Here is a 56747-nt window from a genome sequence, read left to right on the forward strand (position 1 = left end):
CGCTCGCGGTAGAAATCGATGTTCTCCTTGAACGTCTCGTTGGCCTGCGGGCTCAGTGCGAAGCCGGTGCACGAGGCATAGCTCAGCACGCCGTCTCGCAGCAGGTCGAGCATGCCGTCTTGGATCACTTCGGTGAACGCGGCCAGATCGCGGAAACCACTCTTGGCCAGGCCGGCCAGCACGGCGTTGGGGATGTTGCCCACGCCCGACTGCAGCGGCAGCAGGTTGGCCGGCAGTCGGCCGCGCTTCACTTCGTGCTGCAGGAACTCGATCAGGTGCGCGGCGATCTGCTCGCTGGTCGCATCGATCGGGCTGAACGGGCTGTTGCGGTCCGGGCCATTGGTGCGCACCACGGCCACGATCTTGTCCGGGTCGCAGCGCAGCGCGGTCTCGCCGATGCGGTCGTTGGCATTGACCAGCGGAATCGGCTTGCGGTGCGGCGGCAGGGCGGTGCCGTAGTAGATGTCATGCATGCCGTCCACGCCGGCCGGCTGCCACTCGTTGACCTCGACGATCACCTTCTTGGCCAGGTCCAGCCAGGTCTTGTTGTTGCCCACCGAGGTGGACGGCACCAGCGAGCCATCCTCGCGGATCGCCGAGACCTCGACCACGGCGGTATCGATCTCACCGTAGAAGCCGAACCAGACGTGCTGGGCGACGTGGCTGAGGTGGATGTCGATGTAATCCAGCTTGCCCTCGTTGATGCGGTTGCGCGCATCCGGGTCGCTCTGGAACGGCATGCGCATGGCGATGCCATCGGCCTTGGCCAGCGCGCCATCGAGTTCCGGTGCGGTGGAGGCGCCGGTCATCAGGCTGATCTGGAAGGGCAGGCCCTGGGCATGCACCGATTCGATGCGGCGGGCCAGCTCAACGGGAACGGCCTTGGGGTAACCGGAGCCGGTAAAGCCGCTCATGGCCACGGTTTCACCGGGCTGGATCAGCGCGGCTGCGGCCTCGGCGGAGACCACGCGGTCACGAAGACGCGCGTTGGCGATGCGATCAACAGTCATGACGACAGCATTTCTGGGGGGAATTCCGATTATCGGCCATCCCCTGCCGTACGGGGGGTTCTACCTTCGTGGAATGGTGTTTCCGGCAACGCCTCTCCCATACCCACCGGTTCTGTTTTGCAGTGCAGCGTGCAAAGTACTTTCGGACACCGCACGATGGCCCTGCATCCCGACGTGGGGGAGGGAGCAGAGCCCGCTGGCAGTTCGCTGCAAGCGGGCTTTTTTATTGCCTGTCGCCCAAGATGAATGCGCAGTCTGCATTATCTGGTAGTGCCGGCCGCTGGCCGGCAACCCCAGCAACCTCCGGCAGGGTCATCACCGTTGCCAGCCCGCAGCCGGTATGAGCGGTCGATACAATCCCCGCATGACCCTCGCCCCCGCCGAATTGCCCGCCACCCTGCAGCCCCTCGTCGACCGCGCGCTGGCGCGCCTGGCCCAGGCAGTGCCCGATCCCATCCCGGCCGACCTGCAGCCGATGCTGGTGCAGCTGGCCATCGGCAGCGATTTCGCCATCGACACCCTGGTGCGCCAGCCCGGCCTGCTGGCGCAGCTGGCCGCGCCGGGCTGCCCGCCGCTGCCGGCGCCGGTGCTCGACCCGCTGCAGCCCAGCGATTGGCCGGCACAACTGCGACGCTGGCGCACGGCGATGTCCACCCGCTTGATCTGGCGCGACCTGGCCGGGCTGGACGACGTGCCGCAGACCCTGGCGGGCGCCACCGCGCTGGCCGAGGACTGCCTGCGCTTGGCGCTGGACGCCCTGCAGCAGGAGTTCGCCCAGCGCCACGGGGTGATCGCCGATGACAACGGCCAACCGCAGCAGCTGGTGGTGTTCGGGCTGGGCAAGCTGGGCGGTGGCGAGCTCAACTTCAGTTCCGATGTCGATCTGGTCTACGCCTATGTGCAGGGCGGTGAATCCGACGGCCCGCGCGCGCTGGCGGCCGAGGAGTACTTCGCCCGCCTCGGCCAGCGCCTGGCCAAGCTGCTGGATGAAACCACCGTCGATGGCTTCAGCCATCGCGTCGACCTGCGCCTGCGCCCGTTCGGCAGCGCGGGCCGCGTCGCGCTGTCATTTGCCGCAATGGATCAGTACTTCCAGCGCGAAGGCCGCGACTGGGAGCGCTATGCCTGGTTGAAGGCGCGTGCGGTGGCGGGCGATATCGCCGCTGGCGAGGCCTGGCTGCAGACCCTGCGTCCGTTCGTGTACCGCCGCTACCTGGATTTCACCGCGCTCGACGGCCTGCGCGAGATGAAAGCGGCGATCACCGCTGAAGTCGCCCGGCGCGAGATGCACGACGACATCAAGCGCGGCGCCGGTGGCATCCGCGAAATCGAATTCCTGTGCCAGGCGCTGCAGCTCATCCGCGGTGGCCGCGAGCCGGTGCTGCGTGAGCGGCGGTTGCTGGTCGCGCTGGACGCGCTGGTCGCTGCCGGGCAGATCGCCCGCGATGATGGCGCCGCGCTGCGCGAGGCCTATCTGTTCCTGCGCCGGCTGGAAAACCGGCTGCAGATGCTGCGCGATGCGCAGACCCATGTGCTGCCCAGCGATGCGCTGGATCGCCAGCGGATTGCCGTCGGCCTCGGCTATGCCGATTGGGATGCGCTGCGCGACGCGCTGCGTGTACAGCAGCAGCGCGTCAGTACCGAGTTCGGTGCGCTGCTGGCACCACGCAAGGGCCAGGCAGCACCGGATGCGCTGGCCAACTACTGGCGCAGCCTGCCCGAAGGCAGCAACGCGCCGCTGCTGGCCGAGGCCGGTTTCCTCGATGCCAATGGCGCAGACCAGTCACTGCGCGATTTCGCCCAGGGCACGGGTGTGAAGTCGCTGTCCGATGCCGCGCGTGCGCGCCTGGACCGCGTACTGCCGGCACTACTGCACGCCGCCACCCGTTCACCGCAGCCCGATGCCGCACTCAAGCGCGTGCTCGGCCTACTGCAGGCGGTGCTGCGCCGCACCAGCTACCTGGCGCTGCTGGACGAACAGCCCAGCGCGCTCGCGCGCCTGGTCGACGTGCTGGCGCGCAGTGCATTGCTGGCCGAACGCCTGGCCGCGTACCCGCTGCTGCTGGACGAACTGCTGGACGTACGCGTGTCCGGGCCGATGCCCGATGCCGCCGGCATGCTGGCCGAATGCCGGCAGGTGCTGCCGGTGGAAGATCCCGAATCGCAGCTGCGCTGGCTCAATGAAACGCGCCTGGCGCTGAGCTTCCGCATGGCCATGGCCACGCTGGACGGCCGCCAGGGTGCGGTCGACAGCACCCGGCAACTGGCCGAACTGGCGCAGGCGGTGGTCATCACCGTCCTGGCGATGGCCGAGGCCGATATGCACGCCGCGCACGGTGTGATTGCCGGCGGCCGTTTCGCGATCATCGGGTACGGCAGCCTGGGCGGCCTGGAGCTGGGTTTCGGCTCGGATCTGGACCTGGTGTTCCTGCACGATCACCCGCCGGGCGTGGAAGCCAGTGACGGCGCGCGCCCGCTGGAGCCGGGCCGCTGGTATGCACGCCTGGCGCAGAAGGTGATGGCGCTGCTGGGCGCGGTCACCGCCGCAGGCCGCCTGTACGACATCGACGTGCGCCTGCGCCCGGATGGTGGCAAGGGCTCGTTGGTGTCTTCCTTGGCCAGCTACACCGAGTACCAGCGCGATCGTGCATGGACCTGGGAGCACCAGGCGCTGGTGCGCGCGCGCGGCGTGGCCGGCGATGCCAGCCTGCTGCAGGATTTCGAACAGGTACGTGCGCAGACCCTGGGCCGCGAACGTGATCGCGCAACGCTGTATGCCGATGTGGTGAAGATGCGCGGGCGCATGCGCACCGAACTGGACCGCAGCGATGCCGCGCGGCTGGACCTGAAGCAGGGTGCAGGCGGCGTGGTCGATCTGGAGTTCCTGCTGCAGACCGGCGTGCTGGCATGCAGTGCGCAAACCCCTGCAGTGCTGCAGCCGCGTGCCACGCCGGCGTTGATCGACGCGCTGGCCGCGGCGGAGTTCCTGCCCGAAGCCACCGCACAGGCGCTGCATCGCGCGCACGCCACGCTGCTGGAGGTCGGGCTGGCCTGCACGCTGGATCGCCGGCCGCGCTTGGCACCGACCACGCCGGCCATCGAAGAGGCGTGTGCGGCGATCACGGCGGCGTGTAGCGCCGCATCGCTGCCGTTCGCCTGACCAGCAGAAGGCAGGATGCGCCGCCGCTGGGGATGCGCTGCTGGTAGGTGCCAACCTTGGTTGGCACGCTGTTGCCGGCGCCATCAACGTTGAAGGATTGTGCCAACCAAGGTTGGCAGCGACATACCGAAGCTACCCGGAGGCCAGCACCTGTTCCACCAACACGCGGTCGCGTTGGCCACGGCGCATGATCGCGCGGCGCTGCAGGGCGTCGCGCAAGCGCGGGTCTTCGGCGCGCATGCCGTTGTGGTGCGCGATATACAGCACCGTCTGCAGCGGCCACGCATGAAACTCGGCGCGGGCCACCACATCGTCGATCAGCGACGCCGATACGCTGCGCCATGCCAGCATGTGTGCCAGGCCGCTGGCCGAAAGTCGCTCGACCAAGTGCTGGGCCAGGGCATCGGCATCATGTGTGCCGGCGCGTACGATGACGCCGCTCTGGCCTGCGAAGCCCGGCAGGCCGCCGGCAGATGAGGTGGTGGCCATCACTGTCTGCGGGTTGAACAGCGCAGAAGGCGTGCCATCAGCCCACTGTTGGCAGAAGGCCAGCGCCTGCGGGCAGGCCACCTCCATCATGGCTGACCAACCGCCCGCATTGCGCAGCGGACACAGCGACAGGCTGGCGATTTCCGTGCGGCCTTCGCGCAATACCCAGCCCAGCCCGCGAGCGCGCAGTCCATCGTGTCCTGCGGCGGCGGCGGCCAGGTATTCACGCACCTGCCGTTCCACGGCGATCCTGTACGTGGCGTCCGTTTCCATCGGCGTAGCGTGACGCAGGTGATGCGGGAGTGTCCAGCGTGCCAACCAAGGTTGGCAGCTACCGGATCAATGGTGGTCAGCCCGCTGTTCGCAGCGGCGCCATCTTCCACAGCAGCGCGCGGAACGGGGCCAGCAGGCACACGCCGATCGCCAGCTTCACCGCCAGGTCGCCCGCCGCCCAGCTCACCCACGGCAGGGTGGAACCGGCGAAGGCGATCGACCAGAAGATCGTGGTGTCCACCGTGGCGCTGCAGGTGGTGGCCACCATCGGTGCGCGCCACCAGCTGCCGCGGCGCAGGCGATCGAATACGGTGATGTCCAGCAGCTGCGCCACGATGAAGGCCGAGCACGAGGCGATCGCAATGCGCGGCGTCGCCACCCACACCGACAGCAGCACCGCCACCGCAAACCCGATCCACGCCACGCGGCGGGCCGGGCCCGGGCCGAAGCGGCGGTTGATCAGGTTGCTGACCAGAAAGGCCACCGGGTAGCTGAAAGCCCCCCAGGTCAGCCAGTCATTGATCGGGTACTGCACCAGCACGTTGGACAGCAGCACCACCGCGCCCATGGCCAGCACCGCCAGCACCAGGGCGCGGGCGGTCAACGGGGCAAACACAGGCGCAGGACGCACGGACATGGCGAGCCAGGGGACAAAGGGGATCGCCCATTATCCGCCCGGCCCGCCGCAAAGCCAAAAACGGACGTTCAGTTTTACAGTTGCTCGCTCAGCGCATCGCCGGCGGCATAGGCGGTCGGCACATAGGCCAGGGACTTGCCGTCACTGTTCTTCACTGTCCAGCCGGCACCGGCATCGGTCGGGTCGAAGCGTACCTGCTGGCCGACCACGAAGCCGGCCACCGGGTCTTCGCCGTCGATCGCCGGCCACTGCAGGGTGGCGGTCTGGTCGGCCTTGTCCGGCACCTGCAACTGCACCTGGCGCTCGCCCGTGGCGGTGGTCGTCACCTGCTTCACTTCCATCGGCGGCAGCGGTACCGCCGGGGTGCGCTCGGCAACTTTGCCATTGCGCTCGCTGGCCTTGAACGGGGCCTTGGACAGCGCGGCCAGGCCCATCGAGGTGGCCAGCGGAACCGACACCACGATCAGCGACGTGACCAGCACACTGGCCTGGCCGCTGTTGAGCTGAGGGGGCGCACCAGCGTGCACGGTCGGCACCGTCAGGGCCGAGAGCAGCAGGGCGGCAGCGGGGGCGCGCAGGGAACGAAGCATGGTGACCTCCTGGTCGGGATGGAGGCAGCGCTCAGCGCTGCGTGTCGAAAAGATCGCGCGGGCCGGTGGCTGCGGGCAGGTAGCCACCAGCGAGCGCGGAAAGGTGCAGGGTACGGGGGACCTTCGCCTTGCAGGGTCAGGGCGCAGCGGCGGCGCTGTCGGGCGTTGCATGCGCGATGGTCAGTTCCTGCTGCAGCTGGCTGCGCTGGTGCAGGAAGTCGAATACCGATTCCACCGTCACCACCGAGTAGTTGCCGGAGATGCGTTCGCTGGCCGGATGGTCGGTGGTGGTGGCGTTGGCCACGAACAAGCGCGCACCCACGCGCTTGCCCAGGCCGATATGCAGCACGCTGGGCTGGTACTTCTGCGCGCGCAGCCATTGCTGTGCCTGTTCGCGCTTGACGATGACCGGGCCACCTTCGGCCTGCGCCATCGCTGCGGCCAGCACTTCCAGGAGCCACTGGTTGGAATTCTGGAAGTCGGTGGCGAACGGATAGGCCACGACGTTGTAGTTCGATTCGTGCAGCGCCTTGGGCTGGATCGCCGGCGCTGCCAGCATCCGCTTCAGTACCAACTGCAATGCCGGCGGCGGCACGCCGATGCGCAGGTCGGTATGGGTGCCGCTTTCACCGACGAAATTGCCCAGGCCCTCCCGGTACAGCTGCGAACTGTCGGTCTTGCAGCGGTTGAGCAGGTGCACCGCGCGCCAGCGGCCGTCGTCCTCGCGCAGCAGGAAGGCCAGGTGGCTGTGGCGCAGGCCGTAGCGGCTCAGGTCCTGGCCGCCACGCGCGGCGATCACCACATCCACGTCGGGCAGCGCATCCAGGCGCTCGGCCGTGGTCCACGCCACATCGAACATCGCCGCCTGCGCGGCCACGCTGGGGTAGCGCTCGCGACAGGTGCCGCTGTCGGCCCATGCCGGCGCCGTGGCCAGCAGGCCCATCGACAGCAGCAGGGCGCAGCGCAGGCGATGCAGACGTTCCATGTATATCGCTCCAGACGCGGGCAGGCCCGCGCGCCGATCATACCCGCATCGCTGGAATCAGCGCCCCACGGCGGGGAGGTAGTGCCGGCCGCTGGCCGGCATCCGCATGTACGTCGCCGAAGATCATGAGTTGCCGGCCAGCGGCCGGCACTACCGTGATGCCAGGCGTGCTTTGACCTCGGCGGCAATCCGCGTGGTTTCGCGCAGCGGTTCAATGCGGTCGTACTGCCAGTCCAGCCAACGCGGCTGCAGGCGCCCGCGCTCGCGCAGCTGCTGCTGGAAGCGCGCCAACCGTCCCTGTGCGGTATCGGCCAGTGCCACCATCACCGGCATGCGGGTGGCGCTGGCCTCGGACAGCAGGTTCACCGAATCGGGCGACACCACCACCCGGTTGGCCCAGCCGAGCAGGCCGGCATACGGGTTCACACCATCGCCGCCATCGCCCCAGATCACATGCGGCAGATCGGCGAACTTCGCGCGCAGGATCTCGGCCAGTGCCGGCGGCGTGCGCCGCGAGGTCGTCGCCAGCAGGCTGCCGCCCTCGCTGCGGATCTGCTCGGCCAGCGCCTGGAATACATGCACCATCGCGGTTTCGTCCCACGGCGCCAGCGGCGTGGGGCCGCCCACCAGCAGGGCAGTGCGCGGGCCGGGCAGGGTGCTGAAGCTGGCAAACGCGGCGCGGCCCCAGGCCAGCCAGTCATCGTCCACCGGGTTCAGGCTGCCGATCAGCGTCAGCACGTTGCTGCCGCGCAGCGCGTCATGTTCGGGTACCACCACCACGTCCCAGTGACGTGAGCTGATGCGCGGGTCGAGGATCTGCACCACCTGGCTGCCGCGCGCACGCAATACGCGCAGCGCGCCGGCGGCCTGGCGGCCACAGCCGATCGCCAGCGCGGGCGCATCGGCGGCGAGGGTTGCCAGGGCTTGGCCGTAACCGTGCACATCACCGGGCAAGCGCCGCGGTGCCAGCCAGCGCCATGGCGCCCGGGGCTGCAGGATCAGGGGGCGGTGGGTGCCCTGGCGCAGCGCCGAGGCCAGCGCGACCGCCTGCCGGACATTGCCGGCACGGCCGTCGGTGATCGTCCACGGCGCGCTCGATCGTTTCACCATTGGCATTAATTCGTTTCAGCCCTGCTGGGTGTTGCAACAGTCGCGACACTCTACACTGCGGCTCACTGTTTCGCCCCGCGCCGCCCGCGGGCACTGACCTTAGCCGCCCTGGAGATCCACCGATGTCCCACGCGCTCGACGCTGCAGCACTGGACCAGTTGTTCCGTACCGCCCGTACCCAGAATGCCTTCCTCGACACGCCGGTCGAAGACGCCCAGCTGCACGCCCTGTACGACCTGCTGAAGTGGGGCCCGACCGCCGCCAACGGCAGCCCGGCGCGCTTCGTGTTCGTGAAGTCGGCCGAAGCCAAGGCCAAGCTGGCCCCGGCCCTGTCCGAAGGCAACCACAACAAGACCCTGGCTGCCCCGGTCACGGTCATCGTGGCCTTCGACCAGGACTTCCACGAGAAGCTGCCCTACCTGTTCCCGCACACCGATGCCAAGGCCTGGTTCGACGGCCCGCGCGAAGGCCGCCATGAAGGCGCGTTCCGCAACGGCAGCCTGCAAGGCGCTTACCTGATCCTGGCCGCACGCGCGCTGGGCCTGGATGCCGGCCCGATGTCCGGCTTCGACAACGCCAAGGTCGACGAAGCCTTCTTCGCCGGCACCAGCATCAAGTCGAATTTCCTGGTCAACCTGGGGTACGGTGACGATTCGGGCCTGTTCCCCCGTCTGCCGCGTCTGTCCTTCGACGAAGCGGCGCGCATCGCGTAAGTCGCTGTATCGGTTTCGGGCCCGCCCGCCGTGGCGGTCCATTGCTGCACTGTGTTCCCACCCTACGATCCGGAGAGTTCCTGAGATGAGCGCCACCCGTAAACTGCTGCTGCCGCTGGCCCTGACCCTGGCCATTGCCGCCTGCTCCAAGCCGGCCGACACCGCTGCCCCGGCCGCCGATGCTGCTGCCCCGGCCGCCACCGAGCAGGCTGCCACCACCCCGGCCGCCGATGCCGCTGCTGCCGCCCCGGCCGCTGCCGCCATCACCATCGCCTCGGGCACCTACAAGCTCGACCCGACCCACACCGACGTGCTGGCGCAGTGGAGCCACTTCGGCTTCTCCAACCCGAGCGCGCACTTCGGCAACGCCGAAGGCACCCTGGTGTACGACGCCACCGACGTCACCAAGTCCACCGTGGAAGTGAAGCTGCCGCTGAGCGGCCTGAACAGCTTCACCGCCAAGTTCGACGAGCACCTGAAGAGCGCCGATTTCTTCGACGCTGCCAAGTTCCCGGCTGCCACCTTCAAGAGCACCAAGGTTGAATCGGCCGGCACCAACAAGCTGACCGTCACTGGCGATCTGACCATCAAGGACATCACCAAGCCGGTCACCCTGGACGTCACCGTCAACGGCGGCGGCGAGCACCCGATGGCCAAGGTTCCGGCCGCCGGCTTCGATGCCACCACTACGATCAAGCGCAGCGATTTCGGCGTCGGCGCCTACGCCCCGAACGTCAGCGATGAAGTGAAGATCCGCATCACCACCGAAGCCACCGGCGAGAAGCCGGCGGCTTGATCCCTCCCGCTCACTCGTCGTGAGAAGGCAGAAGGCCCGCTGAAAAGCGGGCCTTCTTTTTTGGCAGCGTCCTGGACGGGTCGCTCGATTGCCTGATTGGCCGATTGCCGAATCAATTGGTGGCCCGATCGTCTGGTAGTGCCGGCCGCTGGCCGGCAACTGCACGCATCCAACTACCCCGAGGTTGCCGGCCAGCGGCCGGCACTACCCGGTAGGTGCCAACCTCGGTTGGCGCACGAGCACTCCGCAGGCCAACCAAGGGTGGCCACTACCGGGTACGGGCGCTCAGCGCAGCGTACCCAGCCACGCCGCCGACGCTTCGCTCGGGCTCTGCTTGGCCTTCACCGCCAACCCGCTCGCACGCACGAACGTCTGCGCCGCCTGCGCCACCACTTGGCGAGCGATCAGCGCAGCCTGCTTGGTCGTTGCCTGCTGCTTGCGCAGCTGCACGATATGCACCGACGGGCGACCCACCGGTGCGTACTTCTGGTCGCGGCGCAGGATATCGGCCACCTGTGCCACTTCATGTTCGGCCTGCAGGTAGCGGTGCTGTGCCTCGACCAGCTCACGCAGCGGTACGCGCGCCGCAGCCGGGTCGGCAAAGGCGGACAGCGCTGCATCGCAGGCGGCATCATCAGTGAAGCGGGTACGCAGCGTGTCCACGCTGGCCAGGGTCAGTTTGGCCATGTGGGCCTCGTTGCTGCAGGAAAGGAGTGCGATTGTCGCATTGCTTGCCGGGTCGTGCCGGCCGCTGGCGGGCGACTGCGTGGGGCGTGCGGACCAACGGTCCGCACCCACCGGCGGACCAACCGTCCGCACCCATCGGCTGGCCGACGGTCTGCACCTGCCGGCGGCAGAGAGCAGCCGAGCATCGGGTCGCGGTTACCATGGCGGCCGCACTGAACCACGGAAGGCAACACCATGCAGGAAGCGCAGTACTGGCTTGGCGAATTCTGGACCGGCCTGAGCGTGCTCGATCTGATCGGCGGCAGCGTGCTGGGCACGCTGTTGGGGCTGGTGCTGGGCATCTTCGCCTGGCGCGGGTTGCATCGACGCGGTTGGCTGCGGCGGCAGCGGCGTTGGCACCACGGGCTGCTGGCCTCGTATGTGGTGCTGCTGCCGTTGCTTATCGCGTTCTTCGGCCTGCAACTGGGCTTCACCGCCGGCGCGCACCGCGCGCTGTTCAAGCAGCTCGACCACTTCCAGCCGCACCTGCAGACGATGGTGGAAGGGTGGAGCAGTGGCTTCACCGCCTCGCTGGAAGACGAACGCATGCGTGCCGCGCTGCAGAGCCAGGGCACGGTGGGCGACGTTGCCGATTCGCTTGCCGCGATCTACCTGCGCGAGCATCCACTGCCTGGCGTGGACCGTCTGGGTAACGGGCCGATGGCGCGCGGCGTGGGCTGGGTGATCGGCAAGGTGCGCGCCGGGTTGCTGCGCGCGATGGTGGAAGACACGCTGATCGACAAGGCTGGCACTGTTGGCCTGGAGCCGAAGATGGTGCGTGAGGCGCTGACCATGCGCATGGATGAGCTGCTGCATACGCGCGGCGTGCTGCGGCTGGTGAAGGCGCAGATCAACGGCATGATGCCGGGTGTGTACCTGGGGTTGCTGCTGCCGCTGGCGATCATCGCGCTGCTGCTGGCGCTGGAGATCTGCGCCGCGCATCGGTTCGGATGGAAGGGTGGGGCTTCGCCCCGGTTGGTAGTGCCGGCCGCTGGCCGGCAATTGCAGGATGCTGCCGAAGGGTCATGAGGTTGCCGGCCAGCGGCCGGCACTACCCGTAGAAGAGCGTGCGGACCAACGGTCCGCACCTACCGTTTTGCGGTCAATCGCCGTCCTGTTCGTCCGGGTGCGCCTTCCAGTAACCGGTCGAGCGGATCCAGTCGCGCGGCACGCCCAGGTGGCCTTCGATGAACTTGCGCATCATCCGCGCGCGGCGCGATTCGGTGGCGATCCAGTAGAACGTATCGCCCTCGGGCACCTCGAAGTCGGTCAGCATGTCTTCCAGCAGCGTGCTGCTGGCGGCCGGGAAGCCGTTGCGTTCCAGCCAGTGGATGCGCACGTTCTCGTACTGCGGCAGGTCCTGGCGCTCGTCCTCGTCGGCCACCTCGATGTACGCCTGCACCTGCGCACCTTCGGGCAGCACGTCCAGCCAGCGGGCGATGGCCGGCAGCGCGGTCTCATCGCCAATCAGCACGTAGGCGTCATAGTTGTCGGCCACCACGAACGAGCCGCGTGGGCCGCCGATCACCAGCGTGTCGCCGGCCTGTGCGCGCTCGGCCCACGGCCCGGCAATGCCCTGGTCGTGCAGCACGAAGTCGATGGCCAGCTCACCGGTTTCGTGGTCCCACCAGCGCGGGGTGTAGTCGCGTGCCGGCGAAGGCTGCTTGCCCTCGGGGTAGCTGCGGCCCTCGGCGGTCAGCACCGGCAGCACCATCTCGCCGCTGGCGTTGGGGAAGAACAGCTTGATGTGGTCGTCGGCGCCGGGCGAATCGAAGCCGGCCAGGTCGTCGCCGCCCAGCACGATGCGGCGCATGTGCGGGGTGACAGTCTCGGTGCGCAGCACCGTCAGTTCACGGAAGCGCACATCCAGGCGCAGGCGCGAGTTGTGATGTTCGGTCATGGGGGTACCTGTTGGAAGGTCGCGCGGGGGCGCGCGGCAGGGGGGAGACCTGGCTGGAATCAGTCTGGCTGGGTCGTTGAAAAGGGAGCAGGCGCGTTGTCGCCCTGGCCGTTGATCAGCGCCGAGGCACGCGACAGCAGGGCTGCCACCTGCTCGGCTTCGCCGTCGGCCCAGCGCCCGTGGTGGTGCACCAGCGCCCGCTTGAACTCGCGCAGCGCAGCGGCCAGCGGCGCCGGCAGCGAGGCCTTGGTGATCTCGCGGGCGCGGTCGAACGCGCGTCGCTGTGCCAATCGCACCTGGGGGCGCTGCACCTTCAGTTCGAACTCGCCGGCGGCGGTGATGCGGAACACGCGGCGGCCGTCCACCTCTTCCGACACCACCCAGCCGGCCTGCTCGAAGCTGGCCAGCAGCGGGTACATGGTGCCGGCGCTGGGGGTGTAGGCCTGCATGAACAGAGCGCTGATGTGCTGCATCAGCTCGTAGCCGTGGCGCGGCTGCTCGCCGATCAGCGCCAGCACCAGCAGGCGCAGGTCGCCACGGCTGAGCACGCGCGGCTGGCCGTTGCGGCGGGGTACTGCGGCATCGTCGGTGCGGCTGCGAGGGGAGGGGGATCGGCCCATTTCGATATATCGGTAACGTGTATCGCAAACGATATATCGATAGGCCACGCGCGGCAAGCAGGATTCCGGCCACAACGCTTGCCGGATCGGGCCACGCAGCCAGGTGGCGCAAGGGATGCAGGGAAAAGATGCGCGCGGCGCAGGCCACCGTTGCGCGGCCTGACATCCGTATCGGGCCGCGCAACGGCGCTGCGGGTTTCCGCCCCAGCAGGGGCGCAGCAGACGAGCGGCGAATCGCGGGAAGGGGCCTGCTCGCCCCCAACCGTGCGCAGCGGCTCGGTCCGCGTCGAGAGGCGCGCGCGACACGTTGTCGCGGGTTCAGCGGCGCCCCGTCAGACAACGCCGACCCGGCACCCGCCTTGCCCCACAACGGTCATCCATGGCGGTAACACTGCGTCCTGCGCATGGGCGCAGCAGGCCGCAAGCGACAGCTGGCGCAGCCCTTGCAGGCAGCCACAGCGGCCTGCCGCAGCGCGTTGTCAGCGCTTTGTCCCGCCGGTGGACGTCCCGGGACAGGCCTTGCAGACATGGGTGGCCTGCATCCATACGCCAGCGTAGCCAAGTGACGAAAGCCCTTGGTGCGCTACACTTTGCGGTCTAGAAATCTATCAACAGTCGCGCGCGTGCGTGCGGTAATGGGAGCGCTAATGAACTGGTTGAACGAGGTGCTGAACAACGACCTGAATCCTGTGGAAACCCAGGAGTGGATCGAGTCGTTGAAGGCCGTTATTGATGTCGAGGGCCCCGAGCGCGCGCATCAGCTGCTGGAAGGCATGGTGGAACTGACCCGTCGTTCGGGTGCCTATCTGCCGTTCTCTCCCACTACCGAATACGTCAACACCATCGCGCCGCAGCTGGAGGCCAAGAGCCCGGGCAACGCCGAACTGGAATGGCGCATCCGTTCGATCATCCGCTGGAACGCGATGGCCACCGTGGTGCGCGCCAACCGCAAGCCGGGTGACCTGGGCGGCCACATCGCCTCGTTCGCCTCTGGCGCCACGCTGTACGACGTGGGCTTCAACCACTTCTGGCGCGCCCCGAGCGAAAACCATCCGGGCGACCTGCTGTTCATCCAGGGCCACAGCGCCCCGGGCATCTACGCGCGTTCCTTCCTGGAAGGCCGCATCAGCGAAGAGCAGCTGGACAAGTTCCGCATGGAAGTGGACGGCGGCGGCCTGTCGTCGTACCCGCATCCGTGGCTGATGCCGGAGTACTGGCAGACCCCGACCGTGTCGATGGGCCTGGGCCCGCTGGCCGCCATCTACCAGGCGCAGTTCATGCGCTACCTGGAAAACCGTGGCCTGATCGAGAAGTCCGACCGCAAGGTGTGGTGCTTCATCGGCGACGGCGAGAGCGACGAGCCGGAAACCCTGGGTGCCATCGCGCTGGCCGGCCGTGAAGGCCTGGACAACCTGATCTTCGTGGTGAACTGCAACCTGCAGCGCCTGGACGGCCCGGTGCGCGGCAACGGCAAGATCATCCAGGAACTGGAAGGCGTGTTCCGTGGCGGCGGCTGGAATGTCATCAAGCTGCTGTGGGGCGGTTACTGGGATGCCCTGCTGGCCAAGGACACCAATGGCGTCCTGAAGAAGCTGATGATGGAAACCGTCGACGGCGAATACCAGAACTGCAAGGCCTTCGGCGGTGCGTATACCCGCGAGCATTTCTTCGGCAAGTACCCGGAAACCGCCGCGATGGTGGCCGGTCTTTCCGACGACGACATCTGGCGCCTGAATCGTGGCGGCCACGACCCGCACAAGGTGTACGCCGCCTACCACCAGGCCGTGAACACCAAGGGCATGCCGACCGTGATCCTGGCCAAGACCGTGAAGGGTTACGGCATGGGCAGCGCCGGTGAGGCACTGAACCCGACCCACCAGACCAAGAAGCTGGACGACGAAGCGGTGCGCCACTTCCGCGACCGTTTCAACATTCCGGTGACCGACGCGCAGCTGGCCGACGGCCAGGTGCCGTTCTACCACCCGGGCCCGGATTCGCCGGAAGTGCAGTACCTGCAGGAACGCCGTGCCGCGCTGGGCGGTTACCTGCCGCAGCGCCGCCGCAAGGCCGAAAAGAGCTTCAACGCACCGAAGCTGGAAAGCTACGAGCGCCTGCTCAAGAGCAGCGGCGAGCGCAGCTACTCCACCACCATGGCCTTCGTGCAGAGCCTGAACATCACCCTGCGCGACAAGGAACTGGGCCCGCACATCGTGCCGATCGTGGCCGACGAGGCCCGTACCTTCGGCATGGAAGGCCTGTTCCGCCAGATCGGCATCTACGCGCCGTTCGGCCAGAAGTACAAGCCGGTCGACGCCGACCAGCTGATGTTCTACCGCGAAGACCAGAGCGGCCAGGTGCTGCAGCAGGGCATCAGCGAGCCGGGTGCGATCAGCTCGTGGATGGCCGCCGGTACCAGCTACTCGGTCAGCAACGTGCCGATGCTGCCGTTCTATATCTACTACTCGATGTTCGGCTTCCAGCGCGTGGGCGACATCGCCTGGCAGGCAGCGGACATGCGTACCCGCGGCTTCCTGCTGGGTGGTACCGCCGGCCGCACCACGCTGAACGGTGAAGGCCTGCAGCACGAAGATGGCTTCAGCCATCTGGTGGCTGGTGGCATTCCGAACGTGCGCAGCTACGACCCGACCTTCGGCTTCGAAGTGACGGTGATCCTGCAGCACGGCACCAAGGCGATGATGGAAGATCAGATTGACGAGTACTACTACGTCACTCTGATGAACGAGAACTACACCCACCCGGAAATGCCGGAAGGTGCGGCCGAAGGCATCGTCAAGGGCATGTACCTGCTGACCGACGCCGGCAAGCCGAAGAAGGGCGAGCTGCGCGTGCAGCTGCTGGGTTCGGGCACCATCCTGCGCGAAGCCATTGCCGCGGCCGAGCTGCTGGACAAGGACTTCGGCGTGACCGCCGACATCTGGAGCTGCCCGAGCTTCAACGAACTGCGTCGCGATGGTTTCGACGTGGAACGTGCCAACCGCCTGCATCCGGAAGGTGAGCAGCGCAAGGCCTACGTGACCGAGCTGCTGGAAGGCCGCCAGGGCCCGGCGATTGCCGCGACCGACTACGTGCGTGCGTATGCGGACCAGATCCGCGCGTTCGTGCCGATGAGCTACACGGTGCTGGGTACGGATGGGTTTGGCCGTTCGGATACGCGTGCGAACCTGCGTCGGTTCTTTGAGGTGGACCGGTACTACATCGCACATGCCGCGATTGCGGCGCTGGCGAAGGACGGGAAGATGACGGCCAAGGATGTGGCCCGGGCGATCAAGCAGTACAAGATTGATCCGGAGAAGGCTAATCCTGTTGGGGTTTGATTGATCCTGTACAGTAGGGCTACTGCATTGCAGTAGCTCCTGCCAACCGGCGCCCACTTGGTTCAGACCAAGTGGGCGTTGTATGTTTGGGGTAGCCATTCTCAGTATCTGCGACGCGGAAGAATTCCAATGCGTCGTGGAGCGCATCCCCGCGCTGAGCTATTAGAGAAGTCTGAGATTCATTGCGATGCCAAAGAAGAAAATTAAAGTCATTGACCTGTTTGCTGGCGCAGGAGGCCTGGGGGTGGGGGCCCACCAAGCTGGCAGCGAAGTTGCCGCGAGCGTCGAACTTGACACCGTCGCATGTGAAACGCTTCGGTCAAACGCCGGCATCCATGGTCGAGTTGTAGAAGCTGACGTGTCTGATCTTTCTGCCAACCAGCTATTGAAGGTTGCCGGGATTAGTAAGACGGATCTTGTGATTGTAGTGGGAGGCCCACCGTGCCAGCCATTCTCCAAGGCGGCATACTGGACTGATGACGGCGCAGATGCTGCCTATCGGCGCGCTCGCGCAAATGGCCTGGCAGCTGAGAAGCCTTTAACGAGTACAAAGGCCAAAGAAGATGCTCGCCGCGATCTGGTTAAAGAATACTGGCGCATCGTTAAACAAACCAATGCAGACGGATTTGTTTTTGAAAATGTTCCAAGTATTAAGCATCCGAGAAACAAGCCCGTCTATGATGCGTTAATCAAGGCCGCGAAGAAGGACGGCTATTTCATCACGGAGTTGGTGGTGAAGGCAGTCGAATATGGGGTGGCCCAGGCGCGTGAGCGAGTCGTTGTACTTGGTTCAAAGATAAAACACCCCGAAACACCCGTTATTACTCACTCCGCTGATCCCGATCTCGGCCTTCTCCCTATAGTGTCAGCAGGTGAGGCGCTTGCTCGTTTCGCCGGGCCCGAGTACTTTGAGCCTGAAGAGGTTGTGAGTGGCCGCTGGGCGCGGCACTTGGAGGAGGTTCCACCTGGTTGGAACTATAAGGCACATACCGCGTGGGCAGGCCATCCGTCTCCTACCTTTGTGACTGAAACTAGATTCTGGAACTTTCTCTTGAAACTCTCTCCTGATCGTCCTTCGTGGACTATCGCCGCCAGCCCAGGGCCTTGGACAGGGCCTTTTCATTGGAGTTCTCGCCGCTTGCGTACCGTTGAGCTTGCCGCACTGCAGGGTTTCCCCGATCAATATGTGATCGCAGGTGGCCGACGAGACAGGGTTAAGCAAATGGGAAATGCTGTGCCCGTACCTGTGGCGAAAGCAATGGTCGCTAGCGTAATGGCTTCCCTGGAGGATTCGTGAAGAAGGCACTGCCTGCGTTGAACTGCATCAGCCTATTTTCCGGTTGTGGAGGTATGGATCTTGGGGTCGAAGCTGCGGGCTTTAAAGTGCGGGTAGCAACAGATGCCGAACCGCTTTGTAGCAAAACATACCAGAAGAATTTTCCCGGCGTTCCATTCATTGTCAGGAAGATTGGTGACCTTAGTACCTCTGAACTACTGGAGGCAGCCGGCTTGCAACCGGGTGAGGTCGATCTCCTAATTGGTGGGCCTCCTTGCCCTGCATTCTCAAAGAGCCGGTTTTACCGTACGGATAAGCCTCGAGCTCTTGAAGATCCTGTGGCAAAAGAAACGGTCGGAGGTTACCTTCGAGTTCTCAAAGAGGCTAAGCCAAAAGCGTTCCTGCTAGAGAACGTTAAAGGACTTGCATATGGTGTCCACAAAGAGGCACTTGACCATATTTTGGACTCGGCGCGAAAGCTCGGATACAAAACAACTGTAACCATCATAAATGCCGCAGATTTTGGTGTTCCGCAGATCCGCGAAAGATGCCTCGTTATGGGGTTCAAGGGTGATGAGCCAAGATCTCCTATCCCGACGCATGGCAAAGTGCCGGGAGAGTCCGTACTACCGTGGGTGACTGCCGGAGCCGCACTTGGTGATCTCGATACTGAGGAGATGGCGTCGTTCGAGGGTCACTTCGCTGGAGGCAAGCATCATGAACTCCTTTGTCAGATTCCTCCTGGGGAAAATTATCTCTTCTTCACTGAGGAGAGAGGCCACGAAAACCCGCAGTTTAAGTGGAGATCCCGATATTGGTCGTTTCTTCTCAAGTTGAGTCGTGAGCTTCCCTCCTGGACGATACAGGCTAGGCGGTCAAATAATATGGGTCCATTCCACTGGCGGAGCAGAATTCTGCGTATTGAAGAGATTAAAAGGCTGCAGACTTTCCCTGATGATTTCATGCTTGAAGGGACCATCGAGCGTCAGTGGAGGCAAATCGGAAACGCAGTGCCTCCGCTAGTGGCTGAGAAGTTTGGTCGGGTTTTGTTTGATTGTATTAATGAAGGTTCGGGTTAGTTAATATTTGCCGTATGGGGTAATCAGGAGGATTAGGATATGGCTGCAGTTCTCAGGGCGCCAGCTCTGCTCGAGGTGGTATGTAATGCGTTGAGCGATTCGGGCTGGAACTATTTCGTTCATAGCCCTGGTAAGCCATTCGGCATCTCATTGGAGCGATCGGGTCGGGAGAGGAACAATCTCCGTATTTTTATCTGGAACTGCACGCATGGCGGTGGCGCAGCTCGTGCGTTGAATGAATATAGAATTCAGTTTACTGGAGTGGTTCCGAGGTTTTACTTGGGCGAAACGACGCTACTTCTCGGCTGGCATGCCGGCTACGGAGTATTCGCAGCATGGAACCTCGGGATGCATCAGGGGCAGGATTCTGGCTCGCCTTCCGCTCAGATTCGAGAGGATATTCTGCGCGGAGCCTATGAGAATGGATTTGCTGTAGGTGAAAGAGCGAATGGGGAAATAGTCGCTGCCTTCAGGCCGGAGCTTCTTGCTGAGTATGCTGCGAATGTCGTGGCTATTCATGGCGGGCGTATGGAAGACCTCAATGTTCTCAATGAGCTTCCCCTGCTGGGAGTGGCGGAGAAAGGAGATTATGCTCCCCGTCCAAGAGTGGCCTCGACGATTTTTCGCGCATACAGAGAGGCAGATTTTAGCAGGAGAGTTCTCGCAGCCTATTCTTCCCGGTGCGCGATGTGCGGAATTCAATTGAAGTTGATTGAAGCTGCGCATATTGTTCCAGTCGCGGCGCCCTTTAGTACGGATATGACATGCAACGGTGTCGCGCTTTGTGCTTTGCACCACAAGGCGTACGACACCAATTTGGTCTCGATAGCCGAAGACTACGGCGTTCAGATCAGTGAGACGAGGGTGGCAGAACTTAGACGTGCGAATCTTGCGGGAGGTATTAATTCCTTCGCGAATGGGTTGCAGCAGTTTATTTCCTTGCCCGCAGACAGGCGAGACTATCCGTCCGTCGATAATATTACGATCTCACGCCAAATTCGCGGATGGCAGCGGTAGCGTGGAATGAGAATCCGTAGGTTGCTAGCCTGCTAAAATTACTGCTGAGCCATCGACGCATCTGTCATGCTCTATTTTTGGTCGATCTCGATGACCCAGATTGGCCTTACTTAAGCGATAGCGCTCGCTTAGATGGGGATGTATTTCGACCACTCGATTCAGCACCGCCGAGTGTGTCGACGTGGGGCTGACAGAACTTCTCAGGGGAGATGGCCCTGTACCGCCGCATCAGCACGCGAGCGGCTGCTTCCAGATGCTGCCAATCAATTAGCGTTACGCGGGGATACCTCATCTCTACGCCCAGGCCACCCTCCACATCCGCCGTGGAATGCCTACTCATCGCCATCCGATCCTCCCAGACCGCACAGCGGGGTTCACCCCCGCTTTCACGGACACTTACAAAAAGGCCGATTCAGGCCATGAGGAGTGTTCATGTCAAAGCGTAGAAAGTTCGGTGCCGAGTTCAAGCGCGGTGCGGTTGAGCAGGCGAGCCAGCCCAGCATCAGCTGCTCGTCCAGGTGCGACGTCCCCCCGGTTTGAGTAGTGGGTGGATTTAGAGTCCGGTGCTGATGTTATTGTTCTTCGCCGCCAACTGCGCGGCGTACTGGGCGGGGGTTAGCCCGCCAAGCGCTCGCTTGGGTCTTTCTTCGTTATAGTCGCGCCGCCAGCTTTCGATGCTGGTGCGGGCATGAAGCAATGTCGGGAACCAGTGCTCGTTGAGGCATTCGTCGCGCAGCCGTCCGTTGAAGGACTCGACGTAAGCATTTTGGTTCGGTTTGCCCGGTTCGATCAGACGCAGGGCAACTCCCTTTTCGTGAGCCCAGGCCACCAGCGCCTTACCGCAAAACTCCTTGCCGTTGTCTGTCCTGATCACTCGTGGCAGGCCGCGCTGCATGGCCAGTCTGTCCAGTACCCTGGACACGCCTTGCCCGGATATTGCCCGCTCCACTTCAATGGCCACAGCCTCGTGGGTGGCGTCGTCGACGATGGTCAGGCACTTGATCACCCGGCCTTCGGCGGTACGGTCGAACACGAAGTCCATCGACCACACCTCATTGGCGGCGGACGGCCGCAGAAGGGACTGGCGCTCGCCTGCCGGCACCTTCTTACGCTTTCTGCGACGCACCTGCAGGCCCGCTTCCTGATACAAGCGCTCCACTCGCTTGTAGTTCACTACAAGTCCTTTCTGCCGCAGTTTCAGATGGATCATGCCCACCCCGTAGCGTCTGTGCCGGTGCGCCAGCGCAGCGATCTGCTCGCGCAGCTCAACGTTGAGGTCGGGCCGAGGCTCATAGCGCAGTGCGCTCGCGCTCATCCGTACGACCGTGAGCGCTCGCCGCTCGCTCAGCCCCTTCTCGACCATGCTCCGCACCAGCAGCCTGCGCGCCGGCGCGGTCACCACTTTTTTCGCAACGCATCCTTGATGACGTCGTTCTCGAAGACCTGTTCTGCCAGCAGTTTCTTCAGGCGTGTGTTCTCCGCCTCCAGGTCCTTGAGCCGCTTTGCGTCGGGCACGCTCATGCCACCGAACCTGCTGCGCCACAGGTAATACGAGGCCTCGCTGAAGCCATGCTGGCGGCAGAGGTCCTTGATGGGCATGCCGGCCTCAGCCTCGCGTAGGAAGCCGATGATTTGCTCTTCGGAAAAGCGCTTCTTCACGTCCAATCTCCTTGTTATTGAGGATTGGACTCCAAACCGCTTCGCTACTCAATCTTGGGGGACGTCGGACGTACAACAACGAGCGCCCGAACATGGCGCTTGGAGGCATTACGCCGATGCAGAAGCTTGCATTGGCTGCTTAGTCCCACTTTTGGCGGTTGCTAAAAAGAGGGGGATTACCATTACGGCTCTACGCCCAGACGCACTGCGACCGGTGCCAGGCTAGCGAATCAGGGCTGGCCGAAAGTGCCGCTGATACTGGGGACGCCAGTTCCTTGCCGACAAGGTCGCTATAGCTTGACTGGTGCAATGCAGGCGCCAGAGACACCCGCAGGGACACCGGGTCTACGGCGATAAGGTAAAGGTCAAAAAGGGTATGAACGTCTGCGCGCAACAGCAGGCCGTTGCTGACCACGCTACTCGCCTGGCCGGAATAGGGTCGGATATGGGCCGCCTCAAGCGCATCGACCACATTGCATCCCGTCATAGCACAGCAGCCGCCATACGCGTCCAGTAGCGCCTTACGGAAGGCAGGCTGTCCGCGGCGCCGAACGATAGCTGCCAGCACACGCTGCCTCTCGTCCACCCCATCTGTTGGGGAGAAACTGCCAGATGCCTCCGCCGCTTTGGCCTCCTGCTCCAACAGTCCCTTTGTAGGGCCAAAGACCGATGTGAGCGTCTCACCAGAAAGCCCGAGAAGCTTGGCAAGTTTCGGCTCAACCTTTGCGCCCACGTTCGATGCTGGAAGAAGACCGGGTAGCCAAGGCTTGCCTGCCTGATCTAGAACATGGGAAATGTTCTGCATGCGGTACTCCCACGCCTTGGACGTGCGTCCGTGGCGGGCTGCCAGTTCCCGATAGACCCTCGCTTTCTCAAGGCCTGATCCATTGGCAAGACGCGCCTCCATTTGGCGATACGCCTCAACGGCAGCAGCCAATTCGTCTTCAGTCCACCTACTCACAGCCTTCCCCCTGTCCGCGACCGCACGTAGCGCCTTGGGGGAAAGTATGCCGTAAGCGACACCATGAGCCGCTAACGGCTTAGGATAAAAAAACGCGGCGTATCAGCGCAAGCCGCAGACTGCTCCGGCCCGTCAGCACGTCTCGTTCGCGGAGTTAAGTTGAAAAGCTCTAGCCGGCCGGGAGTAGTCGGCTATTCCAGCGGTGCAGTAGAGGTTGAACGCAAGGTGCCTCAGGGACTGGGTTCATGAAGCCGATGATGAGCAACTGTGATGAGGAGTTGTCCACCAGCAGAACTGGCTCGCCTCGGCAGGTTAGCTCGAAGTGCCTGGCCGCAAAGCGTCCGACACCGAGCGCTGCATCTTCAGCGACTAGGCTTAGGGCGCCCTCGTGCATCACAGCAAACTCTGCATCCGAGACCTTCGGGTAGATCTTCAGTTCCAGATCGCCTTTTGGCAGATGGAAGTGCGCGAGCGCTGAGCCAATCAGCGCTGCCAAACATAGAACTGCGTGCCTTAGAGACTTCACTGGAAGTCCTGCAGATCGGGGGGGATAAGTGGCCGCCACGACTACCTGTCAGCGGCCCGCACTTTGTGATTGGGGTTGATGTGCTGGAGCTCTACTCGCGTACCCGCAAGCGCTCAACCACCTGCGCGGTCAACCCCACGCACGCCATCATCAGCCCTTCCATCACCCGGTCCCCCAGGTACTCCTCCGCAGCACCGTTTTGCCGCGTGCGCTCTGCTGCCAGCAACACCTCCTGCACCACACGCAGGCCGGCCAGAGCGCAGTCCGCGTCCGCCAGTTCCAGACAACGCCCAGGCAGCTGATGCCGCTCCGGCCAAGGCTGGCCGTCTGAGGCTGCCCCCGTCCCAATGCGTCGCAGTGTGGCGACAAAGGCGTTGGGATCGGCGGACAGTTCGTGCTCCGGCTCGGCGTTGGCCGAATCGTACTGCGCGTGCAGGGAACGGAATTCCGATGCGTTCATGGCAATGCTCCGTACAGGACAGACAGCAGCGCCACCGATAGAGGCGGCGGACGATGCGTGGCTCGAAAACCGGTCTGTAGCGAAGCCGGTGGGTCCGAAGACCCCCACGCACCGCCCGCCATGGAACGCGAACGGATTGCCAGCCGGCGCCACACAAAGGTGACGCCGGCTGGCAAGCGTAAACACATCGCTACAGAACGGGTTTTCGACACCCGCGCCACCCTTTTTCGGTGGCATGCCAAGGTGTACCCGCACAGATGCCAAATGCCAAGAAGTCGCAGGCTACTGAGGCTGCAAATGCTGACGCTTACGGCATTGTCGCATAGCGCGGAAGCGGCGCATCTCCTGCGGCGCAGGGCTTTCGAGCGATGTTAAGCAGCCACTCGTATGGGCATCACGCTGCACGGTTCCGGTGTGGTGCTGTCCCAATTGCGACAGATCGCTATCGGGGCCGCAGTGCAAAGAGTGGCGAATGTGTCACCGCTCGCTTTGCGGCGCCAATCCCGGCCGTGGCCACAGCGCATCGTCGCGCTCCAGGTCGTAGTCGCTGCCGAACGCCAGCGCCGCCTCGCGCGGCGGCAGGTCTGCGTAGCAGCCCAGCAGGAATCCGTACCACTATGCTGGTGGTCGATGGCGAACAGGTAGAGAAGCTCGGCGTTGAAGGCGGACAGCAATGCGGGATTGATCGGCGTCATTGTCATTCTCCAATAGTGGCGTGCAGCATCGGCGGCGTCCGTCGAGCGGGTCAGGACTGTGCGTTTGGGGCTGCATTGCGCTCAACCGGGGCCCGGCCCTAAGGCGCAGCCGTGGAAGCTGGATGGCGTTTATCGAGATGCGCATCACGCCGGTGGCATTCAACGTCGCAAGCGCGAAATCGCCAAACGAGAACGTGGGTATGACGCTGGTGAAAGATTAGGGGAGGAAGGTGAAGCTCCGGCCGGTCCAGACATAGAGAGCACCTGCGTACAGAAAGGACCGGCTGCGCCACGCACTTAACAACACGGCGTAATGCCCGGCCGTGGCAACGAAGGAGAAGGGGGCTGTAAAGTTTCGACAGGATCAGCCGATGATGTGCACGGAAAGAGATATCGAAGGCAGCTGGAATCTGTGTCGGGTACCAACACAGAACTAAGGAGAGGTCGTGCTATGGCAAGCCATATTAGTTTTATGATTCCTGCGGCGGGAAAGCCGTCGATCACCTTCGTGCCCAGAGCCTTCTTGGGTCAGTTCGCGCTAGCCGCTCCGGCAGTACAGAATCTCCTCTCTCCTTACGACGCCGGATTTCTGGCGGCGGCAGCGGATTGCGGCTATGGCAACAGCAAATTCTACCGCGTGCATATGACCCTTGGTGATCGGAAAGATCTCCTCCGCTATTTGCGACGGCAAGGCAAGCAGGTGCGGTCTCTTTTCAGTGTTGCGCCGTCGGCACCCGGGGGCTCTCTGGCAGTGGCCCTAAAGCCATATGTAGCCACGCTGCAGTCCAGCGAGAGGGCCTCGCTTGGCTATGCCATTGGCAGCATCTATGCTCGCGTAGCAACCGAAAGTTGGCATGCCCACCCCGCCCGAGCCAAGGGAGGCCCGCCGCCAAGGTTCTGGCACTTCAGTATTGCAGGCCACGCCGCTGTGCAGGTCATGGGCATCGGAAAGAACCATGAATCTGATTCGCCCGACTACATTGTTGAGGATGCAACGGGGAAATGGTCTGCCGTGGAAGCGAAGGGCTCCTTGGGGAGCTTTGACAACCGCAACGCCTGTGACGGGATGAAGCAGGCGTGCAAATTCGAGCGGATCGCATTCTTGTGCCCCATCACTCATGTAATTCGCGTGCACCCCATCGGAGACAGAGTGTGCGTCTACACTTACGTGGATGGCTCCAATGAGCTGCAGACCATTCACATTGACCCGCCAGGAGAGGGTGTGCGTGACAATGCGGAGTGGGATGGAAACCTCATCATTGCTGAGGCGGCGGATCTTGTCCGCTTCGATGAAGCGATGATGCAGTACATAAGCCTGGTAGGAAGGCTTCCCTATGCCGGCCCATACCGCCCTGCAGAGGTCATCTGGGCGCCATCATTGGATGACCAAGGAACTATGTACGGAGTGCTCGGAGTGCACGCGAACATGTGGTCCCGGGTTCGACGTGCTGTCAGCATCCTTGAATTCATCACCCCTTGGATAAGCCATGCTCGGCGCCTCGCAGTTGATCTGGATGCGGCAGAGATCGATCTGAGGAGCTTCAGCGAATTCTTGAGTACTGTCCAGACGGCGGGCGGGCCATTGTTGAGTGATGATCCGGAATCGGTCGAAACCAGGCTTTCTGCGTGCTATCAGTTGTTCAATGAAATGAAGGAAATGGAGCGACCGTCAACTTGGAAGACGGCTATGGAACTACTGTGGACCAGCGATCTATTGCGCACACAGTCTGAGGACGGCTGGGATCTGCCCACCTCCATAAACAAGATATGGGAAGCGATCAAAGGACCCATATCGGACACGATACGAAGCCACTACAGGCAACAAGCGCTTGATGAGCTGCTTCCGGGGAACCCTGCGCATGCTTCCCCGGAGGAGGCGGTGAGCAGTCATGGACTCTTTGTCCGTGTTCAGAGCGATGTTCGTAACCGTGGCGTCGCGGGCGTACGTGGGTTCGGCTGATGCTTCAGCAGGGACGGATGTGCTGACTCGCAGCCGTGAGCTCCGCAATCGGTAATTGAAGAACTACGAGTCCCGCTACACATCTTTGCTACTTTCTCTTCCTTCGTGCCAGCCCAGCTCAAGGATGCCGTTGCGGAGGCGCTCGCATTCACGCAACTGCTTCGGGCTCGGCATTGGCCGGGTCGGCTCCAGCGTGCAGGGGCGGACGTCCGCTGCGTCCATGGCAGTGCTCCGTCCAGGACAGGTCGCACAATCCAAGGTGCGGGGAACGGACAAGGGTCACTTGCGGCCGTAGCAAGTGACCCCGGCTGCTAAGCGAAGTGGTCCAAGCTCAGCACATTGTGCTTGCCCAGCTGCTCCTCCAAGCCCGCCTTCATCCGCTCGATTGACGCGTCCAGTCGGAGCTCCAGCATCGCTTGTGGCGAGGGCGCATTCCATGCCGCAATCAGCATGTTCACAAACCCGAAGCTAGAGCTGACCCATGCCCAAGCGCTGACGGCAGTCACCAGCTGGAGCCGGTCCCCAGCCAACCGCTCGGCTTGGGCCTTGGCCGGTCCCGAGCGTCTGGGATCAACGTCCAGCACCCGGCCAAATGCCAAGGATATCGCCAGCAGGCGATTGCGAACTTGAGTGGCCCACGCCGACAGAAGCTCAAGCTCCTGATCAAGCGTGGCCTTCGAGTACGCCTCGACCTCCTGCAGGGTCGTGTCCGTACTGCGGAACAAGCTCTTCCTGTCCTTGAACATGTCCAGCGTCTTCGTTCGCCAGGAGATGCAGTGCTTGGCGAAGTGCTCCCGATAGCGTGCCTCGAACTTCAAGCTGATACCCCGAATGAAGCCATGCAGGAGGCAGTCGATGAGCTGTTCCTTCCCAAACCCGGAAACCTTCTTGCCATTTCGGAGCAGCTTTTCCTCGCTGCCAATCCTGATGATCTTGGCGTCGCCGCTGATGCGGGAGCGAATCACTCTCTCGATCTCCCCCGCCTCTGCTTCACTTGCCAGGTCCGATTTGGTAAGCACGATGGTCACCGGGTGCCCCTCTGCCAGCAGGGGGCGGATGACATGTTCGATTTCGAAATCCCCCAGGCGTGAGCGCTTGGCATCCACACAGTAAATCACCGCATGGAACCAATCCTCCGGCGAGTCCGTGGACTCCAGAAGCTTCATCTGTTCGCGAACCACACGTGACCACCTTTCCGCCTGGTCTGCTTCCAGGCCATGACTGTCGTGGATCACGATGCTATGTCCGGCGACCTGCAGTGGATCGGAGGGATAGATGCCGATCCGGCCGTTTTCCTCTTCCGGTGTCACTGGGCGCCCGGCGCCTATGTCGCGTTGCTTGGAACCCCACAAATAATTGATGAGGGACGACTTTCCGGCGCCGGATTTTCCAAGCACCAGGGCGTTGATCTTCATGGTTTCTGGCTCGTGAAACGGGAAGGCGGGTACCTTCCCGTATGGTGCTTCAGGCGTTTTCCGGCTCTTTGGTGCTCAGGTAACCCTTCACCAACTCACTGACCACGCCGGCATCGAAGTACGAGGCGATTTCCTTCAGCGTACCGTTCAGCGTGTCGGAATAGATGCGGGCGCAGATATCGTTGACTGCATAGCCCACCGCCCCCGTGAGGGTGGATGCCACAGTTGCATTGATGACCGCGCCGCCGGCGGACCCAACCCCCGGAATGAGCTTTAGCGCATTGCCGGCCAGCGAACGGCCAGCAATCGACAACGCTTGGCCTACAACGGCACTTTGCAGCGCTGCCTTGGCGCCCTTGATTTCCCACAGGTGAATCAGCCGGCCAATCATGGCCACTTGGTTTGCCACGAGCAGCGGGGCATCAGACATCGGGATCGGGCTTGCGGCAATACCAGCGGCAGGCACCGTGTGCGTGAGAATGATGCGCACGCCTTCGGACTGCTTGGCGGGAATGCCACCGCGCACGCCCGAAAGGAACACGCTGCGAATGCCCTCGTCCAGGTTCTTGGCCGACCATTCGATCAACGGGTCGGTGCTCAGCCCAACGATGGGATCCGTGGAGGTTTCGAAGAACGGCACGCCGACGCACTCGCGAAGAATCGCTTCTCGCATGGCTTCGCTTTCCTCTTCGCTGGCATTGTCGGCCTGAGTCAGCACCACGCACACCGGAATCTTTTTCGCCTTGATAGCGTTGACCGTCTCGATGTCGATGTTCAGCACGCGATGCCCGGCCAGGCTGATGCAGTACCAGATCAGGTGGATCGCGTCACGACCATGCCGGCGGTGGTCCTCAAGGACCCCTAGGATATTCCTGCGATAGCTGGCCTGGCTTTCCTCGCCGCTCTCATAGCCTTCGCTGTCGAACAGAACGAACGAGTCGTGTTCGAAACGATCAATGCCACGCGTCACGGGCTGCCCAGCGCCTACTTCCGCCGTATCGTCGCCGAACACAAGGTTGACCAGGCTGCTCTTGCCCGAGCCGGTGCCACCAGCCACCAGAATGTTTGGCTTTTGCTGGTTCTCGCGCTGCTCGGAACGCTGGCGCTCGTACTCTTTGTTCAGCGCTTCATTGGATGTCACGTCAATCATGGTGTTCTTCCTTGGATTGTGGTGAAGAAGATGAGCGGAGCCGTTCGCCGTGGACGGGTTGGTCATTCCCAGGGCGAATCCTGATAGCGGTACGTTGCGGTTCACTCAGCTGGGGATCATCGGGTAAGCCACATCGCCCAGCTCGGGGGCGTAGTCCCGCAGCATCAACTGCAGGATGGCCGGCACCAACTGACCCAGGATGGCGGCACCGTCGCGCAGCTGCGCCCGGTTGGCTTGGCTGTCCCACGTGGCACCGCCGTGAACCAGCTGGTTGCGCAGCACATAGAGGCGGTCCAGCACGATGGACAGCACGACCTCGGTGCGCCGTTCAACCACGGCCTGCAGCGCCAGCCGTTGGTCCGTGGCAAAGCGTTCGGCCCAGCGGTTGCTGCTGTCGTGCTCGCGCAGGGCCTGCCAGAAGCGTGCGTACACGAAGCGGTTCGCAACAAGTGTTCGGATGGGGCCGGCAAACTGCTTGAACAGAATGTCCTGCAGGCATCCTTCCGTGTCATGTGCCAGCAATGTGTCGAAGAACCTGCGCAATTGCTCGCGCTCGGCATTCTCGAAACCGAACTCCTGCGCATAGGCCGCGTTGAGTGCGATCCACAGGAACAAGAAACGTGCGTCCGTATCCCGGTCTTCCTGTTCGGCACGGTTGAGCCAGCTGATGGCGCGATGCAGGCGCACGCGCGTAGAGTCCGGCTGCGCATCGCGAATGTGGCGGTGCGCTTCCTTCAGAGCAGTTGAATCCATTTGTCCCCCTGTTACGTTGGCCATTATGCATGGCGTATCTGGCAAGGGAACTAGTCCGAACGTCGTGTACTGCGCCAGGCTTCGGGTAGGCCCTGCCATAGCGCGTCCATGGCGCTAGCGTTGCCACATTCCAGTGCGGTCGATCGGCACTCGGGGCAGTTGCGGAACCACGTGAGGCCTTCGATGCGCACATCCCCGGTGGGGGGCGTGGTGCGCTTCCAGCCGCAGTCCCGGCAGCGATAGGTCAGTTTCGGGGCACGCCCCCACATTGCGCGCGCCGCCTTAATCGTCAGCGCCGACAGACTGCTGGTCCGCCAGCCAGCGGCCCAACCCGTACAGGGCGAAGCCATAAACCACCGTTGCACCAATGAACTTGAACATGCAGTCCCTTTATTGGGTAGTTGGGTGGAGCATCCATGCCCCGTTTCGGTCCGTCGGTGGCCATTCTGCGGAGGGCTGCGACAAATGGTGTCGCGTGGTTCTGATCAACGCGTGGCGTTGGCTTCAGTGGCAGGCTCGTCGGTCCCGGCAATCCATCTGCGCACCGCTGGCACCCCGCGCGTTCGGCTGATGCATCAAGGACTTGAGGGTCCGCCAGTGCACACATCGTTCCATGGGCGGGCATAGGAAGGCCGTGCCGGCCGCTGGGAAAGTGTGACCGGATTCAACATAATCGGGCGACCAAGGGGATGGAACCCGTTGTTGACCGGAGCACCCGCTTGCGACACCCGATGTCGCAGCCTCTGGTTGAATCGGATCAGCCCCGTACTGCGGTGCCGTGAAACGTACAAAGGAATGGCAAGGTGGAAACCGATAATCGATCTTCGCTGGCGCGGCAGTGGCGATTGCTGCAGTTGCTGCAGCCCGCCCCGCACTACCGCACGGTGAAGGAACTGGCGCAGATCCTGGCGGCAGAGAGTTACAAGGGCGGAACCCGCACCATCGAGCGCGACCTGAACGCGCTGTCGCTGCAGTTTCCCATTGAAAGCAATGATCTCCAGAAGCCCTATGGCTGGGCATGGATGCGCGGTGCGGCGGCCTTCAGCATGCCCGGAATGTCCGTGTCGCAGGCCGTGGTGCTGCTGACCGCGCAGCGCAACCTGCAGGGACTGCTGCCCGCCAACCACTGGCCAGCGTTGACGCCCTTCTTCGAGCAGGCTGAGAAGACGCTTGCCGCAGTGCGCACGGTGCGCTCCACCCGGCGATGGCACGAGAAGGTTGCCGTGGTGCCGGCCAGCCAGTCGCTGCTGCCCGCCACGGTGGATACCGAGGTGGCTGTCAACGTGCACCAGGCGCTGTTCAGTGAAAAGCAGCTGCATCTTGACTACGTGGCCCGCGGCCGTACCGACGCAAGCGAGTACGTCTTCCACCCCTACGGCATGATCCAGCGCGGCACGTCCAGCTACTTGGCCGGGCGTATCGAGGGGCGCTCGGAAACCACCACGCTGTCACTGCATCGCATCCAGCGCGCCCGCATGCTCGACGCAGACACCGAAGGCGCCGAAGCGTTCGAACTCGGAAGCTACGCGAGCCGCGTTGCTGCGGGCTTCGAGAGCAAAGGACCGCTGGCTGTCGAGCTGGAGCTTGATGAAGCACTGGCCCAGCACCTGGCCGAGACACCACTCTCCAGTGACCAGCAGCTGGACCTGGGCGACGGTCTGGTGCCTCGGCTGCGTGCCACCGTGGACGATTCCGCCCAGTTGCGATGGTGGCTGCTGGGCCTGGGCGCCGCAGTGCGTGTTCTGGCGCCGGCCGCACTGGCCGAAGACATCGCGGCCCGCCATCGCAGTGCCGCACAGCGTTACTGAAGCGATTCCACCGAAGTACACGCCAACCAGGGGACCGTAATGAACCAGCAGATGCAGCGCACGCGCGGTAGTGCGCGACGTGCGTTCAAGCCCACATCTTCCAGCGGGAGGGATTGAGATGCCTTCCAGCCTGACATGGCTCGACCATGACGCCGCTGCGCACGCGCGCAGCACGACCCTGCTTGCGTTGCTGGATCAGCCCGAGACCCGCGACGAACTGGGCATCGGCGGGATCCGTGATGCCCTTTCCGATCAGCTCTTCCCGGGAACCTCCGTCATCCAGACCCGGCTGCGCTACATGCTGCTGCTGCCCAGGCTGTTCATTGGTCTGGAAGCGTCCAAGGTGCGGTCCAGAGACTTCGCCGAGCGTGCGCGACAGGACGAGCTGGCGCTCAATGACCGTCTGGCAGACGAGGAAGGCGCCTTCGGGCGCGACTCCGGCCACAACCTCAAGCGACTGGCCAGTTCCGTGTACTGGGCAGGCATGCGTTCGTGGGGCATCCTTGCCCGCCCGGGCTCGCAGCAGGACTACTTCTCTGCGATTGCGCAGATCCGCAGCGACCGCAGCAGCAAGCTTGCACGCGACGACGGCATGGAGGACCTGGAGCCAACGGCGCAGACCTGGCATGCATCGCTGGAAAAGCTGGTCGCACCGAGCGCACTGGAAGAAGGGTCCCTGTCGTTGACGGCAGAGGAGGCCCGGTTCATCCGCGAGCAATGGAAGATCCATCACCCGCACACGCTGCTGGTGTGGCTGGCGCAGGATGAAGTGCGCTTGAAGGAGTGCGCTGACGCGCAGTTCCCGTGGCTGCATCCGCAGATATCCACGGCGCCACAGCCGCTGCGCGAGCTGGTTGAACATGCACGTCGGTTCTCTGGCTTGGCCCACGGCGCTGCGCTGGTCTACAACCTCGCATTGGCCGAAGCCTCCGGCAACGAGGATCGCCGCAAGGAGTACAGCCAGGCGTTGGCTGCATGGATCGACGGCGTGCCCGCTTCGGGTATTGGCGACTGGAACGTAGAGCGTTTCTGGGAGCAGGTCGAGCGTGCTGGACGTCCGGTCCATGCAAGGACCCGTGAGTTCGTGGACGCCTGGCTGAAGCTGGTCAGGACAGGTCACGCCGATTCCCCGCAGTCGCGCAAGCTGGTGCGTGACCGCGAATGTGCGTTGAAGCACAATCTGTCGCGCTTCAAAGCCGAGAACCTGGATCGTTGGGGCGGTGCATCCGGCCTGGGCGTTCTGAACTACCGGTGGGGCATCACCCGCCGCCATCTGGCAGACCTTCTGCACGGCCTGGAGGCCGCATGATCCAGCCATCTGAACGCAGCACCCTGACCGAAGCGCTGCAGCCGCCGAGCGGCTACCGGTTCGACGCCGGCGTTGCCACGACCTACAGCCTGTCGCTGGGCGCGTTGCTTGGCTTGCCTGCGCACATCGCATTGCTGGCAGACAAGGACAACAGTGCCGAGGAAGACCCGTTGCGGCTTGTGGAAGGGCTGCGCCGCGCCAGCCGCAGGCTGGCCGTTTTCTGCGAGCGTGGGCGAATGGAGGCGCCGCCGGCGGGTAACGCGTTGGCGGTGCTGGCCGAAGGCATGGTGCATGAGGTCTGCGCACCCCACGGCGGGGCATTCCACCCGAAGCTGTGGGCCTTGCGCTATGTCGCCAGCGATGGCGCCGCAGAGCCCGCCCCGGTTGTCCGCCTGCTGGTGCTGACCCGCAACCTGACCTGGGACCGCTGCTGGGACGTGAGCCTGCGATTGGACGGTGTGCCGCAGAAGGCCAGGCAGCCCGACAACAAGCCCCTTGCGGACTTCCTGCGCTGGCTGCCGCAGAACGTGCAGGGCACGCCGCCGGATCAGGAGCGGCAGGACATGATCGTATCGCTGGCCAAGGATATCGAGCGCGCGGCGTGGGAGTTGCCGGAGGGCTTCACCCGCTTGGCATTTCATGTGCTGGGTACCGGCAAGCGCCCGCAGCCGTGGGCGCCGTTTGAAAGCGATGGAAAAACCCAGGATGTGCTGATCGTTTCCCCCTTCGTGCGCGCGGCGGCGCTGCAGTCGCTGCGCGCGGCCTGCGCAGGTGACTTCAGGCTGGTCAGTCGTGCCGATGAGCTGGACGCGCTTCCGGACAGCGCCGGGTTGAACGACGATGAAGCTTACGTGCTGAAGCCAGACAGTGTCCTGTCAGAGGGCGACGAGGCGGGGCAGGGGGATGCACTGCAGGGGCTGCATGCCAAGCTGGCTGTGTTCCAGCGTGGGCAGCGGGTGCATGTTGCCGTTGGTTCGGCCAACTACACCAATGCGGTCGTGCAGCGGGGCAGCAACGTGGAAGTGGTGGCCGAGCTGAGCGGCACGGTGAACCGGATTCCCGCGCCACGGCAGTGGTTGGACGAGCATCTCCAGCCGCTGCTGGATGCTTACACGCCCGGTCAGGGCGAGGACGCCGCGGTTGCCGAACGTCGCCAGCTGCAGGACCAGCTGGAAGGCATGCGGCGTCAGATCGCGGCGGCGGCTTGGACGTTGCGCTGCGACGCCCACCCGGACTCGGGTTGGAAACTCTCGCTTTCCTGCCCGGACTTCATGCTGGACGGTGCGAGCGTTCAAGCGTGGCCGTTGGCCGTGCCCAGCGATCGGGCCCGTGCCCTCCACGCGGGTCAGGCGGACCTGGGGACGTTCTCCAGCCACGAGGTGAGCTCGCTGGTCGGCTTCCAGGTGGCATTGGTCGACGCGCGCGCCAAAGCGCTGGACGTTGCACCGCTGCGCTTTGCGCTGGAAGTTTCATTGGTAGGCGCACCGCAGGACCGGGGCGATGCCCTGATGGCGCAGCTGCTGGGCAGTCGCGCGGCGTTCCTGCGCTATCTGGGACTGCTGCTGGATGACCCCACCGTCACAGGCGGTGGAAACCATGTTCAGCCGCTGGGCCGTAGCAGGAACGGAAAGGATGGCTACGGCTTGTCTGCCAGTTTCCCGCTTTTCGAACAGATGCTGCGCATCTACGCACGCGAACCCGAACGGCTCGAGGCGATCGATCGCATGGTCAAGCGCCTGCACGGCAAGTCATTCGACGGTCAGCCGTGCTTGCCGGACGAGTTCCTGGCGCTGTGGAGCGTAGTAGGAAATGCCATTGGCAAGGAGGCTGCATGATGGGCAGGAACCACGATCCTTTCGATCCCACACCCGTTCTGGAACGATTGAAGGGTTTCCAACGCAGGACGGTGGACCACGCGTTCCGCCGCATGTACGAGGATGCCGACCCGGCGCTGCGGTTCCTGGTGGCCGATGAAGTCGGCCTGGGCAAGACACAGGTCGCCAAGGGGCTGATCGCGCGGGTGGTTGCGCACAAGACGGCCGCCAACGAGCGCATGGACATCATCTACATCTGCTCCAACGCTTCCATCGCGTCGCAGAACCTGGAACGTCTGCGCCTTCACTCCACCAAAGCGGTACGCGCGACCCGCCTGACACTGCTTCCGCTGGCGTTGGCCGACGGGGGTCTGGACGGCGCCGGCGTCAACTTCATCAGCTTCACGCCCGGCACGTCGTTCCAGACAACCCGAGGCGGCGGCTTGGCAATCGAGCGCAGCCTGATCCATCGGATGCTGCAGGGCGTTCCCAAGCTCAATCCCAAAGGCTTGGCCTGGGTACTGCGCGGCGGCTTGGGCGATCGCTGGCGGCAGAACTTCGAACACGAGGAGGGCGTGAACGAGCCGGACGCGGCCATTACCCGTGCCTTTATGGAGTCGCTGGACAAGAAGCGGCTGAAGCAACTCATCGAGGTCTGCGACAGGCATGCCAGACGCCTGAAGCGCCCACTGGAGGATGATGAGCGTGCCGAAGCCCGGGAACTTACTGCGTGGCTGCGCACCACGCTGGCGCATTGTTGCCTGAAGGCACTGAAGCCCGACCTGGTGGTGCTGGATGAGTTCCAGCGTTTCCGTGAGCTGCTTGTTGTACAGGACGCGGAGGCTGACGACGAAGCTGCGCCAGGATCATCTGCGGCGAAGCTTGCACAGGAGCTATTCGACCACGAGAGCAGGCCGCGCGTGCTGCTGCTCTCGGCCACACCCTACAAGATGCTGGTGGCCCAGCAGGACCAGGAGGACCACTACCAGGACTTCCTGGCGACGGCGGAATTCCTGTTCAACGATGCGACCGAAGTTGCCGCACTGGGCGCCGACCTTGCCGCCTTCCGGGCAGCGTTGGTGGGCGTTGGCGCAGCACGAGCCAATGCCGCACTGCTCAAGCACGCCATCGAGTCGCGCTTGAAGCGGGTGATGTGCCGGACTGAGCGCGTCGGGGTGACCCAGGGGCGCGATGCCATGGTGAAGGACGTGCCGCTTGCGCTGTCGCTGACGCCGGAGGATCTGGCTGACTACGCGTGCGTGGATGCCTTGGCACGGGAGGCCGGGGCCAATGACGTAATGGAGTTCTGGCGCTCCAGCCCTTATCTACTGAACTTCATGCGTGAAGACGGATACACCTTCAAGCGCCGCCTGATGGAACGTGCTGGACCCAAGGCAATGGGCAACACGCTGTCCCAGCATCGGCAGTACAGGATGCTGAGGCAGGACCTGTTGCAGGCATACGATCCGATGGTCGCCGCCAACCCGCGGATGGACGTGCTCGCCAGCGAGATGAAGGACCAGGGCGGCTGGCGCCTGCTCTGGGTGCCGCCATCCATGCCTTACTGGGCGGGCGAGGGCGCTTACGCTGACGCGGCTAACTTCAGCAAGACGCTGGTGTTCTCAAGCTGGAACATGGTTCCCGATGCCATTGCCGGTCTTCTGTCGTACCACGCCGAACAGTTGGCCACCGCAGGCCATGCGCTTGACCTCAAGTACGATTCCCTTGCAACGACGCTGAGTGCACGACTGCGCTTCAACGGTGGCAAGAGCGGGCATGAGGACATGAACGCACTGACCCTGCTGTTTCCTTCGCGCATGCTGGCCACGGTGGTTGATCCGCTGGCGATGTCGGTCGGCGCAGGTGGCCGCCTGCGACTGGCCGAAGCGCGGCAGGAAACTATTGCCAGGCTCAGGAGGCGGATCAATGAACTCGACCTGCAGGAGCCGAGGCATTCCGGTCCCCCTGATGTGCGTTGGTACTGGTTGACGTTGCTGCTGCTGGAGCGCGCACACGTTGGCTTGGATGCTGATCAGTGCTGGGGTGAGGAGGACTTGGCCATCGGCGCTGGTGAGGATGAGGAAGAAGGCGCATCCCGTGTTTCCGGGCTGGGCTTCGCCCGCCACGTAGCGTACTGGCGACAGGTGTGGGAGCTTGGCTTCGATGAGCCTTCGCTGCAGACGCTTGGGCCCCGTCCCGACGACATTGCCGAAGTACTGGCCGACTTGGCATTGGCGGCGCCGGGCGTGTGCGCGCTGCGTTCACTGCTGCGCTTGTTGCCAGCCGACGATGAGGTCGACCTGCGCCTGGCGGCCGTCAAGATCGCGGACGTATTCCGGCGCCAGCTGAACATGCCGGAAGCAATCGCCATCATCACGCACGAAGAGGGCGCCGTGTACTGGCGGCGCGCCATTTCCTACTGTGCAGAAGGCAATCTACAGGCACTGCTGGACGAGTACCTTCACTTGCTGCACGAGCAGAAGGCAGCGGAAGACACGTTGACGCATGCAGAGGCCATCGCGAAGGGCGTGAGCGATGCTGGCCACGTGCGCGCCAGCCAGCTGCATCCTGAAGGAATGAAGCTGGAGGACGGCAAGCTCGTCCGCAGCGACGCACTGTCCCTGCGCTGCCGCTATGCCATGCGTTACGGCAATGCAACTGAGGATGACAAGGTCGTTGCACGCAAGGACGCGCTGCAGAACGCGTTCAATTCGCCCTTCCGCCCGTTCATTCTGGCGTCCACGTCGGTGGGGCAGGAGGGATTGGACTTCCACTCCTGGTGCCACTCGATCGTTCACTGGAACCTGCCGGGCAATCCGGTGGATCTTGAGCAGCGGGAAGGCCGGGTGCACCGTTACAAGGGACTGGCCGTCCGCCGAAACGTAGCCCGTCTGGCGGGCTTCGTGCCCGACGGGGCAGGGGGAGATCCGTGGCAGGCCGTGTTCCAGAAGGCTGAGACAGCGCATCTGGACACGCCACTGGCTGGCCTTGTTCCGTACTGGATCTGTGAAACGCCCGGCGGCGTTGCGGTCGAACGCAAGGTGTTCCACTTCCCGCTCAGTCAGGATCAATTTCGCTTTGATCGGCTTAAAAGCAGCCTCGCGTTGTATCGCATGGTCTTCGCTCAGCCGCGCCAGCAGGATCTTCTGGGGCACCTGCAAGCGAGGGCTGACGGCGGTGAGGACATTCAGGCGCTGCTGGACACATGGCGGATCGAGCTGCTGCCAGACTGAGCAATGCGGGGGAGACGCTGTTCAGACCGGCCGCCGAGGGTGGAGCTCGGCGGCTCCTTGCTGCGTGGCGCCAACCAGCGGCATGCATTGGTGGGTTCGCCGGCACGCCAGCGCCAGCCAAGGCAAAGTGCGTGGTCAAGGCGACATAGCGCACATGGTGCCGTGGCCGCACGCCGGATCCTGCGGCTGCCAGCAGCGCATGAACGATGCTGCACAGAAAGGAAAAATCGTCCTTGGTGCTGCCCAGGGCTGACTTTTCTTCGAACAAGCATCTCAATGACTGCGGATATATGAAGTCGAGTGAATAAATATCCTCCCACCACACCTCTTCTCGGATGTACCAATCCGGCCCTTCGCTCACCCCCGCGACACCAACGCGCTCGTCGTTGCGGCGGAACACGTACTCATACTCTGCAGGTGATGGATCAGCAGCTCGCAGTCGGACAGGGCTGACCATGACCGCGTTCTGCAACTCGGCTTCTGACGTTGCATCTGGGTAGAAAGTACTTGGTATGTGTTGCCCCAGGTTGCCCTTGAAACGTCAATGGTGACTATCACCCCATACTCGCCGTTCGTTCCCTTACTTCCTGCTGCGTCCGCACCTCCTGCGACTGCTGCTCAAGCTGGCCGCTCAACGCATGCTGTTGCGCTTCCTGGTTCACGCTTTCGTATTGTTGCAGCGATTGCTCGACAGGCGTCTGCACAGCCTGCGCGGTTGTCATCGAGGCATGCAGATGCGAGGGGTCATTCAGTTCGCCCGGCACCAGAAACACCGTATGTCCCGCAGGGTTCTGCGCGGTCGCGTTGCTCAGCAGCGCGTGGTCCACGCGTGACAGATCGCTGTGCTTGGCCAGTACCAGCAGGCTGGCGCTCATCTATTCGCTGATCGCATCGAAGCTGCGCCCGTGCGTGGCATCCAATGCTGCAACACCGTCGCGTATCTGCTCGTAGAGCGGGTGGTCAGGGTGACCCGGCATTTGCGGGCCGCCGCGGGCCATGGAACCATCCATGGCCTTGCGGGCGTGGTCGTGCACCGCACGGGCGGGGTGCTCCTGCTCCTGTGCCACGGCGGGAACGGTCGGTTGTTCGCGTTGCTGCCCTTCCACCTTCTGCAGGGGAGGGGATGGCGACCGATGAACCGATTGCATCCTCGCCATGTCATCGACGGTGGTGGTGGAGGTCAACACCATGCGGTTGCCCGCGGCAGTGCCGAAGGAGGCAATGGCGCTATCCGGGCTGGGCGCGTGCGTGCGTGGGTCGGGCATCAGCTCCAGCGTGACGTCGGCCTGTTTTCCAACGGCGGCAAGATTCTGCTCAACCGCGGCGATGGTGGCGGCAAGCTGCTCCTCGGTGCGCTGGATGCCATGCTTCGCGTACAGCGATTCCACCTTTCCGCGCACGCCCTCAGGCTCGACGTGTACGGTGGCCTTTATCTGTTCGGCCATCCTGCCCATGTCCGCAATACCGGCGTTCTGCTCTGCCAAGTGATCTCCAGCTCATCGCTGAGGTTGCGATTGGCCTGGCTGTTGTAGACCACGCCTTCGCGGAGCCACTGGCCATTCGCCAGGCGGCTGTAGCTACGACCGTCACTTGCGCGCAGGGTATCGGCGCTGTCCTGCGCATTGCGGACTGCCTGTGGAATGGACGGGTTCTGGGCGTCGCCGAAATCACTGCAGCGGCCCTGCTCGTGGGCCACCATGTAGCGCGCGGCCACGGCCGCCTTGGTGTTGGCCGCATTCTGCGCGATGACGGTGGGCGACTGCTCATCCGAGGCGAGTTCGCGTTCCGGTGAAACAGGCTCGTGTCGCGTGATGGGCGTGCGCCCGTCTAAGACTTCCTTGATCTCCAGCTCCCATTGCCGGGAGGTGGTGTCGCGGACGAATGCCCTGCCGGTCTCGAAGGCGCTGGGTGGCGGCTCGTTCACGCCATTGGCACTCAGTCGATAGGGATCCCGCGGCGGCGGCAGGTTGGCCAGGCCGAGCTCGTAGGAGGCGCGCCGCCCGCCAGTTCAATTGGCGCTCCAGCGTGCCCGTGGCCACATAATCGGCGCGCAAGGTGACATCGTCACCCTGTGCCATCTGCACTGGCCGCACCTCCACCTGCTCAGCCGGCTGGCGAAGAGCAGCCATGAGACGGAGAGCATCTTCATCGTGCAGGGCGACCGCAATGTCCCGGCTCACCGGCGCGCAAGTCTGCCGGCTGACGTTACCGCGCAGACGCCGGTGGTGGCCTCCTTCGAGCGCATCGAGCAGTTGGCGCAAGCACAGCCGCAGCGGGATGCCCAGCGGCATCAGGAAGAGCAGCAGCTGGTCCAGGCGCACGCCCCGGGCATGGCGTAGGCGCTCCGTGCAGGATCGCGTATCCGCCATGCATCCGCAGGCGGACGCCACGGGCCCCACCTGCTACCATTGCCCCCGCAACCCAGCCAGCCTTTCCGTGCGCACACGCCGGAACGGCCGTCTCCGTACGGCCCAGCGAGCCAGGACACCCTTCCGTGCCCTTTCAAGGATGCTCGCATGTTCCGTCATTCCGCTCTTCGCTCGGCCGCCCTGGCCCTTGCTGTCTCGCTCAGCCTCGGCGCGCCGTCCGCCTTCGCCGATAACGCGCCTGCTGCCGCCAGCACCACCACCGCCGTGCAGCGCCAGGCCGTGGCCAAGGGCCTGTACGAGCTGGCTTACAGCCCGAAACAGAACGCCGTGTTCGTCGCCTCGTCCGGCGGCTTCGGCGACGCCGCCGGCCCGGCCCAGGTGCTGCGCCTGAACCCGACCACGTTGGCCGTGGAAACCCGCATCCCGCTGGAGCGCAAGGCGTTCGGCGTGGTGCTGGACGACGCCCATAACCGCCTGTACGTGGGCAACACCGTGGACCTGTCGGTGACCGTGGTCGACACCGCGCAGAACAAGGCCATCGGCACCGTGCAGCTGATGGAGAAGAAGACCGGCAAGGACGGCAGGGCCGCCTACACCCATGACCTGCGCGAGCTGGTGGTCGACAGCGCCGCCAACCGCCTGTACGTGACCGGCCACAGCAGCCAGCCCGATGTGAGCAGCGTGCTGTTTGTGATCGATACCAACACGCTGAAGGTGATCAACACCATTCCGGGCCTGGGCAATGCCAAGGCGCCGGGCCTGGCGCTGGATGCCGCCAACAAGCGCGTGTACACCAGCAATCTGCTGGCCGATCTGGTGGTGGTCGGCACCGACTCCAACAAGGTCGAAGCCCAGCACAAGATTGCCGCCGAGCAGCCGATGAACATCGCGCTGGACCCGGCCGGCAAGCGCCTGTTCGTGACCGACCAGGGCTCGGAAATGCTGCGGGGTTACCAGGCCAAGAGCAGCGGGCTGGTCAGCAAGCACCCGGGCCAGCGCGTGCTGGTGCTCGACCGCAGCAATGGCAAGGAACTGGCCAGCATCCCGACCGATGCCGGCCCGCTGGGCATCCTGCTGGATGCACCGCGCAAGCGCCTGTACGTGACCAACCGCGAAGCCGGGACGGTGACCGCGTACAACAGCGACAGCTATCAGAAGGTGGCCACCTACGCCGTGCCGACGCACCCGAACAGCCTGGCGCTGGATGCCAGGAACAACGTGCTGTACGTGAGCATCAAGAACGGCGAGAAGGATGCCAAGGACGCTGACGAGAGCGTGGCGCGGATCCAGCTGTAAGGGCAGGAGGAATGGCCACCGGGGCATCCGTCCCGGCTGGCCGCAGCCGACCCACGGGGCTCGCAGTCGCCGGTGGGCACCGTAGTGCGGGGTGCCGCCCGTGTACGCGATGTCATGGCCTGGGCCGATTCCATCACGGGCGGCTCCGCTGCGAGTGCCTAGGCTGGGGGCCTCTTTCTCCCCGGGAGCCCCCATGCCTACCTCCTCTGTCCGACTGCACATTGAAGACACCGGCGGCACCGGCCGCCCCGTCATCCTGATCCATGGCTGGCCGCTGTCGGCCGAATCCTGGAAGGCACAGGTGCCGCTGCTGCGCGATGCCGGTTACCGCGTGATCAGCTATGACCGTCGTGGCTTCGGCCGCTCGGACAAGCCCGCCGATGGTTATGACTACGACACCCTTGCCGCAGACCTGGCCGCCCTGATCGACGAACGCGACCTGCGCGATGTCACCCTGGTCGGCTTCTCGATGGGGGGCGGCGAAGTGGCCCGCTACATCGCCAACCATGGTGAAGACCGCCTGCACAGCGTGGTGTTCGCTGCGGCCGTGCCGCCGTACCTGTTGAAGGGCGCGGACAACCCCGAAGGCCCGCTGAGCCAGGAAAAGGCCGATGAGATGCGCCAGGGACTGGAGAAGGACCGGGAGTCGTTCTTTGATGGCTTTACCCGCGATTTCTTCAGTGCCGACGGCAAGCTGATGGTCACCGAGGACGAGCGCCAGGCCGCCATCGCGCTTGCCCACCAGTCCGACCAGGCGGCCGCGCTGGGGTGCATGAAGGCGTTTGCCACCACCGATTTCCGTGCGGACCTGAAGAAAGTGACCGTGCCGACGCTGGTGCTGCACGGTGACAGCGATGCGACGGTGCCGTTCGAAGGTTCAGGCAAGCGCACGCACGCGGCCATCGCCGGCAGCGAGGTGGTGGTGCTGCAGAATGCGCCACATGGCTGCAACACCAGCCACGCCGATGACTTCAATCTGGCGTTGCTGGAATTCCTGAAGAAGTAACCCCGACTACGGCATCATCCGCACATGCCCACTGCCCGCACGCCGCCCTGGAAGAAGCCCAACCCGAAGGGCCAGAAGACGCAGCCGCTGACGGAGACGCAGAAGGCGGCGGCGCGGCAGCGGGCAGAGGAGAACGGGCGCCGCTACCCGAACCTGGTGGACAACATGTGGGCGGCGAAACTGCCACGGGGTTAAGCGTTACTGGCCATCGGCGCCCGCCCATGGCTGCCAACCCCATTCCCGCCATGGCGCGACGTTGCGCGGCTGTAGGGTCAGCGTGACGTCGGCCGATGCGCTGCATGCGCGCAGGGCATCACGCAGCACGGCCGCATCCACCGGTTGCGCCGTGGCCACCTGCAGCAGTGTGCCCCTGCGGCGCACCTGCACCGGCAGCACACCGTGCACGTCCACCGGATTGCCGGTGCGGGTTCTGCGGTAGCGCATGGTGATGGGGCGGGCAGTCTGCTGCAGCACCGGTGCACAGGCGTCCAGCAGGCGCAGCTGCTGCTTTGCCGGGGCCCGGACCTCGATGACGGTGGAGGAATAACCCAGGGTGCTCTCGACCATGACCTGGAAGCGTGGGCCGTCGGGCATCAGGTAGACCGTTACGCCCACCGTGCCGATGAACGCCATCGCCGCGAGCAGGACCCAGCTGCGCGGTACCTTGGGTGGCACGGTGAAGCTCTGCAGATGCGGTCTGCGGCGACGCAGGCGGCGATAGCGTCGCTGTGCGGCGGGGCTGGGCAGCAGGCTGTCATCCGGCAGCGCAATCACGCGCGGCGGAAGGCGGGCCAGCCGCGCATTGATCACGCGTGCGCCAAGCACCGCAACTGCCCCGCCCAGCAGGGCCGGAAGCAGCATACGCACGAGCAGATACAACCCCACCATCGCCAACTCTCCTGAAGGGAGGGGACATGATCGCGCATCGCCCAAGGTGATGTCGCATCTGCCAGCCGACAGCGAGCATCCGCTTGGCTAGCATGCGCGTCCACTTGCTGGGGAATATGCCGTGACCGCTTTCACTGCCCGCCTTGGGCGCTTCTTCGGCGCTGGCCTGATGCTGTTCCTGCTGCAGCTGGTGGCACTGCTCTCGGTCGGCCTGGCTGCGGGCTACTTTCACCACCGCGTGGACCTGCTGCTGGAGCCACTGACGTTGTCCTGCGGTGGCGCCGATCCGGCCGCGCGCCTGCACGTGGCCGAGCATCTGCTGGCGCGTGCGGGCGCGCTGGACGACTGGCAGCCGCTGTGCTGGATACCGATGGCAACGCTGCTGCTCGCGCTGCTGGGTACGCTGTCGGTCTGCGTGCACTGGCTGCGCCATGTGGATGCATCGCTGCGCTGCAGTGCTTGGTGCCTGTCTGCCCTGCACGCGGCGGCGCTGCTGCTGGCCAGTGCGATGCTGCGGCTGTACGAACACGTTTGGGCGGGGGTCATCACCGCGCTGCCTGCCGCTTGCATGACCGATCAGCTGCCGGAGGGTCATCAGGCTCCGCTTTCGACGCGGCGATGGTTGCTGCAGCTGTTTGCCAAGGCCGACCTGATGCCGCCGCACCTGCCTGATGGGCTGGCCATCGCGCTGTGCGCAGTGCTGCTGGCGGGCATGGTCATCGGTCTGTGGTTGTGGCGCACCACGTCGCGGCTGACCCGGTTCTGACGCCAGCGCGGGCCGCTGACTGGCATCGACCGGCGCTTCTGCGGCACGCTATGCGGATGAACACGGAAACTTCAACCAAGCAGACCAGCAAGTTCCTCAGCCTGGTGCTGCGCCATGAACCCGGGAAAATCGGGTTGACCCTGGACGGCCAAGGCTGGGCCAATGTCGACGAACTGCTGCAGAAGCTGGCTGCACACGGGCAGGCGCTCGACCGTGGCGGACTGCAGCACATCGTGGCGAGCTGCAACAAGCAACGCTTTGCACTGAGCGATGATGGCCAGCGTATCCGCGCAAACCAGGGGCATTCGGTCGCGGTCGATCTTGGACTGGTGCCGGTGGCGCCGCCGCAGTGGCTGTACCACGGCACGGTGCCGCGCTTCGTCGGCTCGATCCGCGAGCAGGGCCTGCGTGCGGGCGAGCGCCATCACGTGCATCTGTCACTGGACCGGGAGACGGCCCACCAGGTCGGTGCTCGCCGCGGTGCGCCGGTGATCCTCAGCGTGCACGCAGGTCGCATGCATGCCGATGGGCACGTATTCCACCGCTCGGCCAATGGTGTCTGGTTGACCGACCACGTGCCACCGCAGTACATCGCCGACTGACCCGCTCTGGCGCTGCGGCCGAGTCCACACTCGGCGGCAAGGCCCAATCGCGTTACAGTCGCTGCATCCTGGTCCCATGGATGTACCGATGCATCTGTTCCTGCGTGCATTGCCGTTGCTGTTGTTGTCATTGACCGTCCACGCTGCCGAAGTCGATCGCCGCATCGCGGTGACCATCGATGATCTGCCGTGGGCGCGCCTGGATGAGATCGTGCCGGTCGATCTGCAGGCACGCCATGCCGCGCTGATGGCGCAGCTGCGCCAGGCCGATGTTCCGGTGGTGGGCTTCGTCAACGAAAACAAGCTGGAAGTGGATGGCCGGGTGCAGCCGGCGCGCGTGCAGATGCTGCGCGACTGGTTGGACGCCGGCTACGAACTCGGCAACCACACCTGGTCGCACATGGACCTCAACGCCAAAGGCGTGGCGGCCTTCCAGCAGGACTTCCTGCGCGGTGAGCAGGTGCTGCGGCCACTGCTGGCCGAGCGTGGGCAGACGCCGCAATGGATGCGTCACCCGTATCTGCGCGCGGGCCGTACGCCGGAAGACCGCGTGGCGATGGACGTGTTCTTCAAGCAGCACGGCTACCGCGTTGCGCCGGTGACGGTCGACAACGGTGAGTGGGTGTGGGCCTTCGCCTATGCCAACGTGATGAACGAGCAGCCCGATTCACCGCAGCGCGAGGCGACGCTGGCGAGCCTGCGCAAGGGCTATGTGCCGTACATGCTGAACAAGGTGGATTACTACGAGAAGCAGTCGCAGGCGCTGCTGGGCTATGCGGTGCCGCAGGTGTGGCTGATGCATGCCAACGAACTCAACGCGGCGACGTTCGCCGAGCTGGTGGCGGCCACCAGGCGCCGTGGCTATCGCTTCGTGTCGCTGGAAGAAGCTGTGCGCGACCCCGCCTATGCGCGCGGCGCCGAGGGCTACAGCGGTCGCTATGGGCCGAGCTGGCTGCACCGCTGGGCGATGGCCGAAAACAAGCCCAAGGACTTCTATGCCGGCGAGCCGGTAGTGCCGAAGTGGGTGATGAAGCTGGCCAAGGTGGACGGCGAGTGAGCCTCAGCGCTTGACGGCCAGCACGCCATCGAGCGCCAGCTCTGCCTTGAAGCCGGCCTTTTCCAGGCGCTTGGCCACTTCGCGCGGCACGTCGCGGCCGCTGGTAAGCTTGTTCGGCGCGCCGGTGTAGTGGAACAGGCGGCCGCCCTTGCGGATGACGCGGGCGAGATGGTCGTAGAACACCTGTGAGTACAGTTCGCCGGCAATGCCGAAGCGCGGCGGGTCGTGCAGGATCGCATCGACGCTGTTGCTGGCGACCTGTTCGATCTGCTGCGACACGTCGCCGTGGCTGAAGTGCAGGCGGCCGCCCGCCGCGGTTGAGTCAGGATCGGGCGACCACGGATTGAGCGTGCGCAGCCACATCACGTCGGCGTTCTTTTCGAACGAACGGATCTGGCCGACGCCGGCCTCCAGTGCGCAGGCGGCGAAGTAGCCAAGCCCACCGCAGGTATCGAGGAGGCTCTTGCCCGCCGGGGCAACCAGCTCGACCTTGCGGCGCGCGTCCTCGAACGGCGACAGCTTGGCGGTCGGCAGCATCTTGATGCCGTCGATCTCGAAGGTCGGTGCGCCCCACTCGGTCGGCACCAGCTTGATCAGCGAGCCGCTGTAGCGGGAGATCGAGGCGAACGCCTCGCCATCCCAGTAGTACAGCGTGCGGTCCTTCAGCTTGCCCGGCCACGGGTAGTGCTGGCCGCGGAAGGTGAAACCCTCGGCATCCAGCGGTACCCCTTCTTCGCTGCGGCCCAGATCGAGCGAGCCCCGCCACGCGGTGGCGCCCTTGTCGTGGGCACGGCGCAGGGTGTCAGCGCTGTCGCGGGTCAGCAGGGGGCCGGAGTAGTGGGGCACGGCGGGTAGGGTAGGTGGCTCGGGGGAGGGCATGGTACCGCAGGCGCCGTGCAGCCGAGCCGGGCAGGGGCGCGGCGCTACCGCAGGTCGGTGCAGCTGAATCCGTGGATGGTTCCTTCTCCCGAGATCAGGCCGACGCCTCGTGAGGGCTGCATGCCCTGCAACGCGCACGAACGGCGATGGACATCCTGGGTGGCGGGTGGTTGCCGGTCGAAGTCGTAGTGCATGCTGCCGTCTTCCTGCAGCAGCCAGTGCACGGTTACGCGCTCGGCGCGTTGGCCCTCGATCTCCCAGTCGAAGGTACGCATCACCACGATGTCGCCATCAGCGGTCTCACGCACCTCGTCGTAAGCACCCTGGGTCTTTGCAACGATTGCGGCCAGCAGCAGAAGAACGGTCATCGGAATCCCTCCTCGAAACCGGCAGCGTGTGCCAGCGGCATCGCTGAGGCCATGGGAAGAATTGCAATGTGGCCGCTACGGGCACTTCACCTCGTACACCGGCCCGGCCCCGATCAGCAGCAGTGCCATGTAGTCGCTGTCGCGTGCCCGGGCCTTCAGCGTGGCGCCGTCCTTGACGCGGAAGATGCCGAAGCCGCCAGCCATGCGGATCAGCGCACTGTCGATCTGGTCGGCGTCATCGCGGAAGTACTGCTGGATGTCGCTGCGGCTGGCCTTGTACAGCGCATTGGGTTCGCGCTGCCAGTGGCCATCGCGTTCGAACGAGACGAAGTACTGGCTTGCTTCCTTTTCGATGCGGAACTCGGCGGACTTGCGCGGGCTGGTGGCGAAGCAGCCGAGCATCGGGTCGGAGGAGAACGGCAGCTGGGTGTCGCCGGAACAGGCCACCAGCAGCAGGAGGGCACCGGGCAGCAGCAGGCGGAGCGCGCGCATGGGATGTCCCGACGGGGCAGGTGCGGCCAGTGTAGGCAGCACGCAGCCGTGGCCCGTACAGAAATTCGGCAAGAACACAGGGGTTTTCCGATGGCGCAGAGCAAGGCACGGTGGTCCGGCACGGCCAGTTGGTCAGGGGGCGCCGTGGGTTTGGCGGCGCAGTCCGCAGGGCTGGCGGGCGTTGGCCTGACGGTGGCTCCGCGCGTGCGCCGCGAGCGCTGGCCGTGGATCGGTCTTGGCGGTGCGGTGCTGATCGCGTTGCCGCTTCTGATATGCCTGCTGCGGATGATGTTGAAGCGCCAGGGGTAGTGCCGGGCCGCTGGCGGCGACCGCATGGTGTCCGCAATCATCCTGCAGTTGCCGGCCAGCGGCCGGCACTACCGGATGCGGGTCACGCGCTGCGGTGGATCTCCACGGTGACATGCACCAGTTCCTCGTGGATCGCCAGCGCCTGGCGCACGGTATCCGGATCGAGCGTGGCATCACTGGTGACCACGCTGGCGGCGACGGCGTACCTGCCGCGCCCCACCTGCCACACGTGCAGGTCGGCCAGGCGTGCCGGCCAAGGGCCCTGCTCGATCACCTCGCGGACTTCAGCCACTACCGGCGCGTCCATCTGCGCGTCGAGCAGGATGCGGCCGCTGTCGCGCAGCAGGCCGATTGCCCACACGGTAACCAGTACCGCGCCGACCAGGCCCATCACCGGATCCAGCCAGGTCAGGCCGAGCAGCTTGCCGCCCAGCAGGGCGACGATGGCCAGCACCGAGGTGGCGGCGTCGGCCAGCACGTGCACGTAGGCCGAACGCAGGTTGAGGTCGTGGCCGTGGGAATGGTCGTGATCGTGGTGATGACCATGATGATCGCCATGGTCGTGCCCGTGTCCATGGTGATGATGGGCGTGGCCCGGACTGTCGTGCAGCCACCATGCGCACAGCAGGTTCACACCCAGGCCGACCGCGGCGATGGCGATGGCTTCGTTGTAGTGAATGGGCGCGGGCACCCACAGGCGTTCCAGCGATTGCACGGCCATCAGCGCGGCGACGCCGAGCAGGGCGATGGCGCTGGTATAGCCGGCCAGGATCTCGATCTTCCAGGTGCCGAAGGCGAAGCGCGGATCGTGCGCGTAGCGCCGTGCGCAGCGGTAGGCGAACACCGACAGGCCCAGTGCCAGCGCGTGCGAGCTCATGTGCCAGCCGTCGGCCAGCACGGCCATGGAGTTGAACCACCAGCCACCGACGATCTCCACCAGCATCATGCCGACGGTGAGCCACATCGCGCGGCGGGTGTTGCGTTCGGCCAGCGGATTGCCGTCGTCGAAGCGGTGCTCGTGGCGGCGGGCGGCGGCGAGGGCGTCCAGGTGCATGGCGGCGGTCAAGTGTGGGCGGATACCCCCATAGGGTATATGATCCCGCCATGGCCCATGTACACGGAAATCGAAAGCAGCTGCTGACCCGGGTGCGTCGCATCGGCGGGCAGGTGGCGGCGCTGGAACAGGCATTGAACACGCCCGAGGGCGAGGCAGGCGACTGCGCCGGTGTGCTGGTGCAGGTGGCGGCCGTGCGTGGCGCTGCCCACAGCCTGCTGATGGAACTGCTGCACGAGCATCTGCAGGAACACGTGGTGGGCGCGGAAGACCCGGCGCAGCGGGCGGCCGAAGCCGAGGTACTGGTGGAACTGCTGCGGCGTTACGGCAGATAGCTGGGTAGTGCCGGCCGCTTGCCGGCAACCTCATGACCTGCGGACGTAGCCTGCAGTTGCCGGCCAGCGGCCGGCACTACCTTCTGCGGTGCCGGTGCTGCGCGTTCCACAGGTGCGTGGCGGCCAGCAGCAGGCTGCCGGTGACCGTCAGCGGGGTCTCCCAGGCGTGCGAGGGCAGTGCCAGCGCCCCGGCCATCAACAGCGCCAGGCCCAGGCCCGCGCTCAGCCATGCCAGCGCAGGCAGCGGTTGGCGGCGTTCGGCGCGCCACAGGGCCAAGCCGGTGATTGGCAGCGCGATGGCCACGAAGACCAGGTGCACCCACTCCGCTTCGGCCCAGACGCCGAACAGCGGCAGCGCGGCCGCCAGCAGGGGCAGCGCCAGGCAATGCAGCAGGCACAGGCTGGACAGGGCGACGGCGCCGGCATCAAGCAGGGCGGCAGAGGGCGACTTCATTCGGGGAGATTGCTTGCGCGACAATTGTTATACAGTAACACTTCTACTCCGCAGCCAGCCCGCTCCGACATGAACACTGTTTCCCGCGCCGACCGCCGCCTTCCGGTCACCGTGCTTTCCGGCTTCCTCGGTGCCGGCAAGACCACCCTGCTCAACCAGATCCTGCGCAACCGCGATGGCCTGCGGGTGGCGGTGATCGTCAACGACATGAGCGAGGTCAACATTGATGCGCAGCTGGTGCGCGATGGCGGCGCCGAGCTGCGTCGCACCGAAGAGACGCTTGTGGAGTTCAGCAACGGCTGCATCTGCTGCACGCTGCGCGACGATCTGCTGCAGGAGGTGCGGCGCCTGGCCGACAGCGGCCGCTACGACTACCTGCTGATCGAATCGACCGGGATCGGCGAGCCGATGCCGGTGGCGGCCACCTTCGCGGTGCGCGACGAACACGGCTTCAGCCTGAGCGATATCGCACGGCTGGACACGATGGTGACGGTGGTGGATGGCAGTGCCTTCCTGGCCGATTTCGGTTCGACACTGCGCCTGGCCGAGCGTGGCCAGCAGGCGGGGCCGGATGATGATCGTGGCGTGGTCGACCTGCTGTGCGAGCAGGTGGAATTCGCCGATGTGATCGTGGTCAGCAAGGTGGACCAGGTGGACGACGAAGTGCTGCAGGACACGCTGGCCGTGCTGCGCGGGTTGAACCGCGACGCGAAGCTGCTGCTGTCCAGTTTCGGCGATGTACCGCTTGCCGAGCTGCTGGATACCGGCCGCTTCGATTTCGAGCGCGCGCAGCAGGCCCCCGGTTGGGTGAAGGAACTGCGTGGCGAGCACACGCCGGAAACCGAGGAGTACGGCATCGGCAGCTTCGTCTATCGCTCACGGCGGCCGTTCCATCCCGCCCGCTTCGCGCGCACATTGCAGCACGGCATGCCCGGGGTGATCCGCAGCAAGGGCTGGTTCTGGTTGGCCAACCGCATGGACTGGGTGGGTGAGTTGAACAGTGTGGGCGCGGCCACACGCACCCAGGCGGCGGGCTTCTGGTATGCGGCGCGCGAGCGGGTGCGCGCCGGCCAGGAGGACACCACGCCGCTGCTGCCGCCAACGCCGCTGCCCTACAGCGATCTGGGCTGGGCCCGACAGCAGGCCGATTGCTGGAGCGCGCCGCTGCCGGATGCAGGGGAATTCCCGGACGCGGCCGCGCACTCGGCGATGGCACGCCTGTGGCATCCGCTGTGGGGTGACCGCCGGCAGGAACTGGTGGTGATCGGCGTGCACATGGACGAGCGTGTGGTGCGTGCCACGCTGGATGCGTGCCTGCTCAACGATGCCGAGCTGCAGGCCGGGCCACTGCTGTGGCAGCAGATGCCGCAGGCATTCCCGGTGTGGAAGCGCTGATGCGTCTGCGCCACGCGTGGATGAGAGGCTGGTAGTAGATCCACGCCATGCGTGGATGACAGGCTGGCGGTAGATCCACGCCATGCGTGGATGAATGCCTGCAGGAGCCGAGCACCCGCCCGGCCCTACAACGCATCGCGCCACCGCCAACCTGCGTCCCCCACCTGCAGCACCTGCGTTGGCCGCAACGCCTGCAGCAGGTGGCTGTCATGGCTGACCATCAGCAACGCCCCCGGCCACGCCGCCAGCAGTTCTTCCAGCGCCTGCAGCGCAGCAAGGTCCAGCGCATTGCCCGGCTCGTCCAGCAACAGCAGCTGCGGGGCAGGATCGGCGTACAGCACGCTGGCCAGCGCACCCTTCACCCGCTCGCCATCGCTGAGGCTGCTGGCCGGGCGCTGGACGCGTTGCGCATCCAGGCCCAGCAGGGCAAGACGCGTACGCAGATCACCCGCATCGGCCGTGGGATTCGCAGCACACACGGCATCGAGGATGCTCTGCTCACCTGCAAGCCCCAGCAGTTGCTGGTCGAGCAGGGCCAGCGGCGCATGCCGCTGCACCTGACCGCTGCGTGCCGCCAGCTGCCCGGCCAGCACGCGCAGCAGCGTCGACTTGCCGCTGCCGTTGTCGCCCACGACGGCGATGCGCTGGCCGCGCCGGATCTCCAGCTGCAGCGCCGCGTTGCAGCCATGCGGCAGCACCAGATCGTGCGCCTGCAGCAGGCGGGCCTGGCCACGCTCGCCTTCGCCACTGAACAACGCCAGTTCTGGCGTCACGTGTACCGCCGCAGCGGCGGCGCGCACCTGCGCCGCGCTGGCCTGCAGGCGATCACTCTGGATCTGCTGCGCACGGCCGTGGCTGGCTTCGGCGCGCTGCTTCTGCCGACCGAGCAGGATCGGTGCCTGGTTGGCCTCGCGCGCTTCGCGGTTGCCACGTGCCTGCCGCTGCTGCTGGCGCTCGTTCTGTTCGCGCGCGCTGCGTTGCTGCTGCCGGTGCTGGGCACGGGCATGCTCCAGCTGCGCGACGGCGGCCTCGCGTTCGGCGGCGCGTGTGTCGGCATAGTGCTGCCACGGTCCGCCGTAACGATGCAGGCCGTGCGCGTCCAGTTCGACGATCTGCACCATCTGCGCGAGCAGGCCACGGTCGTGGCTGATGGCCAGCAGGCCGCCCTGCCACTGCTGCAGCTGTACGTACAGCTGGTGGCGATGCAGGGCGTCGAGATGATTGCTTGGCTCGTCGAGGATCAGCCAGTCCGCGCCGCTGGCCCACGCACCGGACAGCGCCACCTGCATCGCCTGGCCGCCACTGAGCCGGGAGGCGGGCTGCGCCGGATCAAGGTCGGTCGGCAATTGCATCGCCTGCCACTGCTGCTGCAGGCGTTCGCGCAGGTTCCAGTGGTCGCCCACGCAGGCGAAATCGGCTTCATCGATGCTGCCTGCTTCGATGCGCGCCAGTGCCGCCAGTTCGGCGCCGACGCCGGCCAGTTCACCCACCGTGCCACGTGGCGGATAGCCCGGCGTAGGCAACAGGAACACCTGGCCACTGCGGTGCACGCGGCCATCGTCGGGCGACAGCTGGCCGGCGAGCAGGCGCGCGAGCACGCTCTTGCCGGCGCCATTGGCGCCGACCAGCCCGGTGGCCACCGGTTCGAAGGAAAAGGACAGATCGGAAAACAACGGACGGCCATCGGCCAACCGATACGACACGCGATCGAGCGTGAGGGAATGCGAAGTCATGCGACCTCCATGGATGCCTGGTTCTCCCCTGCGCGCAGGGGCGGGAAGAGTCGGGCCGTCTAGTGCGAAGACGGCGGCATCACTGGCGCATTGGTCGCGAGCCTCGGTGGGGAATGAGCGGGCAGTATAGCGCCGCGAGCTGAATGGTCGCGGCCGTGGCGCTGGGTCAGGGCACCGTATCCAGCCGCGCGCCGACAAATTCGATGAATACCCGCAGCTTCGGCAGCACGTGGCGGCCGGAGGGCCACAGCAGGTGGAAGATGCCGCAGGAATGCACGTGCTCTTCAAGCACGGTGACCAGCCGGCCATCGGCCAGTGCATCGCGCACCGAATGCACCGGCACGAATGCCAGGCCCCCGTCGCGCAGCGCCAGTGCCACCCGCGCTTCGATGGTGTTGGCGACCAGGTGCACCGGCAGATCCTGTGCCGTTTCGCCTTCGGGCCAGAGGATCGGCCATGGCTCGAGCTTGCCGGTGCTGGGGAAGCGGTAGTGCAGCAGGCGGTGCTGCAGCAGGTCGGCCGGCGTGCGTGGAACGCCATGCCGTTGCAGGTACGCCGGCGATGCAACCACGCGGCGTGGGAACACCCCGAGGCGGCGTGCGGTGAGGCGTGAATCGCTGGGCTCGCCAACGCGCAGCACGGCATCGAAGCCCTCCTCGATGACATCGACCAGGCGATCGCAGAAATCCAGCTCCAGCCGGATGTCCGGGTAGGCCGCCATGAATTCGGCCATCAGCGGCAGGGTCAGGTCGCCCACCAGCGGCAGGCTGATGCGCAGGGTGCCGCTGGGGGTTGCATGTTGCTGGGCCAGTTCGGTGCGTGCGGCATCGCGTTCGTCGAGGATGCGGCGGCAGCGTGCCAGGAACAGCTGGCCCTCGGCCGTGAGGGTGATGCTGCGCGTGCTGCGGTGGAACAGGCGCACGCCGAGTGCGTGTTCAAGCCGGGCCACGCACTTGCCGGCGGCCGAGGCGGAGATGCCCTGCACGCGGCCGGTGTCGACGAAGCTGCGGGTGTCCGCGGCGTGGACGAAGGTCTGCAGGTTGGCCAGGTTGTCGAGGACGGACATGGGGAAGGTCGCTGCGAAAGTGGGCAGGGTAGGGCGCGGCAGTCCGGCCCGCTGACGTGGCACGCGCAACACTGCGGTGCGCGGGCCTGGAGGGTCGCTGCGGCCCAGTGGTTCCGGGCATCATGCCGATTGCGGACCTTGCGGTCCATGATGCACGGAGCCCCGCCCCGCTTTTTGCCGGCGCCGGAGCTGCCTACCGTGGCGGGCCTCTCCCCACGGATCACCCCGATGACACTCGCCCTTCCTGTTGATACCGCACCGGCGCTGCCCGCGGTGAGCGCACTGCTGCGGACCGTGCATCCACAGCGCCTGGTCGGTGCGGTGGTACTGGTGCGCGAGCACGGCGTGCTGCGCCACGCCAGCGCCAGTGGCCTGGCCGACCGTGAATCGAACACCCCGATGCGCCGCGACCACCTGTTCCGGCTGGCCTCGGTGAGCAAACCGCTGCTGACCACGGTGATCCTGCGCCTGGTAGCAGACGGGGTGCTGGACCTGGACGCGCCGGTGCAGCGCTGGTTGCCGGCGTTCCGCCCGGCACTGGCTGATGGCAGCCGCCCGCCGATCAGCCTGCGCCAGCTGCTTAGCCACAGCAGTGGGCTCGGCTACCGCTTCCTGGAAGCCGATGCTCAGGGGCCTTATGCGCAGGCGGGTGTGAGCGATGGCATGGACGCGAACCCGGTGACGCTGCAGCAGAACGTGCAGCGCATCGCGCAGGCGCCGCTGTTGTTCGCGCCGGGCAGCCAGTGGCTGTACTCGCTGGGCGTGGATGTAGCGGGCGCCGTCGCTGAAGCGGCCACCGGCGAAAGGTTGCAGGTGTTGTTCGACCGGCTGCTGGCGCAGCCGCTGGGCCTGCGCGACACCGCGTTCGCCACCGCCGAGAGCGCTCGTCTGGCCACGCCGTATGTCAGTGACCTGCCGCAGCCGCATCGGTTGCGGGAGGGCGAGGTGGTGCCTGCGTTCGAGGGATCGGTGGGCATCGAATACAGCGTGGCGCGGGCGACTGATCCACACCGCTATCCGTCGGCAGGCGCGGGGCTGGTGGGCAGTGCCGATGAGGTAATGGCCGTGCTGGAAGCGTTGCGCGATGTGCGCGCCTCGCAGCTGCTGCCGGACAGCGTGGTTGCACAGATGGGAACCCCACAGGTCGGCGAGCTGGGACCAGTTGATCCGCCGGGTTGGGGATTCGGCCTCGGCTTTGCGGTGCTGCGTGATGCAGCGGCCAGCGGCACACCGCAGACCGCAGGGACATGGCGTTGGGGCGGTGCTTACGGCCACAGCTGGTTCGTGGACCCGGCGCGTGGCCTGAGCGTGGTCGCGCTGACCAACACGCTGTACGAAGGCATGCATGGCGCGTTTGTCGATGAACTGCGCGATGCGGTGTACGCCGATCTGGAGACGGTGCGATGAGCGGCAACGCAATTGATGCAGCGGCTCCGGCGGGTGAAGCAACGCGCCTGCCGTGGCGCGGGCTGCTGGCACTGGCCGGTGGTGGCTTCATCACCCTGCTGACCGAAACGCTGCCAGCGGGCGTGCTGCGGCCGATGGGCGAGAGCCTCGGCGTCAGCGACGCGGCCGCAGGTCAGCTGGTGAGCGTGTATGCACTGGGCTCGGTGCTGGCTGCATTGCCGATGACCGCGCTGACCCAGCGCCTGCCGCGCCGTCCGCTGCTGCTGGCGGCGATTGCCGGCTTCATGGTGGTCAACACCGTGACCGCGCTGAGCCACGACTACGTGCTGACCCTGGTGGCGCGCTTCCTGGCGGGTGTGGGCGCGGGCCTGCTGTGGTCGCTGGTGGCCGGCTATGCCGCACGCATGGTGGTGCCGGAACTGCAGGGAAGGGCGATCGCGGTAGCGATGATCGGCTCGCCGCTGGCGCTTTCGCTGGGAGTGCCGGCCGGCACCTTGCTGGGCCAGCAGATCGGGTGGCGCTGGGCGTTCGCGTTGATGAGCGTGCTGGCGGTGCTGCTGCTCGGCTACGCCCGATGGGCGCTGCCCGCGTTGCCGGCGGCCGGTGCAGGCCGGCGCATGTCGCTGGGTTCGGTCTGGCGCATGCCCGGCATCCGCAGCACGCTGCTGGTGATGGTGCTGTACGTGCTGGCGCACAACGTGCTGTACACCTATATCGAGCCGCTGGCGGTGCAGGCCGGTGCCGGGGCGTGGCTGGACCGGCTGCTGCTGGCATTCGGCATCGCCGCGATCGTGGGCATCGCCATCGCCGGCTGGGGCGTGGACCGTCACCTGCGCGCGCTGGTGTGGGCCAGCGTGATCGGCTTCGTGATGGCGGTGGCTTCGCTGCTGCTGTGGCCAGGCGTACCGGGCGTGCTGCTGCTGGTGACGATCCTGTGGGGCGTCGCGTTCGGTGCGGTACCTACCCTGTTTCAGACCGCCCTGGCCCGCCGCGCCGGTGCCGCCGCCGACCTGGCGCAGTCGATGCTGGTGACCGGCTGGAACCTGGCCATCGCCGCCGGCGGCGTCGGCGGCGGCCTGATGCTGCAGGCCAGCGGCGCCAAGCACCTGGCCTGGCTGCCGTTGCTGCTGCTGGTGGTGTGCGGCTTGTGGGTGTGGGCGCGGCCGAAGGCCTGGGCGTAGGCGTCGATCGAGGATGACGGGGTTGCCGGCCAGCGGCCGGCACTACCCCAGCCGAAGCTCAACAGCGCGCGCGAGCGCAGCGACCCGTTGTTGCTTTTCTCTTCTCTATTTACGTGGTGGAACGCCGCAGAGATCTGTCCCGGCCAGCCCACGAACCGCTCTTAGCGAGCCACCACGAGGGGCGGCGCCGTTCGCCGGCTACTCCCCCGCCTGCTCGCGCTCGAACGGCACGCTGCGCGGATTCTGCATGTGCTCCCGCGCTGCGCCGTACTGCTGCTGGCGCTTGCGGTGGAAGGCGATGAACTCATCGCGCGGCAACGGCCGCGAGAACAGCCAGCCCTGGCCGAACTGCACGTGCTGGCTGTGCAGGTAGGCCAGCTGCGCTTCGGTTTCCACGCCTTCGGCCACCACCCACAGGCCCAGCTCGCGGGCCATGCCGATGATGTGCGGTGTGACCGGGCTGGTCGCGCTTTCAGTGCCGATCGCATCGACGAAGGACTTGTCGATCTTCAGCGCATCCAGCGGCAGCTGCTGCAGGTACTGCAGGCTGGAATAGCCGACGCCGAAATCATCGATGGCCACGCTGTGGCCCGCGCGCCGCGCTGCGGCCAGCATGGTGCGGGCACGGTCG

The 56747-nt window shown here is 65.0% G+C and carries 50 protein-coding genes and 2 pseudogenes (2 of these 52 only partly in view); 25 read left to right on the plus strand and 27 right to left on the minus strand.

The features are described 5' to 3' along the window. On the minus strand, nucleotides 1–1010 hold the 5' portion of the coding sequence (locus D0Y85_RS02140) for an acetyl-CoA hydrolase/transferase family protein (RefSeq protein WP_093820982.1). Its footprint begins 505 nt before the window's first position; the window shows 1010 of its 1515 coding nt (coding positions 1–1010); its start codon is at nucleotides 1008–1010; its stop codon lies off the left edge, out of view. A gap of 364 nt (nucleotides 1011–1374) precedes the next feature. Between D0Y85_RS02140 and glnE the strand changes: the two genes are divergently transcribed. Beyond that, complete coding sequence (gene glnE, locus D0Y85_RS02145) at nucleotides 1375–4170, plus strand: bifunctional [glutamate--ammonia ligase]-adenylyl-L-tyrosine phosphorylase/[glutamate--ammonia-ligase] adenylyltransferase (RefSeq protein WP_117309366.1); 2796 nt, start codon at nucleotides 1375–1377, stop codon at nucleotides 4168–4170. Nucleotides 4171–4302: 132 nt separating this feature from the next. Here glnE and D0Y85_RS02150 read toward each other — a convergent pair whose 3' ends face one another. From D0Y85_RS02150 to D0Y85_RS02170, 5 genes are all read right to left on the minus strand, one after another. Further along, complete coding sequence (locus tag D0Y85_RS02150; protein ID WP_162887603.1) at nucleotides 4303–4890, minus strand: hypothetical protein; 588 nt, start codon at nucleotides 4888–4890, stop codon at nucleotides 4303–4305. Nucleotides 4891–5008: 118 nt separating this feature from the next. Then, the gene (locus D0Y85_RS02155; protein WP_025878224.1) at nucleotides 5009–5569 is read right to left on the minus strand and encodes a queuosine precursor transporter; all 561 of its coding nucleotides are present in this window, start codon (nucleotides 5567–5569) and stop codon (nucleotides 5009–5011) included. Between the two features lie 74 nt (nucleotides 5570–5643). Further along, the gene (locus tag D0Y85_RS02160; RefSeq protein WP_117309368.1) at nucleotides 5644–6159 is read right to left on the minus strand and encodes a hypothetical protein; all 516 of its coding nucleotides are present in this window, start codon (nucleotides 6157–6159) and stop codon (nucleotides 5644–5646) included. Nucleotides 6160–6295: 136 nt separating this feature from the next. Continuing rightward, the gene (locus D0Y85_RS02165) at nucleotides 6296–7144 is read right to left on the minus strand and encodes a DUF2145 domain-containing protein (RefSeq protein ID WP_117309369.1); all 849 of its coding nucleotides are present in this window, start codon (nucleotides 7142–7144) and stop codon (nucleotides 6296–6298) included. A 150-nt stretch (nucleotides 7145–7294) separates the two neighbouring features. Further along, complete coding sequence (locus D0Y85_RS02170; RefSeq protein WP_117309370.1) at nucleotides 7295–8254, minus strand: mitochondrial fission ELM1 family protein; 960 nt, start codon at nucleotides 8252–8254, stop codon at nucleotides 7295–7297. A gap of 122 nt (nucleotides 8255–8376) precedes the next feature. On the opposite strand from D0Y85_RS02170, the gene D0Y85_RS02175 reads away from it, so the two are divergent. Beyond that, nucleotides 8377–8967: a malonic semialdehyde reductase gene (locus tag D0Y85_RS02175; protein ID WP_117309371.1), complete on the plus strand. Its 591-nt coding sequence runs from the start codon at nucleotides 8377–8379 to the stop codon at nucleotides 8965–8967. 85 nt (nucleotides 8968–9052) lie between these two features. Beyond that, nucleotides 9053–9763 (plus strand): YceI family protein, encoded by a 711-nt coding sequence (locus D0Y85_RS02180; RefSeq protein WP_093820974.1) that lies wholly within the window; start codon nucleotides 9053–9055, stop codon nucleotides 9761–9763. Between the two features lie 285 nt (nucleotides 9764–10048). On the opposite strand, the gene D0Y85_RS02185 is transcribed toward D0Y85_RS02180, so the two are convergent. Further along, nucleotides 10049–10450, minus strand: a complete 402-nt coding sequence (locus D0Y85_RS02185; RefSeq protein WP_099782578.1) for a hypothetical protein — start codon at nucleotides 10448–10450, stop codon at nucleotides 10049–10051. Nucleotides 10451–10684: 234 nt separating this feature from the next. Here D0Y85_RS02185 and D0Y85_RS02190 point away from each other — a divergent pair, with 234 nt between their 5' ends. Further along, nucleotides 10685–11518 (plus strand): hypothetical protein, encoded by an 834-nt coding sequence (locus D0Y85_RS02190; RefSeq protein ID WP_117309372.1) that lies wholly within the window; start codon nucleotides 10685–10687, stop codon nucleotides 11516–11518. Nucleotides 11519–11591: 73 nt separating this feature from the next. Here the strand turns inward: D0Y85_RS02190 and D0Y85_RS02195 are convergent, their stop codons facing one another. After that, complete coding sequence (locus D0Y85_RS02195) at nucleotides 11592–12389, minus strand: siderophore-interacting protein (RefSeq protein WP_117309373.1); 798 nt, start codon at nucleotides 12387–12389, stop codon at nucleotides 11592–11594. Between the two features lie 59 nt (nucleotides 12390–12448). Further along, entirely contained in the window at nucleotides 12449–13009 is a 561-nt protein-coding gene (locus D0Y85_RS02200) for a PadR family transcriptional regulator (protein ID WP_117309374.1), read from the minus strand. A gap of 647 nt (nucleotides 13010–13656) precedes the next feature. Between D0Y85_RS02200 and aceE the strand changes: the two genes are divergently transcribed. From aceE to D0Y85_RS02220, 4 genes are all read left to right on the plus strand, one after another. After that, nucleotides 13657–16344 carry a pyruvate dehydrogenase (acetyl-transferring), homodimeric type gene (gene aceE, locus D0Y85_RS02205; RefSeq protein WP_117309375.1) on the plus strand — a complete coding sequence of 896 codons (2688 nt, stop codon included), beginning with the start codon at nucleotides 13657–13659 and terminating at the stop codon, nucleotides 16342–16344. A 187-nt stretch (nucleotides 16345–16531) separates the two neighbouring features. Next, nucleotides 16532–17641: a DNA cytosine methyltransferase gene (locus D0Y85_RS02210; RefSeq protein ID WP_117309376.1), complete on the plus strand. Its 1110-nt coding sequence runs from the start codon at nucleotides 16532–16534 to the stop codon at nucleotides 17639–17641. Beyond that, nucleotides 17638–18699, plus strand: a complete 1062-nt coding sequence (locus D0Y85_RS02215) for a DNA cytosine methyltransferase (protein WP_240329323.1) — start codon at nucleotides 17638–17640, stop codon at nucleotides 18697–18699. The genes D0Y85_RS02210 and D0Y85_RS02215 overlap by 4 nt, the downstream gene beginning before the upstream one ends. A gap of 39 nt (nucleotides 18700–18738) precedes the next feature. Continuing rightward, the gene (locus D0Y85_RS02220) at nucleotides 18739–19716 is read left to right on the plus strand and encodes an HNH endonuclease (RefSeq protein WP_117309377.1); all 978 of its coding nucleotides are present in this window, start codon (nucleotides 18739–18741) and stop codon (nucleotides 19714–19716) included. Between the two features lie 553 nt (nucleotides 19717–20269). On the opposite strand, the gene D0Y85_RS02225 is transcribed toward D0Y85_RS02220, so the two are convergent. From D0Y85_RS02225 to D0Y85_RS20830, 4 genes and pseudogenes are all read right to left on the minus strand, one after another. Then, a protein-coding gene (locus D0Y85_RS02225; RefSeq protein WP_117309378.1) for an IS3 family transposase occupies nucleotides 20270–21393 on the minus strand; the annotation gives its coding sequence in 2 pieces (ribosomal slippage) (nucleotides 20270–21117 and nucleotides 21117–21393; 1125 coding nt in all). Between the two features lie 172 nt (nucleotides 21394–21565). Further along, nucleotides 21566–22180 carry an HNH endonuclease gene (locus tag D0Y85_RS02230; RefSeq protein ID WP_205420722.1) on the minus strand — a complete coding sequence of 205 codons (615 nt, stop codon included), beginning with the start codon at nucleotides 22178–22180 and terminating at the stop codon, nucleotides 21566–21568. A 773-nt stretch (nucleotides 22181–22953) separates the two neighbouring features. Beyond that, complete coding sequence (locus D0Y85_RS02235; protein WP_117309379.1) at nucleotides 22954–23322, minus strand: hypothetical protein; 369 nt, start codon at nucleotides 23320–23322, stop codon at nucleotides 22954–22956. Nucleotides 23323–23799: 477 nt separating this feature from the next. Next, nucleotides 23800–24017 (minus strand): annotated as a pseudogene (locus D0Y85_RS20830) (hypothetical protein). Nucleotides 24018–24468: 451 nt separating this feature from the next. Between D0Y85_RS20830 and D0Y85_RS02245 the strand changes: the two are divergent. Continuing rightward, complete coding sequence (locus D0Y85_RS02245) at nucleotides 24469–25977, plus strand: hypothetical protein (RefSeq protein WP_117309380.1); 1509 nt, start codon at nucleotides 24469–24471, stop codon at nucleotides 25975–25977. Nucleotides 25978–26288: 311 nt separating this feature from the next. Here D0Y85_RS02245 and D0Y85_RS02250 read toward each other — a convergent pair whose 3' ends face one another. The 3 genes from D0Y85_RS02250 to D0Y85_RS02260 are packed head-to-tail and all read right to left on the minus strand — an operon-like array spanning nucleotide 26289 to nucleotide 29295. Next, nucleotides 26289–27392 carry a GTPase domain-containing protein gene (locus D0Y85_RS02250; protein WP_117309381.1) on the minus strand — a complete coding sequence of 368 codons (1104 nt, stop codon included), beginning with the start codon at nucleotides 27390–27392 and terminating at the stop codon, nucleotides 26289–26291. 49 nt (nucleotides 27393–27441) lie between these two features. Continuing rightward, the gene (locus D0Y85_RS02255; RefSeq protein ID WP_117309382.1) at nucleotides 27442–28608 is read right to left on the minus strand and encodes a GTPase; all 1167 of its coding nucleotides are present in this window, start codon (nucleotides 28606–28608) and stop codon (nucleotides 27442–27444) included. A 39-nt stretch (nucleotides 28609–28647) separates the two neighbouring features. After that, nucleotides 28648–29295, minus strand: a complete 648-nt coding sequence (locus D0Y85_RS02260; protein ID WP_162887604.1) for a HEPN domain-containing protein — start codon at nucleotides 29293–29295, stop codon at nucleotides 28648–28650. 803 nt (nucleotides 29296–30098) lie between these two features. Between D0Y85_RS02260 and D0Y85_RS02265 the strand changes: the two genes are divergently transcribed. The 4 genes from D0Y85_RS02265 (at nucleotide 30099) to D0Y85_RS02280 (ending at nucleotide 37459) form a co-directional block, all read left to right on the plus strand. Further along, complete coding sequence (locus D0Y85_RS02265; RefSeq protein ID WP_117309384.1) at nucleotides 30099–31103, plus strand: WYL domain-containing protein; 1005 nt, start codon at nucleotides 30099–30101, stop codon at nucleotides 31101–31103. Nucleotides 31104–31221: 118 nt separating this feature from the next. Further along, entirely contained in the window at nucleotides 31222–32412 is a 1191-nt protein-coding gene (locus D0Y85_RS02270) for a DUF6361 family protein (RefSeq protein ID WP_117309385.1), read from the plus strand. After that, the gene (locus tag D0Y85_RS02275; RefSeq protein ID WP_117309386.1) at nucleotides 32409–34247 is read left to right on the plus strand and encodes a phospholipase D family protein; all 1839 of its coding nucleotides are present in this window, start codon (nucleotides 32409–32411) and stop codon (nucleotides 34245–34247) included. The genes D0Y85_RS02270 and D0Y85_RS02275 overlap by 4 nt, the downstream gene beginning before the upstream one ends. Continuing rightward, nucleotides 34244–37459, plus strand: coding sequence for a helicase-related protein (locus D0Y85_RS02280; RefSeq protein WP_240329325.1), 3216 nt, complete (start codon nucleotides 34244–34246; stop codon nucleotides 37457–37459). Before D0Y85_RS02275 ends, D0Y85_RS02280 begins: the two co-directional genes overlap by 4 nt. A 554-nt stretch (nucleotides 37460–38013) precedes the next feature. Here the strand turns inward: D0Y85_RS02280 and D0Y85_RS21020 are convergent. Further along, nucleotides 38014–38913 (minus strand): annotated as a pseudogene (locus tag D0Y85_RS21020) (XVIPCD domain-containing protein). Next, nucleotides 38889–39383, minus strand: a complete 495-nt coding sequence (locus tag D0Y85_RS02295; RefSeq protein ID WP_117309390.1) for a hypothetical protein — start codon at nucleotides 39381–39383, stop codon at nucleotides 38889–38891. The pseudogene D0Y85_RS21020 and the gene D0Y85_RS02295 overlap by 25 nt, the downstream one beginning before the upstream one ends. A gap of 88 nt (nucleotides 39384–39471) precedes the next feature. Here D0Y85_RS02295 and D0Y85_RS02300 point away from each other — a divergent pair, with 88 nt between their 5' ends. From D0Y85_RS02300 to D0Y85_RS20510, 4 genes are all read left to right on the plus strand, one after another. Further along, nucleotides 39472–39798: an XVIPCD domain-containing protein gene (locus D0Y85_RS02300; protein ID WP_117309391.1), complete on the plus strand. Its 327-nt coding sequence runs from the start codon at nucleotides 39472–39474 to the stop codon at nucleotides 39796–39798. A 177-nt stretch (nucleotides 39799–39975) separates the two neighbouring features. Continuing rightward, complete coding sequence (locus D0Y85_RS02305; protein ID WP_117309392.1) at nucleotides 39976–41124, plus strand: YncE family protein; 1149 nt, start codon at nucleotides 39976–39978, stop codon at nucleotides 41122–41124. A gap of 193 nt (nucleotides 41125–41317) precedes the next feature. Further along, nucleotides 41318–42130 carry an alpha/beta hydrolase gene (locus D0Y85_RS02310; RefSeq protein ID WP_117309393.1) on the plus strand — a complete coding sequence of 271 codons (813 nt, stop codon included), beginning with the start codon at nucleotides 41318–41320 and terminating at the stop codon, nucleotides 42128–42130. Between the two features lie 24 nt (nucleotides 42131–42154). Then, nucleotides 42155–42325: a hypothetical protein gene (locus D0Y85_RS20510; protein WP_093820944.1), complete on the plus strand. Its 171-nt coding sequence runs from the start codon at nucleotides 42155–42157 to the stop codon at nucleotides 42323–42325. 3 nt (nucleotides 42326–42328) lie between these two features. On the opposite strand, the gene D0Y85_RS02315 is transcribed toward D0Y85_RS20510, so the two are convergent. After that, on the minus strand, nucleotides 42329–42997 hold the full coding sequence (locus D0Y85_RS02315) for a hypothetical protein (protein WP_162887606.1): 669 nt from the start codon (nucleotides 42995–42997) through the stop codon (nucleotides 42329–42331). 142 nt (nucleotides 42998–43139) lie between these two features. Between D0Y85_RS02315 and D0Y85_RS02325 the strand changes: the two genes are divergently transcribed. The 3 genes from D0Y85_RS02325 (at nucleotide 43140) to D0Y85_RS02335 (ending at nucleotide 45443) form a co-directional block, all read left to right on the plus strand. After that, on the plus strand, nucleotides 43140–43784 hold the full coding sequence (locus D0Y85_RS02325; RefSeq protein WP_117309396.1) for a hypothetical protein: 645 nt from the start codon (nucleotides 43140–43142) through the stop codon (nucleotides 43782–43784). 56 nt (nucleotides 43785–43840) lie between these two features. Next, nucleotides 43841–44386 carry an RNA 2'-phosphotransferase gene (locus tag D0Y85_RS02330; protein ID WP_117309397.1) on the plus strand — a complete coding sequence of 182 codons (546 nt, stop codon included), beginning with the start codon at nucleotides 43841–43843 and terminating at the stop codon, nucleotides 44384–44386. An 88-nt stretch (nucleotides 44387–44474) separates the two neighbouring features. After that, nucleotides 44475–45443 (plus strand): polysaccharide deacetylase family protein, encoded by a 969-nt coding sequence (locus D0Y85_RS02335; RefSeq protein ID WP_117309398.1) that lies wholly within the window; start codon nucleotides 44475–44477, stop codon nucleotides 45441–45443. 3 nt (nucleotides 45444–45446) lie between these two features. Here the strand turns inward: D0Y85_RS02335 and D0Y85_RS02340 are convergent, their stop codons facing one another. From D0Y85_RS02340 to D0Y85_RS02350, 3 genes are all read right to left on the minus strand, one after another. Then, entirely contained in the window at nucleotides 45447–46322 is an 876-nt protein-coding gene (locus tag D0Y85_RS02340) for an MnmC family methyltransferase (RefSeq protein ID WP_205420723.1), read from the minus strand. 44 nt (nucleotides 46323–46366) lie between these two features. After that, nucleotides 46367–46690: a hypothetical protein gene (locus D0Y85_RS02345; RefSeq protein WP_117309400.1), complete on the minus strand. Its 324-nt coding sequence runs from the start codon at nucleotides 46688–46690 to the stop codon at nucleotides 46367–46369. Nucleotides 46691–46765: 75 nt separating this feature from the next. Beyond that, complete coding sequence (locus D0Y85_RS02350; RefSeq protein ID WP_117309401.1) at nucleotides 46766–47182, minus strand: hypothetical protein; 417 nt, start codon at nucleotides 47180–47182, stop codon at nucleotides 46766–46768. A gap of 90 nt (nucleotides 47183–47272) precedes the next feature. On the opposite strand from D0Y85_RS02350, the gene D0Y85_RS02355 reads away from it, so the two are divergent. Beyond that, on the plus strand, nucleotides 47273–47491 hold the full coding sequence (locus tag D0Y85_RS02355) for a hypothetical protein (protein ID WP_117309402.1): 219 nt from the start codon (nucleotides 47273–47275) through the stop codon (nucleotides 47489–47491). An 82-nt stretch (nucleotides 47492–47573) separates the two neighbouring features. Here D0Y85_RS02355 and dmeF read toward each other — a convergent pair whose 3' ends face one another. Then, complete coding sequence (gene dmeF / locus D0Y85_RS02360) at nucleotides 47574–48545, minus strand: CDF family Co(II)/Ni(II) efflux transporter DmeF (protein ID WP_117309403.1); 972 nt, start codon at nucleotides 48543–48545, stop codon at nucleotides 47574–47576. A 50-nt stretch (nucleotides 48546–48595) separates the two neighbouring features. On the opposite strand from dmeF, the gene D0Y85_RS02365 reads away from it, so the two are divergent. Beyond that, nucleotides 48596–48880, plus strand: coding sequence for a metal-sensing transcriptional repressor (locus D0Y85_RS02365; RefSeq protein ID WP_117309404.1), 285 nt, complete (start codon nucleotides 48596–48598; stop codon nucleotides 48878–48880). A gap of 76 nt (nucleotides 48881–48956) precedes the next feature. On the opposite strand, the gene D0Y85_RS02370 is transcribed toward D0Y85_RS02365, so the two are convergent. Further along, on the minus strand, nucleotides 48957–49334 hold the full coding sequence (locus tag D0Y85_RS02370; protein WP_117309405.1) for a MerC domain-containing protein: 378 nt from the start codon (nucleotides 49332–49334) through the stop codon (nucleotides 48957–48959). Nucleotides 49335–49403: 69 nt separating this feature from the next. Between D0Y85_RS02370 and D0Y85_RS02375 the strand changes: the two genes are divergently transcribed. Continuing rightward, complete coding sequence (locus D0Y85_RS02375) at nucleotides 49404–50729, plus strand: GTP-binding protein (protein WP_117309406.1); 1326 nt, start codon at nucleotides 49404–49406, stop codon at nucleotides 50727–50729. Between the two features lie 125 nt (nucleotides 50730–50854). On the opposite strand, the gene D0Y85_RS02380 is transcribed toward D0Y85_RS02375, so the two are convergent. Both D0Y85_RS02380 and D0Y85_RS02385 read right to left on the minus strand, forming a co-directional pair. Next, entirely contained in the window at nucleotides 50855–52462 is a 1608-nt protein-coding gene (locus D0Y85_RS02380; RefSeq protein WP_117309407.1) for an ATP-binding cassette domain-containing protein, read from the minus strand. Between the two features lie 166 nt (nucleotides 52463–52628). Next, a complete protein-coding gene (locus D0Y85_RS02385; protein WP_033830227.1) occupies nucleotides 52629–53528 on the minus strand; it encodes a LysR family transcriptional regulator in 900 nt (299 codons plus the stop codon). Between the two features lie 228 nt (nucleotides 53529–53756). Here D0Y85_RS02385 and D0Y85_RS02390 point away from each other — a divergent pair, with 228 nt between their 5' ends. Continuing rightward, nucleotides 53757–54935, plus strand: coding sequence for a serine hydrolase domain-containing protein (locus D0Y85_RS02390; RefSeq protein WP_117309408.1), 1179 nt, complete (start codon nucleotides 53757–53759; stop codon nucleotides 54933–54935). After that, on the plus strand, nucleotides 54932–56116 hold the full coding sequence (locus D0Y85_RS02395) for an MFS transporter (protein ID WP_117309409.1): 1185 nt from the start codon (nucleotides 54932–54934) through the stop codon (nucleotides 56114–56116). Before D0Y85_RS02390 ends, D0Y85_RS02395 begins: the two co-directional genes overlap by 4 nt. Before the next feature lie 198 nt (nucleotides 56117–56314). Here D0Y85_RS02395 and D0Y85_RS02400 read toward each other — a convergent pair whose 3' ends face one another. Beyond that, nucleotides 56315–56747: the 3' end of an EAL domain-containing protein gene (locus tag D0Y85_RS02400; protein WP_117309410.1), read on the minus strand. The gene runs 1187 nt beyond the window's last position; the window shows 433 of its 1620 coding nt (coding positions 1188–1620); its start codon lies off the right edge, out of view; the stop codon is at nucleotides 56315–56317.

The sequence above is a fragment of the Stenotrophomonas sp. G4 genome, assembly GCF_003428825.1.
In the GTDB taxonomy this organism is placed as follows: Bacteria; Pseudomonadota; Gammaproteobacteria; order Xanthomonadales; family Xanthomonadaceae; genus Stenotrophomonas; species Stenotrophomonas indicatrix.

Bases quoted from the DNA above. Each gene is read 5' to 3' on its own strand.
- glnE (WP_117309366.1), top strand. From the start codon at position 1,375: ATGACCCTCGCCCCCGCCGAATTGCCCGCCACCCTGCAGCCCCTCGTC.
- D0Y85_RS02155 (WP_025878224.1), bottom strand. From the start codon at position 5,569: ATGTCCGTGCGTCCTGCGCCTGTGTTTGCCCCGTTGACCGCCCGCGCC.
- D0Y85_RS02160 (WP_117309368.1), bottom strand. From the start codon at position 6,159: ATGCTTCGTTCCCTGCGCGCCCCCGCTGCCGCCCTGCTGCTCTCGGCC.
- D0Y85_RS02165 (WP_117309369.1), bottom strand. From the start codon at position 7,144: ATGGAACGTCTGCATCGCCTGCGCTGCGCCCTGCTGCTGTCGATGGGC.
- D0Y85_RS02170 (WP_117309370.1), bottom strand. From the start codon at position 8,254: ATGGTGAAACGATCGAGCGCGCCGTGGACGATCACCGACGGCCGTGCC.
- D0Y85_RS02175 (WP_117309371.1), top strand. From the start codon at position 8,377: ATGTCCCACGCGCTCGACGCTGCAGCACTGGACCAGTTGTTCCGTACC.
- D0Y85_RS02180 (WP_093820974.1), top strand. From the start codon at position 9,053: ATGAGCGCCACCCGTAAACTGCTGCTGCCGCTGGCCCTGACCCTGGCC.
- D0Y85_RS02185 (WP_099782578.1), bottom strand. From the start codon at position 10,450: ATGGCCAAACTGACCCTGGCCAGCGTGGACACGCTGCGTACCCGCTTC.
- D0Y85_RS02190 (WP_117309372.1), top strand. From the start codon at position 10,685: ATGCAGGAAGCGCAGTACTGGCTTGGCGAATTCTGGACCGGCCTGAGC.
- D0Y85_RS02195 (WP_117309373.1), bottom strand. From the start codon at position 12,389: ATGACCGAACATCACAACTCGCGCCTGCGCCTGGATGTGCGCTTCCGT.
- D0Y85_RS02200 (WP_117309374.1), bottom strand. From the start codon at position 13,009: ATGGGCCGATCCCCCTCCCCTCGCAGCCGCACCGACGATGCCGCAGTA.
- aceE (WP_117309375.1), top strand. From the start codon at position 13,657: ATGAACTGGTTGAACGAGGTGCTGAACAACGACCTGAATCCTGTGGAA.
- D0Y85_RS02210 (WP_117309376.1), top strand. From the start codon at position 16,532: ATGCCAAAGAAGAAAATTAAAGTCATTGACCTGTTTGCTGGCGCAGGA.
- D0Y85_RS02220 (WP_117309377.1), top strand. From the start codon at position 18,739: ATGGCTGCAGTTCTCAGGGCGCCAGCTCTGCTCGAGGTGGTATGTAAT.
- D0Y85_RS02230 (WP_205420722.1), bottom strand. From the start codon at position 22,180: ATGCAGAACATTTCCCATGTTCTAGATCAGGCAGGCAAGCCTTGGCTA.
- D0Y85_RS02235 (WP_117309379.1), bottom strand. From the start codon at position 23,322: ATGAACGCATCGGAATTCCGTTCCCTGCACGCGCAGTACGATTCGGCC.
- D0Y85_RS02245 (WP_117309380.1), top strand. From the start codon at position 24,469: ATGGCAAGCCATATTAGTTTTATGATTCCTGCGGCGGGAAAGCCGTCG.
- D0Y85_RS02250 (WP_117309381.1), bottom strand. From the start codon at position 27,392: ATGAAGATCAACGCCCTGGTGCTTGGAAAATCCGGCGCCGGAAAGTCG.
- D0Y85_RS02255 (WP_117309382.1), bottom strand. From the start codon at position 28,608: ATGACCAACCCGTCCACGGCGAACGGCTCCGCTCATCTTCTTCACCAC.
- D0Y85_RS02260 (WP_162887604.1), bottom strand. From the start codon at position 29,295: ATGGATTCAACTGCTCTGAAGGAAGCGCACCGCCACATTCGCGATGCG.
- D0Y85_RS02270 (WP_117309385.1), top strand. From the start codon at position 31,222: ATGCCTTCCAGCCTGACATGGCTCGACCATGACGCCGCTGCGCACGCG.
- D0Y85_RS02275 (WP_117309386.1), top strand. From the start codon at position 32,409: ATGATCCAGCCATCTGAACGCAGCACCCTGACCGAAGCGCTGCAGCCG.
- D0Y85_RS02280 (WP_240329325.1), top strand. From the start codon at position 34,244: ATGATGGGCAGGAACCACGATCCTTTCGATCCCACACCCGTTCTGGAA.
- D0Y85_RS02305 (WP_117309392.1), top strand. From the start codon at position 39,976: ATGTTCCGTCATTCCGCTCTTCGCTCGGCCGCCCTGGCCCTTGCTGTC.
- D0Y85_RS02310 (WP_117309393.1), top strand. From the start codon at position 41,318: ATGCCTACCTCCTCTGTCCGACTGCACATTGAAGACACCGGCGGCACC.
- D0Y85_RS20510 (WP_093820944.1), top strand. From the start codon at position 42,155: ATGCCCACTGCCCGCACGCCGCCCTGGAAGAAGCCCAACCCGAAGGGC.
- D0Y85_RS02330 (WP_117309397.1), top strand. From the start codon at position 43,841: ATGAACACGGAAACTTCAACCAAGCAGACCAGCAAGTTCCTCAGCCTG.
- D0Y85_RS02335 (WP_117309398.1), top strand. From the start codon at position 44,475: ATGCATCTGTTCCTGCGTGCATTGCCGTTGCTGTTGTTGTCATTGACC.
- D0Y85_RS02340 (WP_205420723.1), bottom strand. From the start codon at position 46,322: ATGCCCTCCCCCGAGCCACCTACCCTACCCGCCGTGCCCCACTACTCC.
- D0Y85_RS02345 (WP_117309400.1), bottom strand. From the start codon at position 46,690: ATGACCGTTCTTCTGCTGCTGGCCGCAATCGTTGCAAAGACCCAGGGT.
- D0Y85_RS02350 (WP_117309401.1), bottom strand. From the start codon at position 47,182: ATGCGCGCGCTCCGCCTGCTGCTGCCCGGTGCCCTCCTGCTGCTGGTG.
- D0Y85_RS02355 (WP_117309402.1), top strand. From the start codon at position 47,273: ATGGCGCAGAGCAAGGCACGGTGGTCCGGCACGGCCAGTTGGTCAGGG.
- dmeF (WP_117309403.1), bottom strand. From the start codon at position 48,545: ATGCACCTGGACGCCCTCGCCGCCGCCCGCCGCCACGAGCACCGCTTC.
- D0Y85_RS02365 (WP_117309404.1), top strand. From the start codon at position 48,596: ATGGCCCATGTACACGGAAATCGAAAGCAGCTGCTGACCCGGGTGCGT.
- D0Y85_RS02370 (WP_117309405.1), bottom strand. From the start codon at position 49,334: ATGAAGTCGCCCTCTGCCGCCCTGCTTGATGCCGGCGCCGTCGCCCTG.
- D0Y85_RS02375 (WP_117309406.1), top strand. From the start codon at position 49,404: ATGAACACTGTTTCCCGCGCCGACCGCCGCCTTCCGGTCACCGTGCTT.
- D0Y85_RS02380 (WP_117309407.1), bottom strand. From the start codon at position 52,462: ATGACTTCGCATTCCCTCACGCTCGATCGCGTGTCGTATCGGTTGGCC.
- D0Y85_RS02385 (WP_033830227.1), bottom strand. From the start codon at position 53,528: ATGTCCGTCCTCGACAACCTGGCCAACCTGCAGACCTTCGTCCACGCC.
- D0Y85_RS02390 (WP_117309408.1), top strand. From the start codon at position 53,757: ATGACACTCGCCCTTCCTGTTGATACCGCACCGGCGCTGCCCGCGGTG.
- D0Y85_RS02395 (WP_117309409.1), top strand. From the start codon at position 54,932: ATGAGCGGCAACGCAATTGATGCAGCGGCTCCGGCGGGTGAAGCAACG.